The sequence below is a fragment of the Micromonospora vinacea genome (assembly GCF_015751785.1).
Taxonomy (GTDB): Bacteria; Actinomycetota; Actinomycetes; order Mycobacteriales; family Micromonosporaceae; genus Micromonospora; species Micromonospora vinacea.
Genome location: NZ_JADOTY010000001.1, coordinates 455581 through 511561, shown reverse-complemented (window position 1 = coordinate 511561; position 55981 = coordinate 455581). Strand labels below are relative to the sequence as shown.

The window sequence follows — 55981 nt, the reverse complement described above, 5'->3', positions numbered from 1 at the left end:
GGCCCTCGGCATCAGGATGGCCGTCGACGGCGGTGCCAAGGTGATCAATATTTCCCAGAGTGGCCCGGGCCTCGTCACCGACGCGGAGGCGAGCGCGATCAAGTACGCGTTCGACCGTGACGTCGTCGTGGTCTCCGGCGCTGGCAACACCGCCAGGGGCAGCGTCGCCGTAGGAAACCCGGCCAACACTCCCGGCGTGATCGCGGTGACCGGGACGACCAGGGGCGGCGCATTCTGGTCCGGCTCTGTCCGGGGTCCGGAGGCGGTGGTCGCCGCTCCAGGCGAAAGCGTCTACAACATCACCAACGAGGCGGGCTACGGCTGGGGCGACGGGACCTCCGACTCCAGCGCGATCGTCTCCGGTCTCGCCGCGCTGATCAGGTCGAAGTATCCGGACCTCAACGCTCCAAGTGTGATCAACCGGATCATCCGGACTGCGCGGGACGCCGGCCCGTCCGGGCGGGATCCGCAGTACGGCTTCGGGGTGATCGACCCGATCAAGGCGCTGACCGCGAACGTGCCACCGGTCACCGCCAACCCGCTGCTCGGCCCGGCCGCGGCGCCGGTGGACCCGGGCCCGACCCGCGCCGCGGGTCCGGACGAGGAGTTCGACGTCACCCAGCACGGCGATCGCGGTGGTCCGACCGACCAGCAGGTCATGGTGGTGGGCATCGGCATCGCAGTGGTGCTGGTGTTGCTGTTGGGCCTGGCGGTGTTCCTCATCTGGAACCGCCGGCGGTACCGGCGGGAGGCGGCCCGGGCCGCCGCCATCCCGGACGAGGCGTTGGACCAGGTTCTCTCTGGTGCCTACCCGTCGCCGGGCGCGGGTTACGCCCCGCCGCCCGGCTATCCGCCAGCCCCCGGGTACGCCCCATCCTCCGGGTATGCCGCTCCGCCCCCCGGTCAGGGCCCGCCTTCCGGCTACGGCCCGCCTCCCGGTCATGCCCCGCCTCCCGGTCATGCCCCTGCCCCCGGTTACGGACCGCCGGGCGGACCGCCTCCCGGTTACGGACCGCCGGGCGGGGCGCCGCCTGCCCCGCCACAGGAGCGGTAACCGGCACTGATCGTGGTGGCCGGCTGGTGACCTTTCCGGGTCACCAGCCGGCCATCGGGCTTTCGGGTCGGTGGTCACGATCCACACGACCGTTTTGCACCCGTCTGCCGGGCCATTCGGCCGCCCCGGCTGCGTACCGTCACGAGCCCTGCGCCAGGATGGGCGGACACGCAGGTACACCTGAGGAGCCCACGATCGCCAGAAAGCCTCAACCCGAGGGCGGCCAGGCACCGGTCGTCCAGCGCGTCCGCATCCGGTACGCCAAGCGCGGGCCGCTGCGATTCACCTCGCACCGCGACTTCGCCCGGGCGTTCGAGCGCGCGCTACGCCGGGCCGCCGTGCCGGTCGCCTTCTCCCAGGGTTTCCACCCGCACCCGAAGATCTCCTACGCCAGCGCCGCACCCACCGGGGTGGCGAGCGAGGCGGAGTACCTGGAAATCGCCCTTCAGGCCGCCGTCGACCCGGAGGCGCTGCGCGCCGCGTTGGACGCCGCGCTCTCGCCGGGGCTGGATGTCCTGGACGCTGTGATCGCCGAGGGAGGCAACCTGCCGGACCGGATCGAGGCGTCGCACTGGTACATCGAGTTGCCCGAGGTCGACACCGAGGTGCTGCGCACCGCGGTGGACGCCTTCGTCGCGGCCGAGGAGGTGCTGGTCGAGCGGATGACCAAGCAGGGGCGACGCACTTTCGACGCCCGTGCGGCCGTGATATCGATCGATGTCCAACTGCCGACGCCGACGCCTTCCGGGGCGCCGGCCGTACCGTGTGCGATACTCGAACTGGTCGTGCGGCAGGTCACCCCGTCCGTACGGCCCGATGACGTCCTTTCCGGCCTCCGCGTGGTGGCCGACCTGGAGCCGCCGGTTTCGCCGAGGGTGACCCGGCTGGCTCAGGGCACGTTGACCGCGCAGGGTGCGATCGTGGATCCGTTGGATGCGGACCGCGACGGGGCAGCCATCGTTGGGCACTGACCGACGGTCGGTGTTCTGGCAGGCAGACTTCGGCGGTCGCGCACCACGCGCGCCCGGCGGAAACACTTTTGCGGCGACCCTGCGTGGCAGCGCTCACCCGCGCCCGGGCTAGCCAGAACTGGAGAACGTCCATGCTCGAGAACGAGCCCGAGGGCGGCGAACGGACCGGTTCACAGCCGGCCGGCGAGACCGCCGACCAGAGCACCACGGCCGACGGCGCCGCCGTCGCGCCGCCCACCACCGCTGTCGGTTCGGCCCCGATGGAACCGACCGGCGCGGAGAGCGCTCCCGGTGAAGCCGAGCCCGCTGCGCCAGTGCGGCGCACCCGGGCGACCCGTCGTCGGGCCGCCCCGCTCAACCAGCCGGAGCAGACCGACGCTCCGATCGAGGCGCCCACCGCTGGGGCCGGCAACGTCGAGTCGCCGCAGGCGGAGGTCTTCGCCCCGGTCTCCGGCGACCTGGACGTCGCACCGAAGACCCCCCGGCGCCGCCGCAAGGCCGCCCCCGTCGAGACGACCGCTGAGGAGCCGCTGGTCGCGGCCTCCGCGGAGCCGGCCTCGGCCGAGGTGGTGCCGCCGGTCAAGGTCACCCGTACCCGGCGCAAGAAGGCCACACCGGCTGCCGTCGAGGAGCCGCCCGCCACCGAGCAGCCGGCCGCCGTCGTCGAGGAGCCGGTCGTCGAGGAGCCGGTCGTCGAGGAGCCGGTCGTCGAGGAGCCCGCGGAGTCCGACCTGCGCGAGGCTGAGGCCGAGTTGAACGACGCCGAGACCCTCCCGAGCACGTCCGCCGCCGAACTGGCCTGGAGCAGTGGCGCGCAGGACCGCTCCGGTGAGGTGCCACCGGGGGTGGCCGTTCCCGCTGTGACGGATGAGCCGAACGAGCCGGCCGAGATCGAGCCGGAGCAGCCGCGTACCCGTCGTCGGCGGGCTGCGCTCTCCGCGCCCACTGTGCTGTTCATGGCACCCCAGCCGGACGCCGTGCCGGTGACCCGACCGGTGGAGCCCGCCGCGGCGACCGAGGAGCCGCCCGTCGAGGAGGCCGCCGAGCCGTCCCGCCGCCGTCGGCGTGGTCGCCGCGAGGTCGAGCCGGTGGAGCCGATCGAGGCGATCGAGGCCGAAGAGGAGCCGACCGAGGAGGCCGACGAGGCCACCGAGGCGGATGAGGACGACGAGGACAGCGCCGCCGCGCGCCGCCGCCGCCGGCGTGGTCGCCGGGGCCGGGGCCGGGGCAAGGGCGGGGCCGACGACGCCGAGGACGACGAGTCCGAGGAGGCGGCGCAGGCCGATGAGGAAGAGACCGCCGAGGTCGAGGCCGAGGGCGACGAGGACGAGGAGTCCGAGGGTGGGGACGGCCTGACCCGTCGTCGCCGCCGCCGTCGCCGTCGTGGCGCCGGTGACACCGAGGGAGGCGCGGCCGACGACGGCGTGCCGACCGTTGTGAAGATCCGCGAGCCGCGTCGGACCGTCGACGAGGTGCAGGGTGTGTCCGGCTCGACCCGGCTGGAGGCCAAGCGCCAGCGCCGCCGCGACGGTCGGGAGCAGCGGCGTACGCGTCCGCCGATCCTCAGCGAGTCGGAGTTCCTGGCGCGCCGGGAGGCTGTCGACCGGGTGATGGCGGTCCGCCAGCGCGGTGACCGCACCCAGATCGCCGTCCTGGAGGACGGCGTGCTGGTCGAGCACTACGTCACGCGCAACTCCTCCGGGACGATGGCCGGCAACGTGTACCTGGGCAAGGTGCAGAACGTGCTGCCGAGCATGGAGGCCGCGTTCGTCGACGTCGGCCGGGGCCGCAACGCGGTGCTGTACGCCGGTGAGGTCAACTGGGACACCTCCGGGCTGGAGGGGCGGGCCCGCTCGATCGAGCAGGCGCTGCGCTCCGGCGACTCGGTGCTGGTCCAGGTCACCAAGGACCCGATCGGGCACAAGGGCGCACGGCTGACCAGCCACATCGCGCTCTCCGGCCGGCACCTGGTCTACGTACCCAACGGCAACGCCTCCGGGATCAGCCGCAAGCTGCCGGACAACGAGCGCAAGCGGCTGCGGGACGTGCTCAAGAAGCTGGTCCCGGACGGCGCGGGCGTGATCGTCCGGACGGCTGCCGAGGGCGCCACCGAGGACGAGCTGGCCCGCGACGTCAAGCGGCTCCAGGCGCAGTGGGAGGACATCCAGGCCAAGGCCGCCGAGGGTGGCGCTCCGGTGCTGCTCTACGGGGAGCCCGACCTGGTCATCCGGGTGGTCCGGGACCTCTTCAACGAGGACTTCCGCGAGCTGGTGATCGAGGGCGAGCAGTCGTACGACATGGTCGAGTCGTACCTGTCGCACGTCTCCCCGGACCTGGTCGACCGGGTGCGCCGGCACGTCGGTACGAGCGACGTGTTCGCCGAGTACCGGATCGACGAGCAGATCATCAAGGGCCTGGACCGCAAGGTATTCCTGCCCTCCGGTGGCTCGCTGGTGATCGACCGCACCGAGGCGATGACTGTCGTCGACGTCAACACCGGCAAGTACACCGGCTCCGGGGGCAACCTGGAGGAGACCGTCACCCGCAACAACCTGGAGGCGGCGGAGGAGATCGTCCGTCAGCTCCGGTTGCGTGACATCGGCGGCATCGTGGTGATCGACTTCATCGACATGGTGCTGGAGTCGAACCGTGAGCTGGTGCTGCGCCGGCTCACCGAGTGCCTGGGCCGGGACCGCACCAAGCACCAGGTCACCGAGATCACCTCGCTCGGCCTGGTCCAGATGACCCGTAAGCGGATCGGCGCGGGCCTGCTGGAGGCGTTCAGCGAGACCTGCGAGTGCTGCAAGGGCCGGGGCGTCATCATCCACACCGAGCCGGTGCCGGAGAAGCCGCGCCCCGCCGGCGCGGGGGAGAAGGTCAAGGCGGTCGCCTCGGCGGTGTCTCCCGCCCCGGCTGCCGAGCAGGGTGCCACCTCGTCCCGCCGCCGGGCCCGCAAGAGCGCCCCGGCCGAGCGGGCCGTCGTGGAGGTCGTCGACACCGACACCGCCGCCGAACCGGACGCCGACTACCAGGACACGATGGGTTACGACCTGTCCCGCTACGAGTCGGACACCGCCGCCGCGCCGGCGATCTCCGACGCTCAGCAGGGTGAGTCGGCTCGGCTTGCTGCGGCGGACGACCCGGACGCGCTCGCTGACGGTGAGGGCGACGAGGAGACCACCGAGGGTGGTGGCGGCCGTCGCCGGTCGCGTCGCGGTGGTGCCCGTCGGCGGACCCGCCCCTGAGCGCCTGACCGGCCACGTGTTTGACGAGGTCCCTCTCCCGGCAAAGTGACGGGGGAGGGACCTCGCCGTTGCGGCCATCCGGTCCCCCGATCGGCCGCCCCAGGTCAGGAGAAGAAAATGCGCCGTCTGCTCGCCGTCACCGCGCTGCTCACCATGCTCTCCGGCGCGGTCGGCTGCTCCACCGACGGGTCCGCCGGCGGAACCGCCCAGGGCACCGGCTCGGCGGCCGCCGGCACCCCTGCCGGCCCGAGCGGCATGCCGGCCAGCGGTGGGGTCGCGGGTGGCAACGCCACCGAGGTCTGCACCGCCGCGCAGGAGGCCAGCACCACTGCCGTCCGGACGTACGTGGCGGAGCTGGGCCACATGCTCGCGGCGGTGGGCGCCGGGGACAGCCGAGCGGCCGAAACCGCCCGGGGGCGGGCCGAGGCGGCGCTGGCCGACTGGCGGACCGTGCTGCGGGAGCAGTCGGGGCGGACCAACGATCCGCAGCTCAAGACTCTGCTCACCGACCTCGGGACCGAGGTTTCCGCGCTCGGCGCCGACGTCGAGTCGATCGACGAGACGGAACTCGACCGGCTCCAGCAGCGCCTCGACCAGCTCTGCGCGCGCTGACCAGGGCGGGCCGGTTTGGGGTCCGGGCCAGCAATGGCGTACTCTTGCCTGCGGCCCACCTTTGGTGTGCCGAGTTCCCGTGTGCCCGCGCCGCCGTGCACTGCTACCCGGCGAGCCGCCGCGGGGACGACCGCCAGCAGCCTCAACGACAGGGAGTCCGCCTCCGATGTACGCGATCGTCAAGACCGGCGGCAAGCAGTACAAGGTCGCCGAGGGCGACGTGATCGAGGTCGAGAAGCTCACCGGTGCCCCCGGTGACGCGGTGAAGCTCACCGCGGTGCTCCTCGTCGACGGTGACGACCTGGTGACCGACGCGGCGAAGCTTGCCGAGGTCGCGGTGTCCGGCGAAATCGCCGCGCACACCAAGGGCCCGAAGATCCGGATCCACAAGTTCAAGAACAAGACCGGCTACCACAAGCGCCAGGGTCACCGCCAGCCGTTGACCCAGGTCAAGGTGACCGGCATCTCCAGCGGGAAGTAGGTCGTCCTCCAATGGCTCACAAAAAGGGTGCGTCCAGCTCGCGTAACGGTCGTGACTCCGCGGCCCAGCGACTTGGCGTGAAGCGCTTCGGTGGTCAGGTCGTCAGCGCCGGTGAGATCATCATCCGGCAGCGTGGCACCAAGTTCCACCCCGGTGACCTGGTCGGCCGTGGCGGCGACGACACGCTGTTCGCGCTGTCCGCCGGTGCGGTCCTGTTCGGTACCAAGCGCGGTCGCAAGACCGTCAGCATCGTTCCGCAGCAGTAGTTCTCGGGCTAAGCGGGCCGCGGACCTCCGGGTCCCGGCCCGCTTAGCCTTTTTCGCGAAGTGCGAGGTCGAACCTCGCTGGAAGGATTGACGCCGTGGCAACGTTCGTTGACCGGGTCGTTCTGCATCTGCAGGCCGGCGATGGCGGGCACGGTTGTGTCTCGATCCACCGCGAGAAGTTCAAGCCCTTCGGTGGGCCGGACGGCGGCAACGGTGGGCACGGCGGCAGCGTGTCCCTGGTGGTCGACCCGCAGGTGACCACGCTGCTCGACTTCCACTTCCACCCGCACGTCAAGGCCGACAACGGCAAGGGCGGCGCTGGCTCGAACCGGGACGGGGCCAACGGCCACAACCTGGTGCTCAAGGTGCCCAACGGCACCGTGGTGCAGACCTCCGATGGCACAGTGCTGGCCGACATGGTCGGCGCCGGCACCACCTTCGAGGTCGCCCGCGGCGGGCGCGGCGGGCGGGGCAACGCCTCGCTGGCCAACGCCAAGCGCAAGGCACCCGGTTTCGCCGAGCTGGGGGAGCCCGGCGACCAACTGGACATCGTGCTGGAGTTGAAGAGCGTCGCCGATGTGGGCCTGGTGGGCTTCCCGTCCGCCGGCAAGTCGTCGCTGATCTCGGTGATCTCCGCCGCGAAGCCGAAGATCGCCGACTACCCGTTCACCACCCTGGTGCCCAACCTCGGCGTGGTCCGGATGGACAACCACACCTTCACCGTCGCGGACGTGCCGGGCCTGATCCCCGGCGCGGCCAACGGCAAGGGGCTGGGCCTGGAGTTCCTGCGGCACATCGAACGCTGCGCGGTGCTGGTGCACGTCATCGACTCGGCGACCCTCGAGCCTGGTCGTGACCCGGTGGCCGACATCGACGCCATCGAGGCCGAGCTGAGCCAGTACGGCGGCCTGGCCGACCGCCCACGGCTGGTGGCGGTCAACAAGGTCGACGTGCCGGACGGCCGCGACCTCGCCGAGATCGTGCGCCCCGACCTGGAGGAGCGCGGTTACCGGGTGTTCGAGGTCTCCGCTGCCACCCGGGAGGGGCTCAAGGAGCTGACCTACGCGATGGCCGAGCTGGTGGAGGCGGAGCGTAAGGCCGCTCCGCCCGCCGAGCCGACCCGGATCGTGATTCGCCCGATGGCCGTGGACGACGACGGCTTCACCATCACGGCCGAGGCGGATGGGTCGTTCACCGTCCGCGGTGTCCGGCCGGAACGCTGGGTCAAGCAGACCAACTTCGACAACGACGAGGCGGTCGGCTTCCTGGCTGACCGGCTGGCCCGGCTCGGGGTGGAGGACAAGCTGGCCAAGGCCGGCGCGCAGCCCGGTGATCTGGTTCGGATCGGCGTGCGCGAGTTCGACTGGCAGCCGACGCTGTTCGCCGGTGTGGACTTCGTACCCGGCAACCGGGGCACCGACATCCGCCTGGAGGAGAAGTCGAACCGGGCTTCCGCCGCGGATCGGCTCGCCGCCCGGAAGGCTCGCCGGGTGCGGTCGGCGGACGAGGTGGGCGCGGACGCGTCCGACGACCTCGACGAGGACATCGACGACGAGGACGACGCCGAGTAGTTCGTTGCGCTCCGTGATGGGGTTGATTTCCAGAAACCTCCCCGAAATCCACGCGTCCTAGCGTGGGGTGATGCTGATCGAGTCCCGGCCTGCCATCGATCCGGAGATCGCCGCCATGGTCACCGCGCAGCAGCGTGAGCTGCGCGAGGCCGATGGTGGGTTGGATGGGCAGGTCTTCGTCCCCCATGACGACGTCCGCTACCTCGCGGTGGTGGTGAACGGTCGGGCGGTCGCCTGCGGTGGGCTCCAGGCGTTGGATGCCGAGACCGGCGAGGTCAAGCGGATGTACGTCCGGCCCGCGTACCGGGGGCGGGGGATCGGCCGTCAGTTGCTCGCCGCGCTGGAGGAGTGCGCGTTCCGGCAGGGGCACTCGGTGGTCTGCCTGGAGACAGGCGTCTACCTGCCGGCCGCTGTCGCCTTGTACACCGCGTGTGGCTACCACCAGATCCCGGTCTACGGCGAGTACGTGGGCAACCCGTACAGCGTCTGTTTCGCCAAGCGGTTGCCGGTCGCGGCCTGACGGCCGGCCACCCCGCCGCGCCGCCGTTGCAGGCGCTGGCTGGCGTTCAGGCGCCGGTGCTGGCGTGCTCGACGGTCACCGGCTTCGACTCCGGCGAGGCGTGCTGGCGTAGCACGATGCTGAGCAGGATCAGCGCGCCGACGGCGAGAAACTCGCTCTGCCAGTTCTGCATGGACTGGAACCAGAAGTCGCTGGTGCCGAGGAACTCCCACGCCCCGATCGGCGGTGCGCCGCTCTGGAGCGCCTGCTCCTGGTTGTAGGCGGCGGTGCCACCGAGCAGGTGACCGACGAACGAGCCGGCGAAGATCAGCAGCAGGGCGAGGGAGAGGCTGTTCCGGTAGATCACCAGCGGCAGGCCGCCGACGCGTACCGGCCAGGGTGACTGCGGGGTCGCCCGGCGCTCGTCGTCCTCCGGTCGGTCGGTCTGGTCCATCGGCTTCGACTCGGCCGAGCCCCGCTGCACCAGGTACGCGGTGAGCAGCACGTACCCGCCCATCTGGAGGAACTCCGACTCCCAGTTCTCGAAGACCGACTCGGCGAAGTGCCCACTGGTCAGGTACGCCGGCCAGCTCAGCGGGGCGGCACCGAACTCGGTCAGCTCCTCATTGTGGGTCTGCCAGCCGAAGACGCTCTGCAACACCAGAAAGACCAGGAACGCCCCCAGCATGGCAACGGCCAGGGCGTTGTCGCGTAGCCAACGAGGCATGATCGCACCCCCTTCGCCGGTCGATTACCCCTGCGGGCATGACCGCGAAACCCCAAAAAGTCCAGGTCAGTGCCGGTCGGCCGGACTGTCCAGGCGTCCACCGGTGCCGGCCTGGTTCGACAGCAGCAACCCGAGCGCCAGCATCCCGAAGCCGAGCGCGAGGTGCAGCCAGTTGTCGGCGTCGTTGACCGGCAGGATGTTCGCCCCGCCCTCCGGGTTGACCGCCTCGATCGCCAGGCCGTACAGCCAGAGAGCGAGGTAGATCGCGCCACCGGCGGCCAGGAACACGCGGGCGCCGGCGATGCTGCGGGCCAGCACCAGGCCGACCAGCCCGAAGAGCAGGTGCACCACGTTGTGCAGGATCGACACCTGGAACAGCCCGAGCAGGTGGGCGTCGGAGTGGTGCCCGGCGAACCGCAACTCGCCGTAGTGGGTGGTGATGCCGGGGATGAAGCCGAGGACGCCGATCAGCAGGAAGACCCCGGCGACGGCCAGCGCGGCCAACTGGACCCGGGGTCGGGGGTGGGCCGCTCGGCCGCCCCGTGCGTTTCGTGCCATCGCTGCCCCCTCCATGGATCTGCCGGCCTCGCGAACCTCACTGTCCGCGGCGGCGACGTGACGCAGCCCGACGATCCTCCATTTTGAAGACCAACCGGTGGGCCGCGCAGAGAAATGCACGAAGAGGTATGGAAGCCAAAACGCAGGGTAGGTGAATGGTCAGCGGTCGCGGCAACGCGTTCCGCATCCCCCCAGCACAACCGCGACGACTTTCTGAGCGGAAGGGAAATCATGACTTACGATCTTTCATCTTCGTCCTCCACGTACGGGCAGCAGTCGACCAACGGCGGTGGCGTCCGCGACCAGGCGCGCCAGGTCGGGTCGGAGGCCGCGCAGGCTGGTGGCGCGGTCGCCCAGACCGCCAAGGAGCAGGGCACCGAGGTCGGCCGCGAGGCGGCCCGGCAGGCCCGCAACCTGTACGGCGAGGCCCGCAGCCAGCTCGCCAGTCAGACCGGTGAGCAGCAGCGTCGCGCCGCCGGTGGGCTGCGTTCGCTGGCCGACGAGATGCGCTCGATGGCCGAGAACGGTGGCCAGGCCGGTCCGGTGAGTGAGCTGGCCCGCCAGGCCGCCGACCGGGTGCACGGCGTCGCCGGCTGGCTCGAGGAGCGCGAGCCCGGCGACCTGATCACCGAGGTACGCGACTACGCGCGGCGTAACCCGGGCACCTTCCTGGTCGGCGCTGCGATCCTCGGTGTGCTGGCCGGTCGGCTGACCCGGGGCATCTCGGCCGGCGGCGACGACTCCGGCAACGGTTCCTCGGCCTACCGGGGCGCCGGGGCGTACGACCCGGAGCAGACCGCTGTGATCCCGACGCAGCCGCCGACGTCCCGCGCGGTGCCGGACGCTGTCCCGCCGGGCGGCTACCTCGACCCGACCCCCGGTACGCACACCCCGCCGACGTCCGGTGGCTACGCCGACCAGACGCCCGGCACCTACGCCGACCCGGCGCCCGGTGGTTACGCCGAGCCTGGCCGGGGCGACACCCCGGAGCACTCCGGCACCGGTCAGCCGCTGCCGCCGGTGACCCAGACCGACCCGCTGCCGGGTGTGCCGTCCACCGGCAACCCTCGCCCGTGAGCCGCCGAGTCATCCGAAGGGAGGCGACGGCATGAGCATGCCGACGCAGGGGTCCGGACTGGACTCCGGTTACCACCCTGACGCGGGTGCCCCGCACACCGCGTCGGAGGTGAAGGGCAGTTCGCTGGGTGACCTGATGCGTCAGGTCACCACCGACCTGTCGACGCTGATGCGTCAGGAGGTCGAGCTGGCCAAGGCCGAGATCCGCCAGGAGGGCAAGAAGGCCGGCAAGGCCGCTGGCCTGTTCGGCGGCGCAGGCTTCGGCGGCTACATGGTGGCCCTCTTCGTGTCCATCGCCGTATGGCAGTTCCTGGACAACGTCATGGACTCCGGCCTGGCCGCGCTGATCGTGGCCGTGATCTGGGCCGTGGTCGCCGCGGTCCTCTACTCGATGGCCAAGAAGAACGCCCAGCACGTACGCGGGCTCAAGCAGACCAACGACAGCGTGCAGCGGATCCCCGACGCGCTCAAGCCGCACCCGGAGGGAGTCACCCGATGAGCACCGATCCCGATCAGATCCGCCGGGAGATCGAAGCAACCCGTAACAGCCTCAGCTCCGATGTTGATGCGCTGGCGTACAAGGTCAGCCCCAGCCGCATCGTCGACGACCGCAAGCAGCGGGCCCGCTCCGCTCTGCAGAATGTGAGGGACAAGGTCATGGGAACCGCGTCTGACCTCGGCCACGGCACCGGCCAGGCCGCCCACTCGGTGGGTGACCGCGCCTCGTCGGCGGCCTCCAGCGTCAGCGACGCCGCGCACTCGGCGGCGACCACTGTCAGCGACGCCGCGCACAGCGCGCCGCGGGTGATCCGCCAGAAGTCCCAGGGCAACCCTCTCGCCGCCGGTCTGATCGCGTTCGGGGTCGGCTGGCTGGCCTCGTCGCTGATCCCGGCCTCCCGCCGCGAGCAGCACGCCGCCACCCAGGTGAAGGCCAAGGTCAGCGAGCACGGCGGGGCCGTGAAGGAGAAGCTGGGCGAGGTGGCCAGTGAGTTGCGCGAGCCGGCCCAGCAGGCCGCCGAGTCGGTGAAGTCCACCGCTCAGGACGCCGTGCACGCGGTCAAGGACGACACGAAGTCCGCCGCCCACCAGGTCAAGGACCACGCCACCCCCTGACCCATCTCCCCAGACCCAGCGCGACAGCTCGCGGCCACCCCCGGGTGCCCGCGAGCTGTCGCGTTCCCACCCACCCCCGACCTGCCCCCGCGATCTTGCACTTACGGTTGGGCCTTTGTCGTCGTTGAGGTGTTTTGCCCCCACAGAAAGTGCAAGATCGCGGAGGTCCTGGGGTGGCGCGGGGCGGGGTTGGCGGCTCGGCGGATTCGGGTGTCGCCGTAGCGGACGCCGCCCAGCAGGAGGCGTTGGGCTACCGCGAGCCAGCTGCACACCCCGCGTTCCAGCAGCCAGAGCGGGGCCGCCAGCGCCGTGGCCGGCGGGAACACCCGGCTGCCCCCGGCTCGGCGGCGACCCGTCTCGGCCAGGGCGACGACCCCGGCCACCACGCCGAGCAGTACCCGGGGCCGGCGCGCCGCGACCGCCGCCGCCGGCAGCACCGCCAGCGCGGTCAGCAGGCGAACCGGCTGGGCCAGATCGTCGTACGCCTGACGAACCCGTTGGCCGCGGAAGTGCGCGGCGCCCGGAGGCAGCCGGCGGACGTACAGCCAGGCCGGGGCGGCCTCGGTGCCGCGGTGGGCGCGCACGGTACGGATCAGCTCCAGGTTCTCGAAGAGAACGTCCCTGTCGTACCCGCCGATGGCGAGGAAGGTGCTGCGCCGCACGGCGAGGGTTCCCGGGTAGTCCGCCCCGAGCGCCCGGTTGAGCAGCGTGCGGCCGGTGTCCCACCAGGCGTGCCAGGGCAGCGGGTCGAAGTAGTTCTGCGGTCGTACCAGGTCGGCCCGGCCCAGCAGGCGGTGCACCGCGGTCAGCGCAGCCTCGTCGTACCGGACGTCATCGTCGGCGATCACGACGTGCTCGTGGCCGGCCGCGCGGACGCCGGTGTGTACGCCGAGCACCTTGCCGTTGAGCCCACGCTCGCTCGGGTCCGGTGGGAGGTGCCGGACCAGCCCTCGCCACGCCTCGGCATGCCGAGCGAAGTGGTCCGGAGGTGAGCCGTCGACCACGAGGACCTCGACCCGGTCACCGAGCCAGCGCAGGTAGTCGGTCAGCTCGGCCAGGCCGGCGTCGGTGTGCCAGCGCAACGGCAGCACGTACGTCATCGGTAGGCGGGTCGGTGGGGCGTCGGCTCGTCGTACCTCTTCGTCACCTCGACCATCCACGATCGTCGTCCGCTCAGGCGGCGCGGCGGACGTTGGTGAGGGTCAGTCCGAGGGGAGGCAGCGCGGGCATCCGGTGCAGGTCCAGGGCCAGGTTCTGCACGGGCACGTCGTAGCGCATGGTGGTGGTCAGGTTGGTGACCGCCCGCTTCATCAGGTCGATGGTGATCCACTCGCCGGCGCAGCGGTGCCCGGCCCAGTGATCGCCGCCACCCTGCGGGATCAGCTCGAACGGGTCCACCCGGCGGCCGGCGAACCGCTCCGGGCGAAACAGCTCCGGTTGCGGCCAGATCGCCTGATGGTGGTTGGTGCCGTAGAGGTCGAGCAGCACCCGCCGGCCCTTCGGAAAGTGGTGGCCCTGCCAGTCGAAGGACCGCCGGACCCGGGCCGCCGCGATCGGAAAGAACGGGTAGTAGCGGCGTACCTCCTGGACGAAGTGCTCGGTGGCCTCGTCGTCGTCACGGACCCGGTCCCGCCAGGCCGGATGGTCGTGCAGGGCGAGGGCGGCGAAGGTCATGTACTGGTCGACGGCGACCACCGGGCGCAGCACGTTGAGCAGCTCCACCGCCGCGATCCGCCGGGGGAGGAGGTTGCCGCGCTCGTCCCGGTGTTCGGCGATCACGGCCAGGGCGGTGCCGGCCGGCGCCGGAGCGAAACCGACCCGGGTCCGTTCGATGAGGTTGGCGAGCCAGTGTTCGGCGCGGTACCGGGCGACCCGTCCCCGCCAGTGCCGGGTGCCCAGCACCGCCGGAGCCTCGATCATGGCGTGCAGTTCGACGGCGCGCCGCTCGACCTGCGACGTGGGCAACGGCACCCCGGCCCAGGCGCAGACCACCCGGGTCAGCAGCCGACCCAACTCGTCGTAGAGCGACACCGGACCGGCAGCTTCCCAGGCCGTGACCCGGGTCCGCCACTCGTCGTCGAAGAGCTGACCGAGCCGCTGGATCGCCGCCGGCGTCATGATCGACATGAACATGGCCTTGCGATCGGAGTGCTCCGACCCGTCCAGCCCCTGCACCCCACCCCGACCGGTCAGGGTCCGCTGCACGCGCAGCGGCATGGCGGTGGCCCGCTGGAAGCGGTCTCTGTCGTAGAACAGCTCCGCCGCCGGCCGACCGCGCAGGCAGATGGTCGGGGCGAGCAGAATCCGGGTCGTGAAGATGTCGCTGCCGTACCGCTCGCAGCGCTCGCCGATGAATCGGTAACCGGCGCGGAGCAGCGCGAGGGTGCTGTCCGGGCTGCGGTCGGCCGGCATCGTCGCCATCGGGTCTCCTCACGCGCAGGTGCGGCTGGTCGCCGCCGACCACTGCGCTTACCCCCGCCGACGCCGCTGAATCCCGCCCGGCTGGCCCCTCCCAGGGGCGGCGAAACCTGGTTTGCTGCTGGTGGGACGAGCACGGGGAGGGCGAATGCGCGACAACAGATCGCCGCACTGGCGGCAGCGGCGAGCGGCCGGAGCACTCGGCGGGGGCCGCGACGGACGATCACTGATCGGGCCGCCGCGGCGGCCCACCCGTCCACACCGGTTCTTCACCGTGCACCTGGGCTTCACCGCGCCCGGCCCGGCCGAGGCGCGCGAGCTGGCCGTGGCGTACGCCGAGGCGCTGAGCCTGCTCCGTTCGGAGGTGGCACTCGGTGCGGCGGCCCTGTCACCTGCGGACGCCTGGCAGCGGGCCGAGCGGCTGTTCTGCGGCGCGCTCGGCCCGGACGGTGAGCGCTGCGCCGACGTGGCCGACCATCCGGGCTTCCACCACGCCCCGGGCCCGGGTGGCCTCGGCTGGGGCGACGGCGACGGCCCCGGCGATGGCTGACATCCACCACCGACGGGTCGGCGGGCACGATCAGTCCAGGTCGAACTCGCCGTCCTGCGCGCCGGCCACGAAGGCATCCCACTCGGCCTGGGTGAAGACCAGCACCGCCCCGTCCGGCTCGGCCGAGTTGCGCATTCCGATCAGGTCGTCGACGAAGGCGACCTCAACGGCGCTGTCGGAGGTGTCCCCCTCGGCCCGCTGCCAGACCGCCCGAGAGAGGTCGAAGTCGCCCTTGGGGTGCTGCGCCATGTTTCTTTCCTCCAGTGCCGAGGGTCGTGTGGTGACCGGGTGCCGATCCCCATCGGGCAGGATAAGCGGATGCCGAGCCTGACCCGTGTAGAGGCGACCGCGCGTGGCGCGGCGATTACTGTCGAGTCCTATCAGGTGGACCTCGACCTGACCGGAGACGGCGACCTGTTCCGCTCCCGCGTCGAGATCCGGTTCCGGGCCACCGCCGGCGCCGCGACCTTCGTCGAGGTCAAGCCCGCCAAACTGCTCGGCGTACGCCTCAACGACCGCGACCTCGATCCCGCCCTGCTCACCGACAACCGGCTGCCCCTCGACGACCTGTCCGTGGAGAACACGCTCCTCGTCGAGGCCGAGATGGCGTACTCCAAGACGGGGGAGGGGATGCACCGCTTCGTCGACCCGGCCGACGGCGAGACCTACCTCTACGCCGAGTCCTTCCTCGACAACGCGCCGCGCATCTTCGCCGCCTTCGACCAGCCCGACCTCAAGGCCCCGGTCACCCTCTCGGTCACCGCGCCGCCGCAGTGGATCGTCGCCGGTAACGCCGAGCTGGCCGCCAACCCGGTCCCCGGGCGCTGGGAGTTCGCCCCGAGCGCGCCCCTGGCCACGTACTTCTTCTCACTGATCGCCGGGCCGTACCACGTCCGACGGGCCGAGCACGACGGCATACCGCTGGGCATCTACTGCCGCCGGTCGCTCGCCGAGCACCTGGACGCCGACGCCGAGGAGATCTTCACGGTCACCCGGCAGTGCCTGGACCGGTTCCACCTGCTCTTCACCGAACGCTACCCGTTCGGCAAGTACGACCAGGCGTTCGTGCCCGAGTTCAACAGCGGCGCGATGGAGAACCCGGGCCTGGTCACCTTCCGCGACGACTACGTGTTCCGTTCGGCGGTCACCGACACCCAGCGCGAGCAGCGGGCCGGCACCATCGCCCACGAGATGGCCCACATGTGGTTCGGTGACCTGGTCACCATGCGGTGGTGGGACGACCTGTGGTTGAACGAGTCCTTCGCGGAGTACCTCGGCACCCGGGTCACCGCCGAGGCGACCCGATTCGATCAGGCCTGGACCACCTTCGCGATGCGTCGCAAGGCCTGGGGGTACGCGGCCGACCAGCGGCCCTCCACCCACCCGATCGCTCCGCAGGAGGTGGCCGACGCCGAGGAGGGCCTGCTCAACTTCGACGGCATCTCGTACGCCAAGGGGGCCAGCGTGCTGCGGCAGCTGGTCGCGTGGCTCGGCGACGAGGCATTCCTCGCCGGCCTCAACGCGCACTTCGCCGCACACCGCTTCGGCAACGCCACCCTCGCCGACCTGCTGGCCAGCCTCTCCGCCAGCAGCGGGCGGGACCTGTCCGAATGGGCCGAGCTGTGGCTGCGCCGACCGCAGGTCAACACCCTGCGTGCCGAGGTCGCCGTGGACGCCGACGGCCGCTACACCGAGGTGGCGGTGGTGCAGACCGCGCCCGAGTCGTACCCGGTGCTGCGCCCACACCGCATCGGGGTGGGCCGCTACTCGATGGACGGCACCGGGCGGCGCGACGAGGTCGACATCGACCCGGACACCGACGGAGGCCGCACCGTGCTGGGTGGGCTGACCGGCGAGCCGGCGGCCCGGCTGTTGCTGCTCAACGACGGTGACCTCACGTTCGCGAAGGTTCGTCTCGACCCGGCCTCGGCGGATGCCGTCCCGCAGGTGTTGCCCGGTCTGACCGACCCGCTGGCAAGGGCGGTGCTCTGGCGCGAGGCCCTGGACGCGGCGACCGACGGCGAGCGGCCGGTCACCGGCCTGGTCGACCTGGTGGCCGCCGCGCTGCCCACCGAGACCGAGGTGATCATCGCGGAGGACGTGCTGACGCTCAGCCGGTCCCTGGTCGACCGCTACCTCGATCCGCTGACCCGATCCACGGCGCTGGCCAGGGTCGCGGGGGCATGCCAGCGGCTGCTCGACGGCGCGCCAGCCGGGGAGTCGTTGCAGCTCGCCGCCGCCCGGGGTTGGATCGCCGCGACCACCGACGCCGATCTGCTCGTCGGTTGGCTCGCCGGCCGGGACGTGCCGGCCGGTCTGAAGGTCGACGCGGAGCTGCGCTGGGCGGTGCTGCGTCGCCTGGTGGTGCTGGGCGGCGCCGGCGAGGCGGAGATCGCCATCGAGGCCGCCGCCGACAACAGCTCCGCGGGCGCGGAACGGGCCGCCCACTGCCGGGCCGCCCTCCCCGACCCGGCGGCGAAGCAGGCCACCTGGGAGATCATCCTGCGGGACACCGAGCTGTCCGGTCGGCTGCTGGAGGCGATCACCGAGGGGTTCTGGCAGCCCGAGCAGGCCGACCTGACCACCGCGTACGTCGATCGGTACTTCGCCGAGATGCCGGCTGCCGCGCACCGGCGTACCGCCTGGACGGCCGACCGCGTGGCTGCCCTGGCGTTCCCCCGCTACGCCGTGGCGCAGCCCACCCGGGAGGCCGCCGCGGCACTTCTGGCCCGCGACGACCTGACTCCCGGGCTGCGCCGGGTGGTGACCGACGCCGACGACGACCTGCGCCGCGCGCTGGTCGCCCGGACGGCGGTGGCCGCCGCCTCGGCCTGAGCCGCTGACCAGCGCGGGGTGGCTGGCTGGCCACCCCGCGCGGGCACCGCTCAGCGCAGGGCGGGCTCCGCCGTGACCGGCGCGTCCCAGTCGATGACGTAGCGCTGCTCGTCGGCGACGGTCTTCTCCGGGTCCAGCACCGTGCGCACCATCAGCGGCATCAGCAACGGCATCAGCGTCCGCGCGACCGCACCGGGAGCCTTCGCATGGTTGATCCGGGCTGCCCGGGCCGCGACCTTCTCCACCCGGGTACGACGCAGCCGCACGTACGCGGCGAATGCCGCCTCGACGTCCGGCAGGTCACGCAGGCAACGGGCGAGCTGCACCGCGCTCTCGATGGCCAACGACGCGCCCTGCCCCGAACTGTTCGACGGCGCGTGCGCCGCGTCGCCGACCAGCACCATCCGGCCCCGATGCCAGTGCGGCACGGGCGGCATGATCTGCAACGACCCGACCACCTGAAGGTCGTCGGCGTTGCTGGTGGCGACGAGTTCCCGGCCCGGGTCGTCGTCGCCGTAGGTGGCGCGCAGCATGTCCAGCCACTGCTCCGCCGGCACCGCCCGGGCCTCGACGAGGCTCATCGGCCGCTGCTGCGGCAGGTTGGCCCCCCACCGGGTGCCGCCACCCGGCTCCGGCCAGTACAGGTAGTAGCCGCGTCGCCCGAACGCGAACGTCATTGTGCCCGGCTCGGCGTCCACGTCGTGGCGGGCGACCGCCTCGACGCCGAGCAGTCCGGTGAACCGGGGACCGGGCGCGGCCGGGTCGATGAGACCCCGGACCGTGGAGCGGATCCCGTCCGCGCCGACGAGGATGTCGGCGGTCGCGGTTGTGCCGTCCTCGAAGCGTGCGATGACGGCGTCGTCGGTCTGCTCGGCGTCGACCAGCCGCTTGCCGTACGCGAACGGCACGCCTTCGGCGAATGCCTGATCGTGCAGTGCCTGGTACAGCTCGGCCCGGTGCACCACGTGCAGCGGCGGCACCCCGGTCAGCGTGGGCATGTCGATGCGGCGGCGGCCGACGGCCAGAGCGCTGCGGACGATCGGCGTGGCGATCGTCGTCACCGCCTCATGGGTGCCTACGGTGCGCAGAGCCGCCATGCCGTTGGGCGCGAGGGCGAGGGTGCCGCCGATGCCGTTGGCCGTGGCCGGGTACGCCTCGTAGACGGTTGCGGTGATGCCGGCGCGGCGCAGCGCGAGCGCTGTCACCGGCCCGGCGATGCCACCGCCGATGACGATCGCGGTTCGTACCGTGGTCATGCTCTCTCCCTGGGTGTGGTCGTTGGTGCGCGGGCGCGCGGACCTGGTGGGTTCGGTGCGCGGACGCGCGGACCTGGGAGGGAGCCCGGTTATCCTCGTGGTTGCCGCTTCGGGCCGGGTGCCTTCCCAGGCGTCGGTTCGGGGTCAGGGCCCCGGTGAGGTGTTGGCGCACCTCGCCGGGGCCGTTCTTCAGCCGGTGGTGTCGGCTCGGCGGCTGCTGCTGTCGGGGCGTTCGGCGCTGTCGGGGCTGGCCTCCGGGGTGTGGGTGGTCGGGGTGTCGGAGCTGGCCGTCGGGGTGCTGCTTCTCGCGGCCAACTCGGTCAGCTCGGCCGGCATCTCGCCGGTCTCGTGGAAGGTGCGCCAGGTGTCCAACCCGGGGTAGCTCCCCGAGGTCAGCTCGGCGAGCAGTGCCCGCAGCCAGGCCGCCTCCGCGTCCCGCATGGCGAGGTCGTACTCCGACTCGACCAGGAACAGCCGGGGGATCTCCCGCAGGTACGCGTCGAGCGTCTCGCGGTCCTGGCGGATCGCGGCCTCCAGCAGATCGAGCCGTTGCCGCAGCAGGTCGGTGGCCTCGTCGGGATGCAGCGCGGCGAGCACTGACAACCCGGCCCGGAAACGGGGCTGCTCCGCCATCGGGGTGGAGACCAGTTCGCGGGCCCAGTCGACCAGCTCGGCCCGCCCCGCGTCGGTGATCCGGTAGACGGTGCGTTCCGGGCGTCGGCCTTCGCGCACACTCTCCACCGCCTCGATGAGGTGGTGTTTGTCCAGGTTGCCGATCACCGTGTAGAAGGACCCCCACTTGAACTCCATGTCCTGGTCCTTGCCCCAGGCGCGGAGTGCGGTGGCGATCTCGTACGGGTGCATCGGCCGCTGGACCAGGGCGGACAGCACGGCCAGCGCCAGCAGATTGCCGACCTTGCGCCGCTTCGGCACGACGACCCCCTCGCTCGTCGACGGTTACTCGCCAACGAATATACGCCGACGTGCGAGCGTGCCGCGACCCCTGTCCCGCCCGCGACCCCGGCGCCCGCGTAGGGCAGTGCCGGGCCGGGACGGTCGGCCACAGCGTTCGGCCTACGATCATTGGGTGGAGGAAGATATCCGGCGGATCGGGATCATGGGTGGCACCTTCGACCCGATCCACCACGGGCACCTGGTGGCGGCCAGCGAGGTGGCGGACCGGTTCGGCCTGGACGAGGTGGTCTTCGTCCCCACCGGGCAGCCGTGGCAGAAGGCCGACGAGCCGGTCAGTCCGGCCGAGGACCGGTACCTGATGACAGTCATCGCCACGGCCTCCAACCCTCGCTTCCAGGTCAGCCGGGTCGACATCGACCGCAGTGGGCCGACCTACACGGTCGACACGCTGCGTGACCTGCACGCCGAGTACGGCCCGAAGGTGCAGCTGTTCTTCATCACCGGCGCGGACGCTCTGCAACGCATCCTGTCCTGGAAGGATCTGGACGAGATCTTCGAGCTGGCCCACTTCATCGGTGTGACCCGGCCCGGTTTCCCGTTGAGTGACAAGCACCTTCCGGCGGATACCGTCAGCCTGATCCAGGTGCCCGCGATGTCCATTTCGTCGACCGACTGTCGTGCTCGGGTCGCCAGAGGTGAGCCGGTCTGGTACCTGGTGCCCGACGGTGTGGTGCAGTACATCGCCAAGCGGAGCCTCTATCAGCGCTGAGCGCACCCGTTATGCCCGGTTTCGTGCAGTTAACCGACCAGAACTGCACGATCGGGGCGCCGCCGGGTATGAGACGCTTGGAGGATCGCACGCTTGATCGAAGGAGAACGGTGACAGTTTCCGAACGCGCTCACGAGCTGGCTATCGCGGCCGCCCAGGCCGCCGCCGACAAGAAGGCGCAGGACATCACGATCATCGACGTCGGCGACCAGCTCGCCATCACCGACGCGTTCGTGCTCGCCGCCGCCCCCAACGAGCGTCAGGTGCTGGCCATCGTCGACGCCATCGAGGAGAGCCTGCTGGAGCTGCCCGAGAAGGCGAAGCCGGTGCGGCGCGAGGGCGAACGTGGTGGCCGCTGGGTGCTGCTCGACTACGTCGACATCGTGGTGCACGTGCAGCACACCGAGGAGCGCGAGTTCTACGGGCTCGACCGCCTCTGGAAGGACTGCCCCACCATCCCGTTCGTCGATCGCGACCTGGTCGAGGCAGACGCCAGCGGGTCCGCCGCCGCCGCCGAATGACCCGACTGATCGTCTGGCGGCACGGCAACACCGACTGGAACGCCGCCAACCGCGTCCAGGGGCAGACCGACGTACCCCTCAACGAGCTCGGCCGCGACCAGGCCCGCGCCGCCGCCCCGCTGCTCGCGGGGCTGCGGCCCGACGCCATCGTGGCCAGCGACCTGAGCCGCGCCGCCGACACCGCCGCCGCGCTCGCCGCGCTGACCGGGCTGCCGGTACGCACCGACGCCCGCCTGCGCGAGCGGCACTTCGGCCAGTGGCAGGGTCTGCACCTCACCGAGGTCGCTGAGCGATTCCCCGAGGAGTACGCGCGCTGGCGGGCCGGCGACCCCGACCCGGGCGCGGATCTGGAGCCTCTGCACGCCCTCGGGGAGCGGGTCGGCGCCGCGCTACAGGAGGCAGCCGACGCGTCTCCGGGCGGCACCGTGGTGATCGCCACTCACGGTGGCGGCTCCCGACAGGGCATCGGTCACCTGCTCGGCTGGGACACTGCCGTGCTGCGCACCATCGGTTCGCTGGCCAACTGCCACTGGACCGAGCTGCGCCACGACGACGTTCGTGGGTGGCAGTTGCGGGCGCACAACGTCGGCCTGATCACCGCCCCGGTCGCCGTCGACGCGGTCTGAGCGCTCGCGCCTCGGCGTTCGCGGTCTGGATCGGCTAGCGTGCCGGGCATGCCCGTCGCGGTTGTCATCGACTCCACCGCCTACCTTCCGCCCGAACTGGTGCAGGCGCACCGGCTGACCGTCGTGCCGTTGACCGTCGTTCTCAACGGCGCGGAAGGGCTGGAGGGGGTGGAGACCCAGCCGGCCGACGCGACAGTGGCACTGAGCGCCCGCCGGGTCACGGCGACCACTTCCCGCCCGGCACCCGAGCAGTTCGCCCGGACGTACCGCCGACTGCTCGACGCCGGCGCCGATGGGATCGTCTCGGTGCACATCTCCGCCGCGCTGTCCGGCACGGTGGAGGCCGCCCGGCTCGCGGCCGCCGACCTGGACGGCCGGGTCGAGGTTGTGGACAGCCGCTCGGCGGGCATGGGGCTGGGCTTTCCGGCCATCGCCGCCGCCACCGCCGCCGAGGTCGGCGCCGACCTTGCCGGTGTACGCGACGCGGCGCTCGCCGCCGTCGCCCGCACCACCGTCTGGTTCTACGTCGACACGCTGGAGTTCCTCCGCCGGGGCGGCCGGATCAACGCGGCCGAGGCGTTGGTCGGCACCGCGCTGTCCGTCAAGCCGATCATGCACATGCCGGACGGGGCGATCGTGCTCCGCGAGAAGGTCCGCACCGCCAGCCGGGGAGTGGCCCGTCTCGTGGACCTGGCCGTCGAGGCGGCCGGCGACGATGACGTGGACCTCGGGGTGCACCACCTGGCCGCGCCGCAACGGGCCGAGGCGTTGCGCGTCGCGCTGACTGAGCGGTTCGGTGACCGGCTGCACGACACGTACGTCTCCGAGGCGGGTGCCGTCGTCGGCGCGCACGCCGGGCCGGGTTTGGCCTGCGTGGTCGTCCACCGCCGTCCGGAGGGCTGAGCCCTGCCCACGTCGTGTGTGGTGACCGGGGGCGGACGCGGTGTCGGCCGGGCCGTTGTGGAACGGCTGCTGGCGACCGGCGCCACCATCGTCGTACTGGAACGCGACGCCGACGCGGTCAACTGGTTGGCCGGCCACCCGGCCGCCGACCGACTCGTCGCGGTGGTCGGCGACGCCGCCGACGAGCAGGTGGCCGAGCACGCCGCCGAGCTGGCCGACCGCGCCGCGCCGTTGACCGGCTGGGTGAACAACGCGGCGGTGTTCCGCGACGCCACGCTGCACACCGCGTCTGCCGACACGGTGCTGGACCTGATCGGCTTGAACCTGCGTCCGGCGGTGGTGGGCGCCGCGGTCGCCGTCCGCCGCTTCCTGGCCCGCGCCGCCGGCGGCGCGATCGTCAACGTCTCGTCGCACCAGGCCCGCCGACCCGTGTCCGGTGCGCTGCCGTACGCGACAGCGAAGGCCGCCGTGGAAGGGCTGACCCGGGCGCTGGCCGTCGAGTACGGGCGGCACGGCATCCGGGCCAACGCTGTCGCCCTCGGCTCGATCGCCACCGAGCGGCACACCGAATTCCTCGCCACGCAGGATCCCACCCAGGCCCAGTGGATCGACGCCGAGCTGACCCGGCTGCACCCGGTGGGCCGCATCGGGCGGGCCGAGGAGGTGGCAGAGGCGGTCGCGTACCTGCTGTCGCCCGCAGCGAGCTTCGTCAACGGGGTGACGCTGCCGGTCGACGGCGGACGAGCCGTACTCGGCCTCGACCCGGAGGCCCGCTGACCCGTTCTCGTGGCGCCGCCGCTCCGGGGCCGCTGTGTTAGCCTCCGTGCGCGCCCCAGATGGGCCTACCCCCCGGAGGTTCTGGCTACTTCAGCCACCACGCCGAGGTTGACGCGATGTGCGCGTCTCTCGTGCGGGATCCGGGGCGTCGGTGCCCTCGGGGCTTTGTCATCTGCGTGGCTGGGTGAACGCTGTGGGCCTCCGGTCGGGTCTTCGGATCGACCGGGAAAGAAGACGGCACGGATGACAGTCACGTTCAACCACACCATCATCGCCAGCAAGGACAAGAGCGCCTCGGCCGCGTTCTACCGGGAGCTGTTCGAGCTGCCGGAGGCGCCATCGTGGGGGCCGTTCGCCAACGTCCAGTTGGATGAGGGTGTGCTGCTCCAGTTCGCCGAGCCACCGGTGGACATCCAGATGCAGCACTACGCGTTCCTCGTCGACGACGAGTTGTTCGTACGGTGCCTGGCGTTCGTCAAGGGGCGTGGGATCACGTACTGGGCCGACCCGCAGTTGAAGCGCGAGGCGGAGACCAACACCGAGCACGGTGGGCGGGGCTTCTACTTCTTCGACCCGGCCGGCCACGCCATCGAGATCATCACCCGGCCGTACCTGTAGGTCGTCTGCGTCGCTCGTCGAGGATGATGTCGGCTCTGGTGGTTCGTCCACTGGAGCCGACACCTCACCGTTGTCGACTCGGCCTGCTCCGCCGGCGTTACCGTGGGCGGTCAGACGTGCGCGGACAGGTCGAGGAGGTCACGGGCGCCCTGCCGGAGCAACGCGGCGGCCACGGAGGTCCCGAGGGTGATCGGATCCGCCGCCCATTCGTGTACGTCGAGCACTGTCTTACCGTCGACGCTGATCACCCTCGCCCGTAGACCGAGGCGTCCGTCGGGTTCGGTACGGGCAAGCGCGGCGATGGGGGAGTGACAGTTCCCCTGCAGGATGTGCAGCATGGTCCGTTCCGCCACGGTCTCCCGCCAGGCTCGTGGGTCACCGAGGCTGGCCGCCAGGTCACGGGTGCTGGTGTCGTCTTCGCGGCATTGCAGGACCAGGGTGCCGGAGCCGACGGCCGGGACCATCGTGTCGACGTCGATCGGATGCGTGATCCGGGCGGCCTGCCCGATCCGCTCCAGCCCCGAGAACGCGAGCAGCAGCGCGTCGTACCTGTCGCCGGCGTCGAGTTTGGCGAGCCTGCTGTTCGCGTTGCCCCGGATGGGCACCGGCACCAGGCTCGGCCAGTGCAGCGCCAGCTGCGCGACCCGCCGGACGGCGGAGGTGCCGATCCGGGTGCCGGAGGGCAGTTGGTCGATTCGCAGCCCGCCCGGGTGCACGAGGCAGTCCCGGACATCGTCGCGGGCCAGGTAGGCGGCCATCACCGTGCCGGCTGGTGCCGGCCGGTCTCCGGGGACATCCTTGACGCAGTGCACCACCAGGTCAACATCCCCGGCGATCAGGGCGGCGTCCACCTCCTTGGTGAACGCCCCCTTGCCGCCCAGGGCGGCCAGGTCACCGTGCCAGCGGTCCCCGCTCGTCGACATCGACAGCACGTCCACTGTGACCTCGGGGTGCCGATCGGCGAGCATCGCGCGGACCCGCTCGACCTGCGCGAGAGCCATTGGAGAGTTGCGTGTGCCGATGCGCAGCAGGCGGGAGTCGGACATACCGGTGAGGGTAGTCCGCTCGACGCGGGTGCCGGCGACCAGACCGGCTGCCCAGGCCACGCGCCCTGGTTCGGCCCCCCGCATAGCAGACCGGGACCATGATCAGGGCGTTGTCCACAGTGGCGGTGGTTGTCCACAGGACAGCGCCATCACCCGCCACCGTCCCGGTCGCCGCCATAGCGTCGCGCTGTGTCGCACGACGAGGAAACAGAGGTACGCCAGCGCCTGCGCCGGCTGACGGAGGTGGCTGTCGCACCGCCGCTCCGGCCGGAGGTGCCGCTCGCTGGCGTACCCCCGTCGTCACTGGTCGGCGCGCAGCCCGCAGACGTGCCGTCCTTCCGGCCCGCCGCCGTGCCGCTCGCGGAGCCGTCGTCGGACGGCCTCGCGGTCCCGCCCGAGTCACGGTTGCCCGGCCCGTCGGCGTTCGACCCCGGGCGGCGGGGTGTGCGGGCGCTGGCGGTGGTCGCCGTGGTGGTGGTCGTGGGTGCGGCAGGCTGGGCCTGGCAGGCCCGGCCGCAGTCGGAGCCGGTCGCCCCGCTGGTCAGCGAGACCGCGTCGGCCGCGCCAGCGGGTGACCCCAGCGTGTCCGGCCCCGCCGAGTTGGTGGTGGCGGTCGCGGGCAAGGTCCGAAAACCCGGTTTGGTACGCCTGCCGGCCGGGTCCCGTCTCGCCGACGCGGTTCAGGCGGCCGGCGGCGCGCTCCCGGGGGTCGACGTGGCGCTGCTCAACCCCGCCCGCAAGGTCACCGACGGCGAGCTGATCGTGGTCGGGGTGACGCCACCGCCGATGCCGGGCGGTGCGGCCGGGCCTGCGGCGGGCGATGGGGGACCCGCCGCCGGGCCGCTGAACCTCAACACCGCGACACTGGCGCAGCTCGACGCGCTGCCCGGGGTCGGCCCGGTGCTCGCCCAACGGATCCTCACCCATCGAGATCAGCACGGCGGGTTCAAGTCCGTTGGCGACCTACGCCAGGTCGACGGGATCGGCGATGCCCGTTACGAGCAGCTCAAGGATCTGGTGACGGTGTGAGCGAGTCCGAGCCGCCGGATCTGCGACTGGCTGGGCTCGCCATGGCGGCCTGGCTCACCGCGCTCGCCGGGCTGCACCTCGGCAGCCGCACCGTTCTGCTGGTGGCCGCCGCGGCGGCCGGTCTGACGGCAAGTGGCGCCGTACATCTGCTCGGCAGCCTCGGCCGTCCCCGAGCCGTGGTGCGGCGTTTCGGGTGGGTGGCCGTGGCGGTCGGCCTCGGAGTGGTCTGCGGTGGTGCCGCCACCGCCGCCCGGCTCGCCGTTCGCGACGCGCCGGCGATCCGTGCCCTCGCCGAGCAACGCGCTCCGATCACCGCCGACCTGGTCGTCCGGGACGACCCGCGTCCGATCCGGAGCGCCGGGCGACCGGGCATGTTGCTGGTGTCGACGAAGCTGGTCCGGCTCACCGGCCCGGATGGTCGGCGGATCCACGCGTCGGTGCGGCTGCTCGTCCTGGCCACCGACCCGGCGTGGCGGGGCCTGCTGCCCGGGCAGCGACTCACCGTCGACGGCCGGCTCGATGTTCCGCGCGGCGGCGACCTCACCGCGGCGGTGCTCAGCACCAACGATCCGCCGGAGCGGCACGGCGCGCCGTCCTGGGCGCAGCGCGCCGCCGGGACGCTCCGCACCGGCCTGCAACGGGCCTGCGAGCCACTGCCCGACGACCCCGGTGGGCTGCTGCCCGGTCTGGTGGTGGGCGACACCAGCCGACTGCCACCCGCCGTCGAGGAGGACTTTCAGGCCACCGGGATGACCCATCTCAACGCGGTCTCCGGCTCCAACGTGGCGATCGTGGTGGGTGCGGTGCTGTTGCTGGCCCGTTGGGCGCGCGCCGGTCCGTGGCTTGCGGCCGCGCTGTGCGGGGTGGCGCTGGTGGGGTTCGTCATCCTGGTCCGCCCGTCGCCGAGCGTCGTACGGGCCGCCACGATGGGAGCGATCGGGCTCGCCGCGCTCGCCGCCGGTCGACCTCGGGCGGCGCTGCCCGCGCTGGCCGCCGCCGTGACCGTGCTGGTGCTCGTCGACCCCGAGTTGGCTGGGGACCCGGGGTTCGCCCTCTCCGTGCTGGCCACCGGTGGCCTGCTGCTGCTCGCACCGCGCTGGCGGGACGGGTTGCGTCGGCGAGGCGTCCCACCTGGGCTGGCCGAGGCGTTGGCAGTCCCGGCTGCTGCCCAACTTGCCTGCGGTCCGGTCGTCGCCGGGATCTCGGGCACGGTGAGCCTGGTGGCGGTGCCGGCGAACCTGCTGGCGGTGCCGGCCATCGCACCAGCGACAGTGCTGGGCGTGCTGGCGGCCATGGTGTCGCCGATCTGGCCGGCCGGTGCCGAGTTCGTGGCGTGGCTGGCGAGTTGGCCTGCCTGGTGGCTGGTGGTCATCGCCCGGCAGGGTGCTCGACTGCCAGGCGGCACCCTGCCGTGGCTGGGCGGGGTGCCCGGTGCCCTGCTTCTGACCGGGCTGACCGTCGCGCTGCTGATCGCGGTGCGCCGGCCACTCGTACGGCGGCTGGTGGCGGTGGTTGGTGTCGCCGCCGTGCTGGGTGCCCTGCCGGTTCGGCTGTTAGCCGCCGGCTGGCCGCCCGTCGGGTGGGTCGTGGTGGCCTGCGCGGTGGGCCAGGGCGACGCCCTGGTGCTCCCGGTCGACTCCGGCCGGGCGGTGGTGGTGGACGCCGGGCCGGAACCGGGCGCGGTGGACGGTTGCCTGCGTCGGCTCGGTGTACGGGAGGTGCCCCTGCTGGTGATCAGCCACTTCCACGCGGACCACGTGGGCGGGGTGGCCGGAGTGTTCCGGGGGCGGCGGGTGGGAGCGGTGCTGATGCCGTCGTCGGCGGACCCGGAGAGCGGCAGGGACCTGGTTCGGGCGGCAGCCACCGGCGGGCGGGCAGCGCTGCTGACCACCGTGGCCGGCGCTCGCCACCCCGTGGGCGGGGTCGACCTGCTGGTGCTCGGTCCGCCGTACCCGCTGGCCGGGACCAGGTCCGACCCGAACAACAATTCGCTGGTGCTGCGCGCCACGGTGGCCGGCGTGCGGATCCTGCTGGCCGGCGACGCGGAGACCGAGGAGCAGCACGCGATGGTGGCGCGGGCGGCCCCCGGCCAGTTACGGGCGGACGTGTTGAAGGTCGCGCATCACGGGTCGGCGTATCAGGACCCGGGCTTCCTCGACGCGGTCCGGCCGGCGGTGGCGCTCGTGCCGGTGGGCACCGGCAACACCTACGGCCACCCGAGCCCGGGGCTGCTCGCCCACCTGGGCAGGGACGGTGTGCGGGTGCTGCGTACCGACACGGACGGCGATGTGGCGGCGGTCCGAACGGGCGACGGTCTGGCGGTAGCCCGGCGAGGTGTGCCCGCGGGCCGGCAGCCTTGAGTCGCCGGCGGTCCGGACTCGCGGCCGGCCGTCCGGGTCGCTGATCGACGCGGGATCGCTGACCTCGGGTATCAGCGGCCCGAAACCGCGATTTCCGTGATCCCGTGTGGATCAAGAACGGGTCTCCGATTAATCGGGCGACTTGCGGATTAAATGGGGAATTGACTTGGATGTCTGGATTTGCGCTGTGTGCGGGCTGCGCCGATCAAGCAGCTAATGAGCAGGCACGATCCCGCCGCAGGCCGTGCGAATATGGGCGACGTGACCCCCGCCAGCCTCGCCCCCATTCTGCTCGTCCTCGGTGACGAGGAACTGCTCGCCACGCGCGCGGTCACCGAAGCTGTCTCGAAGGTTCGCAGCGTCGACCCCGAGGTGGACGTCCGCGAGTACCAGGCCAGCGCGCTCACCGTCGGCGAGATCGCCGAGATGCTCAGCCCCTCCCTCTTCGGCGGGCGGCGGCTGCTGATCCTGCGTTCCGGCCAGGACGCCCGCAAGGACCTGGTCGCCGCGCTGTTGGCGTACGCGAAGAATCCCGACCCGGAGGTCCAGCTGCTGGTGCTGCACCTGGGGGGTGCCAAGGGCAAGGCGTTCGCCGACGGTCTGCGGGCGGCCGGCGCGACAGTCGTCCCGGCCGCCAAGCTCAAGGGGCACCGCGACCGGGTGGCCTTCGTCCGCGACGAGATCCGGCGGGCCGGCGGTAAGTGCACCGACGACGCCGCCGAGGCGCTCATCGCTGCGGTCGGCAACGACCTGCGCGAGCTGGCAGCCGCCTGCTCCCAGCTGATCGCCGACACCGACGGGCGGATCAGCGCCGAGACGGTCTCCCGTTACTACCGGGGCCGGGTCGAGGTGACCGGCTTCACGGTGGCGGACGCCACAATGGTCGGCGACGTGCCGGCGGCGCTTGAGGCACTGCGCTGGGCCCTGCACGTCGGCGTCGACCCGGTGCCCATCGCCGACGCCCTGGCCGACGGGGTGCGTACGGTGGCCCGGGTGGCGTCGGCCGGGCGGGGTAGCCCGTACCAGCTCGCCAGCAGCCTCGGAATGCCCGCCTGGAAGATCGAGCGGGCGCAGCGGCAGGGACGGGGCTGGACGCCGGAGGGCCTGGTCCGGGCCATGCAGGTGGCCGCCGAGTGCAACGCGGCCGTCAAGGGCGGCTCCGACGACCGGGCGTACGCCCTGGAGCGTGCGGTCTTCTCGGTCGTGGCGGCCCGGCAGGGCAGCACCAGGTGACGGGAGCGAGCCGCCCGGCGTGGGCCACCGTCCGCGTGGACGAGGAGCGTTACCGACCGCTCTACGCCCGGCTCCTCGGCCTACGGTTCGTCAACCCCGGCGGCGTGCTGTGCTTCCTCTTCTTCGAGGGCGCCATCGCGCTGGCGGTGCTGCTCGCCCTCGCCGAGTTGGTCAGCTGGTGGGCGGTGCTGGTGCTGCCGGTCGTGGTGGCGGCCATGGTCAAGCTCAACGACATGGTGGCCGCGGTCGTGGTCCGCTCCGCCGCGCTCGTACCCGAGCAGGAACGGGACCGTTTCCGTCGGCAGATGGAGCCGGCGGTCGGGCGAGCGCAGGTGGAGTGGATGTTGCACAGTGTGCCCGGCGTCATCGTGACGGCGGATACATCGCCCCCGGGCACTGCCGAGCCGACGCGCCCACCGACGCATTCGTCATAGACCTTGGAGCGGAATGGCCCCTCCAGGGGCGCTTTCCTTCCAAGATCTCAAGGCGGGAGCGCAAGGCGGGCGCGCGGCTGAACGACTGGGGATGGGCACACGGAAACCCCGGGCCTTGGGCCCGGGGTTTTCCGAATCAGTCTGACGGTGAAGTCGTCAGGCGGAGAGCGACACCACGCGCTTCGCGATCGCGGACTTGCGGTTCGCGGCCTGGTTGGAGTGGATCACGCCCTTGCTGACGGCCTTGTCCAGCTTGCGAGAGGCGTCCAGCATGAGCGCGGTCGCCTTCTCGACGTCACCGGCCTCGGCAGCCTCGTGGAACTTCCGGACGGCGGTCTTCAGCGACGACTTGACCGACTTGTTGCGCAGCCGGGCCTTCTCGTTCTGCCGGTTGCGCTTGATCTGGGACTTGATGTTCGCCACGCGACAGCCTCGTCTTGATAGCTCGGGTTGGTCAGCTTATTGCGCGTGATGACGAACATGCGTCATCGCTGCGCGAAGAGCCAGGTTACCAGGTCGCCCGGGACGAGCCAAAACGGCTCGGCCTTCGCGCGGACGGACCCGGCCCGTCGGGCACCAGGTTACGCCCTCGACCCTGGCGGCGGCCCACCGCCAGCCCGACGGCAGGCCGGTCTGGTCCACGCCGCCAGCCCGACGGCAGGCGGGCCGCGTTACCGCCAACCCTGGCGGCGGGCCAGCCAGTCGAGCGACTGCTCGCCGCTCCACCGCTGGTGGGCCGGCAGGTGCGGCGAGGCCGTCGGCGGTGCCGCCGCGGCGCCGGTGAGGTAGTAGCCGGCCAACGCGGCCAGTGTCGCGTCCAACGCGTCCGGGGGTGCGCCGGTGGTGGCCGGGTGCGCGGCGAAGAGCCGGTCCGCGTCCAGCCCGCTGGCGTACGCGGTGAGCAGCAGGCCGGCCAGGTCGAACCAGGCCGGCCCGGTGCAGACCCAGGTCCAGTCGCAGAACCAGGCGCTGCCGGCCGAGTCGATCAGCACGTTGTCGACCCGCAGGTCGCCGTGGATCAGGCCGGTCGCCCCGGCGGCGTACCGGGGGAGGAGGGACTCCAACTCCACCAGCTCGGGCAGCCGGTTCAGCAGCGACGCGGGCAGTGGTGGGGTCGGCTCGCGACCGGCGGCGACCTCCTCCCACCAGAGGATGTCCGACCGGGCCAGGTCGGCCAGGTGCGGCAGGCCGAGCGCGGTCAGTGCGATCGGCGGGTCGGCCAGGGCGGCGGCGACCTGCGCGTACCCGGCGAGGGTGGCGTCCAACTCGGCGGGCACCCAGGGCAGGCGGGGGGTGTGCCCGTCGACGGCGTCGGTGCAGAGCACGAACCAGCCGGCCGCGGAGAGGGTCCACCGGGGGCGGGGCGCCGGCAGGTCCGCCGGCAGCCGATCCAGGATCGCGGCCTCTCGGGCGTACCAGTCGACCAGATGCGGTTGCTCGGCGGCGGGTGCGGCCTTGACGAAGACCCGACCACCGTCGGCGGTGTCGAGCACGGCGGCGAAGCCCCGGGTGAAGCCCGCGTCCGCGACCCGGGCGGTGACCACCGGCGCGCCGAGCCGTTCGGCGACCGCGGCCCGCAGCGCCGCCGGCAACGCCGGCCACGACGGGCGCAGGGCGCTTGCGTGGTACGGCACCGGCGGCAGCAGGGGAGGGGACATCCCACCATGCTGCCCCGGGGTACGTGCGCGACGCACGGCGACACTGCCAGACTGCCAAGCCATGAGGACCGAGGACTTCTGGAAGCTGATCGACGAGGCGCGGGCCGGCGGCGGCGGTGAGCCCGGCCCGGTCGCCGCGCGGGCCGTCGCGCTGCTCGCCGAGCGCGACCCGGAGGACATCATCGGGTACGCGCGGCACCAGACGCGGGTGCTGGCCGCCTCGCACAAGGCGGATCTGTGGGGTGCGGCGTACCTGATCAACGGTGGTGCCTCGGCCGACGGCTTCGAACACTTCCGGGGCTGGCTGATGACCCAGGGTCGGGCCGTCTTCGCCCGCGCCGTCGCCGAACCGGACTCGCTGGCCGAACTGCCCCAGGTGCGGGCGGCCTCGCTCAGCGGCGAGGAGTTCTCCGCCGAGCAGATGCTCTCGGTGCCCTGGGACGCGTACCGCAAGGCCACCGCTACCGAACTGCCGGCGGACCGCGACCCGGTGCGGACGCCGGACCTCAACGACTTCTGGGACTTCGACGACGAGGACGAGGCGCGTCGGCGGCTGCCCCGGCTGGCCGCGCTCTTCGTCGAGCCGCCGATGGAGTGAGGGGTCCTCGCGCCGATCCATCGCCCGCGCAGCGGGCGCACCCCGGCGGCGTGGGAACATAGAGGGGGTCGGCGGCGCGCCGGCCTGTTCACGTCAGCCGACCAGAACGGACCGCTGTGCCACCGAAGCTCGATCCCGGCGCGAACGCCCCTGGTGCCACCGACCCCGGTCGCATCCGGAACTTCGGCATCATCGCCCACATCGACCACGGGAAGTCGACCCTGGCCGACCGGATGTTGCAGCTCACCGGCGTGGTCGACCCGCGGCAGATGCGCGCGCAGTACCTGGACCGGATGGACATCGAGCGCGAGCGCGGCATCACCATCAAGAGCCAGGCCGTCCGCATGCCGTGGACCATCCGTGAGGGTGAGCGGGCCGGCGAGCACGCGGTGCTCAACATGATCGACACCCCGGGGCACGTGGACTTCACCTACGAGGTGTCCCGGTCGCTGGCCGCCTGCGAGGGCGCGGTGCTGCTTGTCGACGCCGCGCAGGGCATCGAGGCGCAGACCCTGGCCAACCTCTACCTGGCTCTCGAGAACGACCTGCGCATCATCCCGGTGCTCAACAAGATCGACCTGCCGGCCGCGCAGCCGGAGAAGTACGCCGAGGAGCTGGCCCACCTGATCGGCGGCGACCCCGCCGACTGCATCCGGGTCTCCGGCAAGACCGGTGAGGGCGTCCCGTACCTGCTCGACGAGATCGTCCGGCAGTTCATTCCGCCGGTCGGCGAGGCCGAGGCGCCCGCCCGGGCGATGATCTTCGACTCGGTGTACGACGTCTACCGCGGCGTCGTCACGTACGTCCGGGTCATCGACGGCCGGATCAGCGCCCGCGACCGGATCAAGATGATGTCCACCGGCGCGGTTCACGAGCTGCTGGAGATCGGCGTCATCTCACCCGAGATGGTCAAGGCCGAGGCGCTCGGCGTCGGCGAGGTCGGCTATCTGATCACCGGTGTGAAGGACGTCCGGCAGTCCCGGGTCGGTGACACGGTCACCATCAACAGCCGGCCGGCGGCCGAGGCGTTGGGTGGCTACAAGGACCCGAAGCCGATGGTCTACTCCGGTCTCTACCCGATCGACGGGTCCGACTACCCCAACCTGCGCGAGGCGCTGGACAAGCTCAAGCTCAACGACGCCGCCCTGGACTACGAGCCGGAGACCTCCGGCGCGCTGGGCTTCGGCTTCCGCTGCGGCTTCCTCGGCCTGCTCCACCTGGAGATCATCCGGGAGCGGCTGGAGCGCGAGTACAACCTCGACCTCATCTCCACCGCGCCCAACGTCGTCTACCGGGCGATCACGGACGACGGCGAGGAGATCGTCGTCACCAACCCGAGCGAGTACCCCACCGGCAAGATCGCCGAGGTGTACGAGCCGGTGGTCCGTGCCACAGTGCTGACGCCCAACGACTACGTGGGCGCGGTCATGGAGCTCTGCCAGGGCCGGCGCGGCACCCTGCTCGGCATGGACTACCTCTCCGCCGACCGGGTGGAGCTGCGCTACACGCTGCCCCTCGCGGAGATCATCTACGACTTCTTCGACCAGTTGAAGAGCCGTACCAAGGGCTACGCCTCACTCGACTACGAGCCCTCCGGCGAGCAGGCGTCCGACCTGGTGAAGGTGGACATCCTGCTGCACGGCGAGCCGGTGGACGCGTTCAGCGCCATCGTGCACAAGGACAAGGCGTACAACTACGGCGTCACCATCGCTGCCAAGCTGCGCACCCTGATCCCGCGCCAGCAGTTCGAGGTACCGATCCAGGCGGCCATCGGCAGCCGGGTCATCGCCCGGGAAACCATCCGGGCGATCCGCAAGGACGTCCTCGCCAAGTGCTACGGCGGCGACATCAGCCGTAAGCGCAAGCTGCTGGAGAAGCAGAAGGAAGGCAAGAAGCGGATGAAGATGGTCGGCCGGGTCGAGGTGCCGCAGGAAGCCTTCATCGCCGCCCTCTCCTCCGACTCCGGCGACGGCAAGGCCGCCGGCAAGAAGTAGTCCGCGACGCCGTACGCGCCCGGGTGCCACACGCACCCGGGCGCGTCGCGTTTCCGGGCGTCTCGCGTGCCTCGCTCTGCCTCGCCCCTGCCCCCGTCGGGTCTGACTGGCCCGCCGAGATTGCCGGCCGAACGCGTCGGCGCGGCGGATGTGACCGCCGGGTGCGGAAAATTTCTCTGCCCCTGTTGTGGGGCCGGCGGGCGGGCGAAGTGGCCTCCTACCTGTGTGGACGTACTCACGCGTCAACCGACGCAGCTCCGGAACATTGACGGCTGGCGTTGTCGATTGAGGTGAGTCGGTTTGGGCTTTCGGTGGGTCGGGCACTTAGCGGTCACGACAGGAAGCACACACCTCGTGTGTCAGACATTCTTTGAAGGAGGGCGACCGTGGAGTTCACCGTGTGGGGCATCATCACTGCGATCGTTGTTGGTCTCATCGTCGGCGCGCTCGGCCGTCTGGTCGTCCCGGGCCGGCAGAACATGCCGATCTGGCTGCACATGCTGATCGGTATCGGCGCGGCCCTGCTGGGCACCGTCCTGGCGCGGGCCATCGGCATCGCGACCGAGACGAGCGGTATCGACTGGGGCGAGCTGCTGGTCCAGGTCGTGGTGGCCGCGATCGCCGTCGCGCTGGTGGCCGGCGTGGGTGGCCGTCGCCGCGTGACCCGATAACACCACAGCACCAACCCGCACCACCGCGACACCTCCGATGGGCGCCCGACCGACAGGTCGGGCGCCCATCGGCGTTCTCCCAACGCCTGGTGGCCAGGGTTGGCCTGCGGTGGAACGTGTCCTTGTTGGCCAAGTCGTGATCGTTTGGTGAGTGAAGGTCGGTTTGGATTTTCGATGGGTCGGGCAATTAACGGTCACGACAGGAAGCACACGAACCGTGTGTCAGACATTCTTTGAAGGAGGGTGGCCGTGGAGCTCACCGTGTGGGGCATCATCACTGCGATCGTTGTTGGTCTCATCGTCGGCGCGCTCGGCCGCCTGGTCGTCCCGGGCCGGCAGAACATGCCGATCTGGCTGCACCTGCTCATCGGCGTCGGCGCCGCCCTGCTGGGCACCGTTCTGGCGCGGGCCATCGGCATCGCGACCGAGACGAGCGGTATCGACTGGGCCGAGCTGCTGGTGCAGGTCGTGGTGGCCGCGATCGCTGTCGCGCTGGTGGCCGGTGTGGGTCGCCGCCGCAGCGTCACCCGATAACGACCCGGCATCATCTGACGACACCGCACGACGTGTAGGACAGCACGACTCGAAAGGGCGCCCGGCCGAGAGCCGGGCGCTCTTTCGTGCTGAAGGCCCGACTTTGGCCGGATGTTGGAGTGCCGGTCGTCGGGCCGCTGCGGTACGGTCGCCACGCTTCGGCCAGTCCCGCCCACTGTCGTAAAGGAATTCTCCGTACTAGGGTGCGGCGGAGAAGGTTAGTTCCAGGCGGCGCGAGGGGAGAAGTGGCGTGAACAGGTGGAAGCGGCTGGCCCCGGTCACCGCCATGGTGGCCTCGGCCGCGATGGTGCTGACCGGCTGTGGGGGCTCCGGCGACGACGCGGCCGACGACAGCAAGCTGACGGTCTGGATGATGGGTGAGGGTGGCGACGCGCAGAACTCCTTCCTCGACGGGGTCGAGGCCGAGTTCCGCCAGAAGCACCCCGACACCGACGTGGTCGTGCAGTACATCCCCTGGCTGGAGGCGCCCAAGAAGTTCCAGGCGGCGCTCGCCGGCGGTGAGGGGCCGGACATCACCGAGCTGGGCAACACCGAGACTCAGGGGTGGGCCGCCCAGGAGGCGCTCGCCGACGTGAGTGGTCGGATGGGCGGCTGGGCCGACGGCAAGGACCTGCTGCCCGACCTGGTGCGCAACGCGCAGCTCGACGGCAAGCAGTACGGCGTGCCCTGGTACGCGGGTGTGCGCGCCATCTACTACCGCACCGACTGGTTCGCCGAGGCCGGCGTGCAGCCCCCGAAGACCTGGGACGAGCTGGTCACTGTGGCCAAGGCCGTGCAGGCGAAGAAGAAGGGCACCTACGGCATCGCGTTGCCCGGCAACTCCGAGCTGCCCTTCTACTCGTTCCTCTGGGGTGCGGGTGGCGAGATCGCCAGCAACCAGGGCGGCACCTGGAAGTCCGGCTACACCACGCCGGAGGCGCAGCGGGCCGTCAAGTTCTGGACCGACCTGGTGACCGTGCACAAGGTCGCCCCGCCGGCGGCGGCGGGTTGGAACGAGATCGACGCGCGTACCCAGTTCGCCACCGGTAAGGCCGCGATGGCCTTCGCCGGTAGCTGGCAGCAGGGCGCCATCAAGAAGGACAACCCCGAGATCGAGAAGGTCTGGGGTACGTTCCCGATCCCCGGCCCGGACGGCAAGGCGGCGCCCGGTTTCGCCGGCGGCTCGGACGTGGCGATCTGGAAGGACAGCGAGCGGCAGGACCTGGCCTGGGACTACCTGACCGTGCTGCTGAACAAGAAGAACGCGCAGAGCTTCGCCAGCAGCCTCGGCTTCTTCCCGGTCTACCAGGACCTGGTCTCCGGTGGCGCGTACGCGAACGACAAGGTGATGGCGTCGTTCGCCACCACCATGCAGAACACCAAGCTCACGCCGCTCACCCCGAAGTGGGTGGAGGTCAGCCGGACGAAGACGGTGACCCAGGCGATGAACAGCTCGGTCATGAAGGGTCAGAAGACGGTCGAGAAGGCTACCGCCGACGCGGCCGGTGAGATGGAAAGCATTTTGAACAGCAAGTGAGCTCACAGACAAAAAACCCGGAGACGTCCGCCGCGCGGGAGACCCCCGCGCGGCGGCGTCGCCGGGTGGACCGCCTGCCCTACCTGCTGCTCCTGCCCGCCCTGCTGATCATCGGGGTGCTGCTGCTCTGGCCGCTCGGCCAGGTGGTGGTGATGTCCTTCTACCGGCTGAACAGCGTCCGGCAGTTGCGCGGCGATCGGGAGTGGCCGTGGGTGGGGCTCGGCAACTACGTCGACATCCTCTCCGACCCGTTCTTCCTGACCGTGCTGCGCAACACGGTGCTGTTCGCCGCGGCGAACGTGCTGCTCACCATGGTGCTCGGCACCCTGGTGGGGCTGCTGCTCAACCGGCTCGGTCGCAAGATGGCGACCTTCGTGGCCAGCTGCGTGATGCTCGCCTGGGCCACGCCGGCGCTGACCGGCACCATCGTCTGGAAATGGATCTTCGACGACACGAGCGGCCTGGTCACGTGGCTGTTCAACGCGTTGCCGGACGGGCTATCGACCAGCCTGTTCGGGCGCAGCGACTGGACCGGCTACGGCTGGTTCAACTCGCCGCTGCTCTTCTTCGCCATCCTCACCCTTGTGGTGGTCTGGCACTCGTTCCCGTTCATCGCGGTGAGTGTGCTGGCCGGTCTCAAGAGCGTGCCGAGTGAGCTGCACGAGGCGGCCCGGGTGGATGGCGCCAGCCCGTGGCGGGTCTTCTGGAAGATCACCTTCCCGTTGCTGCGCCCGGTCTTCGGGATCCTGATCGTGCTCTCCACGATCTGGGACTTCAAGGTCTTCACCCAGCAGTTCGTGCTGGCCGGCGGCACCCAGGACCGGCCGACGTTCATGCTCGCCATCTACTCGTACGCCGAAGCCTTCTCGCCGCCGCCGAAGTACGGGCTCGGCGCGGCCATCGCGGTGATCCTCACGCTGATCCTGCTCGTGGTCACCGGCTTCTACGTACGGATGGTGCTCAGGCAGGAGGACGAGTCGTGAAGAAGGTCGCCCTCAACGGCGCCGGGCTGCTGGTCGCGCTCTTCGCGGCGTTCCCGGTCTACTGGATGATCTCCACCTCGCTGAAGCCGAGCAACGAGATCTTCTCTTCCACCCCGCAGCCGGTGCCGACCCATCCGACGTTGGCGCACTACCGGGAGATCCTGACCGGCAACCTGATTCCCGGCGTCAGCTTCCTCGACTTCTTCCTCAACAGCGCGCTTGTCGCCGTCTCCACTGTGGTGCTCAGCGGCCTGGTCGCGCTGCTGGCCGCGACCGCGGTGGCGCGGTTCCGCTTCAAGCTGCGGACCAGCTTCCTGATCATGCTGCTGGTGGTGCAGATGATCCCGCTGGAGGCGTTGGTCATCCCGCTGTTCCTGATGATCCAGCGGTTGGGGCTCTACAACACCCTGCCCAGCCTGATCCTCACGTACCTCGGTTTCTCGCTGCCGTTCGCGGTCTGGATGCTGCGCGGGTTCGTCGCCGCGGTGCCGAAGGAGTTGGAGGAGGCGGCGGCGATCGACGGGGCCAGCCGGGCCCAGACCTTCCGCAGGGTGCTCTTCCCGCTGGTCGCGCCCGGCCTGGTGGCCACCAGCATCTTCTCCTTCATCACGGCGTGGAACGAGCTGATCTTCGCGTTGACCTTCATCAACGATCAGGGCAGCTACACCCTGCCGGTGGCGATGACCTTCTTCTTCGGTCGGGACGACACCAACTGGGGGCCGGTGATGGCGGCGTCCACACTGTTCACCCTGCCGGTCATCATCTTCTTCCTGCTGGTGCAGCGGCGGATGGTCTCCGGTCTGGTCGCCGGCGCCGTCAAGGGCTGACCCCGAGGCCGACGTCGGCCTCCGTACGCAACGACTGACGCCGGTGCCCACCCCGGCGCCGGGCGGGCTTTCGGGCATCGGACCGCCACTAGGCTGACGGTCATGACAGGCAGGGTGGCAGCGGTGAACCTCGGCATCGTGACCGAGGCTGGGTGGGCCGGCGACGCGAGCGGTCGCAGTGGCATCGACAAGCGGCCGGTCGACGGACCGGTATCGCTGCTCGCCGGCGGCCTGGCCGGCGACTTCATCGGCGAGCGGGCCCACCACGGTGGCCCTGACCAGGCGGTCTACGCCTACGCGGAGGAGGACGCCGCGTGGTGGGTGGCCGAACTGGGCCGCGCCATACCGCCCGGCGGCTTCGGCGAGAACCTGACCACCTACGCGGTCGACGTCACGGGTGCGGTGATCGGCGAGCAGTGGCAGGTCGGGTCCGCCCTGCTCCAGGTCACTAAGCCGCGCACCCCCTGCACCACCTTCGCCGGGTTCTGGGGCGTACCGGATCTGATCAAGCGGTTCACCGTCCGGGCGTCGCCCGGGGCGTACCTGCGCGTGCTGCGCGAGGGGGAGGTCGGCGCGGGCGACCCGGTCGAGGTGGTGGACCGCCCGGCGCACGGGGTGACCATTGGCGAGGTGTTCCGGGCGACCAGCCTGGAGCCGGAGTTGTTGCCGCGGTTGCTCGACGCCGAGGACCTGCCGGAGCCGATCCGGGAGAAGGCCCGCCGACGCCTCGCCGCCCAGGGCTGACCGGCAGCGGACCGCACTCGCCGCGACGGCGTCCGGGAGCACCGAACGGTCGGGTCCGCAGACGTGGAACGGCCCCCCGCCAACGCTGAGCGTCGGCGGGGGGCCGTCCTACGAGCAGTGGGTCAGCGGAGCCAGGGGATGTTGCGGTCGAGCAGACCGCGCTCCTTGAGCTCCTTGCGCAGCGGGATCTCGTCGTCGACGTACCCGTCCCAGTTGATGCCCCAGTAGTTGGCGGTGTGGGTGCCCTCACCGATCAGCTGGCGCTGCACGGGGGTGCGGTTGCGGTACCACTCGCCGTTCACGTCTGGGTGCAGCTCGTCCAGCGGGCGGATCCACCGGTAGGTGTAGCCGACGAAGAGCATCTTGCGGGTGATGGTCGACAGGTTCGTCGACCGCGAGTGCCACTGCCGGCGGTCGAAGATGAAGGCGTCGCCCGGGTTGGCGGTGATCTCCACCGTGCCCTCCGGGTCGGGGTTCTGCACCGTGAGGTCCGCCGGCCGGGGCAGCGAGTTCTTCAGGTGGCTACCCGGGATGACCTTGGTGGCGCCGCGGCCGGTCTCGGAGAGGTCCGACAGCACGTACGCGACCTTCAGCGAGAACATCGGCCGAGGCAGGTTCGGGTCCATCGTCTCCGGGTCGGAGTTCTGCCGGTACCCGTCCTGGTGCCAACCCCAGTACGGCTTCTCCGGCTCGGCGGCCGGCGGTGTGACGTCCAGGTGGTTGTGGTGCGTGTAGATGTTCCAGCCGGCCAGTCCCCACATGTACGGGAAGGCGATCGGGTGGGTCAGCAGCTCACCGAAGAGCTCGTCGCGCTCCAGGAAGCCCAGCAGGTGCAGGGTGCCGTCCTTCTTGGTGGTGCCCTTCGCCTGCTCCTCCGCGTAGACGCGGTCGACCGCCGCCTCCAGCGCCGCCCGGTGGTCCTCCGTCAGGACGTTGCGCAGCAGGAGGAAGCCCTGCTCGTGGAACTCCTTGCGGTCAGTGTCGCTGATCGGTTCGTAACCGGTCCGGTCGCCGTAATCGAACACCGCGTCGTACCCCTCCCCATGAGGTGAAACCTTTTCTGGCACAGGCCGCCGATCGTAACGCGGCGATCCCGGCGTCGGGGAGGGTGCGGTGCGGGATTTGGCCCCGGTGGGACCCCACGCAGCGAGAGAAACGCACAGAGTGAGATCTGGGCGTTCAATAGAGCGATTTAATGCGTCTTGCCCGATTGTGCGATGACCGCCGGTTAAGAGATCCGGGTCGGTCAACCCTCGTTGAACACCTCGGCCACCACCTGACCGGCGGGGCTCTGCTGGCCGTCCACCCGGCCCCACGAGCCGTCGCGGGCGGTCCACTCCAGGTCGCCGAAGCGGACCCGCTTCACCCCGTGGTCCTGGGCGTGCGACACCAACCAGTGCGCGTACCGCCAGCCGTCGCGCTGGTCGCCCGGAGTCACCGCCAACCCGGTCGGGTCGGTCGGGTCGGTGCCCTTCAACCCCCAGTCCAGCACCAGGTTGCGGGTCAGTTGGGCGGCCGCCGCCGCGCCGTGCATCACCGGGGTGCGCCCCACCGTGCAGGCGACCGCGCCGCTGGCGTCGCCGAGCAGGGCCCGACTGAGCACCTCGGAGTCGTCGGCCCACTTCTGGTACGCCTCGGGGAATGCCGAGCGCTGCACCCGCTGGGCGGCGTCGGTGACCCGCATCTCCTCCCAGCCGCGCACCTTCTTCAGGGCCGCGTAGAACCGGTTGGCCGCGTAGCGCGGGTCGCGGATCTGCGCCGGAGTGCCCCAGCCCTGGCTCGGTCGCTGCTGGAACAGGCCGACCGAGTCGCGGTCGCCGTCGGCGAGGTTGCGCAGCCCGGACTCCTGGTACGCGGTGGCGAGCGCGACCACGACGGCCCGCTCGGGCATCCCGCGCTTCGCGCCGATCGCCGCGATGGTCGCCGCGTTGGCCATCTGGTCGGCGTCCAGCGCGACCCGTCCGTCGGCCTGCACTGTGCACTTGCGTGCCATCAGTGGCAACTTCAGATTGTCGCCGACCTGCCGTACGACGAGCCAGATCGCGATCACGGCGACGAGGATGAGCACCACTCCACCCGCCACGGTTGCCCGAGTTCGCACCCACACCCCCAGATCGACAGTCTGACAAGCGTACGTCCCCGCAGGCCCCCTCCGGGTCGTCCGAGCGGTTCGGGCCCGACATGGTCGACTCCGACCGGTTCGGGGCCGGCTCCGCTGCCACGTACCGGTTGGCGACGTTCCCGCTCCGGTCGCGATCTCACCTGCCCGCGTCGTTCCGTCACCCGCCCCGGTGCGGGGCTGTCGCGCGCGTCACCGGGTAAGCGATATCGGGAAGCGATTGACCAGTCAAGGACTTGAGCCAGTTGACATGTCAATCCGACCTACCGCCCCGCACAGCCGGACGCGTTGGTCACCGAACAAGGAGGAGTGCCATGGGAACGCTCGATGGCAAGGTCGTGCTGATCACCGGCACCGGCGGGGGGCTGGGCCGCGTCGCGGCGCTGACCTTCGCCCGCGAGGGCGCGAAGGTCGTCGGGGCCGACCTCCAGGTCGCCGGCAACGACGAAACTGTCGAACTCGTCCGCCGCGCCGGCGGCGAGATGACCGGCATCGCGCCGGTCGACCTCACCGACCCCGAGCAGGTGCGCACGCTCGTCGACGACGCTGCCGCCGCCTACGGCGGGCTCGACGTGGTCTACAACAACGCGGCGGCGCTCCGCTTCGGCCCGATGCCCGACTTCTCCGTGGAGGACTGGCGCTACACCATCACCGGAGAACTCGACATTCCGTACTTCGTGTCGAAGTTCGCCTGGCCGCACCTGGTCCGGCGCGGTGGCGGCGTCATCATCAGCGCCGCCTCCATGGCCGGGATGATCGGCGGCCACGTCCCGCCGATGGTCGGTCACACCGCCGCGAACGCCGGCATCATCGGCATGACGCGACAACTCGCGCTCGAAGGCGCGCCCCACGGGATCCGCGCGGTGGCGATCAGCCCCGGGCCCACCCTCACCCCGGCCAGCGAACGCGACCTCGGTGACAACCAGGAGGCCCGGGACGCCATCACTGCCAAGACGCTCCTCAAGCGCTTCGCGCGCCCCGAGGAGGTCGTCGAGCTGGTGGTCTTCCTCGCGTCCGACCGGGCGTCGTACATCACCGGGGCGAACTACCCGGTCGACGGCGGCGCGACCGCCTGGTGACCCGGCAGGAACCGGGGGCGCCGCCGAACGACGGCGGCGCCCCGATCGTCAGTCGTCGAGAGCGGGCACCCAGCGCGCCGGTCGACGTTCGCGGAACGCGGTGACCCCCTCGCGCCCCTCGTCCGACAGGAAGTAGCCGGTCGAGACGGCGGAGAGCCGGGCCAGGTCCGCGCGCAGCTCGGCGGTACCCGGTCGGCGCAGCAGCTCCTTCGCGCCGGCCAGCGCCCCGGGCGCGCCGCGCACCAGCGAGTCGCAGTAGCCGCGTACCGCGTCGTCCAACCCGTCTGCCGGGACCGAGGCCGTCACCAGGCCGATCTCGGCGGCCCGGCGGCCGTCGAAGGTGTCGCCGGTCAGGTACAGCTCGGCGGCGGCGCGGGGGTGCAGCCGGGGCAGCACTGTCGCCGAGATGACCGCCGGGATCACCCCGATGCGTACCTCGGTGAACGCGAACGTCGCCTCGTCGGCGCAGACCGCCAGGTCGGCGGCGGCGATCAGGCCCAGCCCGCCGGCCCGCGCCGGCCCGCCGACCCGGGCCAGCACCGGCTTCGGGCACTCCCAGATCGCCGCGAGCACGTCACCCAGCATGCCGGCCGGCACCGTCCCGCTGGCGTACGCCGCGGCGGTCTCCTTCAGGTCGGCGCCCGAGCAGAAGACCGGGCCGGTGTGATCGAGCACGATCGCTCGCACCGCCTCGTCGGCGACCGCGTCCGCGAGCCCCGCCAGCAGTTGGGTCATGAGGCCGGTGGAGAGCGCGTTGCGGTTGTGCGGGCTGTCCAGGGTGAGGGTGGTCACCCCACGGGCCGTGGCGACCCGCACGAGGACGTCGGGAGAGGTCATGCCGGGCACACTAGTGGCCATGCCCGGCGTCCTTCCAGATGGTGAGACCGTCCCCGTCGACGGATCGTTGCCCGCCACCGCCACCACGGCGGTCGGCGCGCGCGGCTTCGGCGTGTACGTGCACGTCCCGTTCTGCGCCAGCCGTTGCGGCTACTGCGACTTCAACACCTACACCGCCTCCGAACTGGGCGGCGGCGCCAGCCGCGAGGGGTACGCCGACACCGTCCTGGCCGAGCTGACGCTCGCCGCCCGGGTGCTCGGCGACACCCCGCCGCCCCGGGTCGACACCGTCTTCGTCGGCGGCGGCACGCCCACCCTGCTCCCCGCCGACGACCTGGCCCGCATCCTCGACGGCATCGACCGCACCTGGGGGCTGGCCGCCGACGCCGAAGTGACCACCGAGGCCAACCCCGAGTCGGTCACCCCGGAATCGTTGAAGCTGCTGCGGGCCGCCGGCTACACCCGGATCTCGCTGGGCATGCAGTCCGCCTCCCCGGGGGTGCTGGCGATCCTGGACCGCAAACACAGCGCCGGCCGGGCCACCGCCGCCGCCCTGGAGGCGCGCGACGCCGGGTTCGAGCACGTCAACCTGGACCTGATCTACGGCACCCCGGGGGAGCGGGCCGAGGACTTCGCCGCCTCGCTGGAGCAGGTCGTCGCCGCCGGGGTGGACCACGTCAGCGCGTACGCCCTGATCGTCGAGGACGGCACCCGGCTCGCCGCCCGGATGCGACGCGGCGAGCTGGCGTACCCCAGTGACGACGTGGCCGCGGACCGCTACCTGGCCGCCGAGGCCGCGCTCGACGCGGCCGGGCTCTCCTGGTACGAGGTCTCCAACTGGGCCCGCACCGAGGAGGCCCGCTGCCGGCACAACCTGCTCTACTGGACCGGCGCGGACTGGTGGGGGCTGGGGCCGGGGGCGCACAGCCACGTCGGCGGGGTGCGCTGGTGGAACGTGAAGCACCCCTCGGCGTACGCCCAGCGGTTGGCCGCCGGCGCGTCTCCCGGCCTGGCCCGGGAGGTGCTCACTGTCGACGAGGCGCACATGGAGGACGTGATGCTGCGGCTGCGGCTGGCCAGCGGTCTCCCGCTGGCGGTGCTCGACGCCACCGGTCGGGCCGGCGCCGAGCGGGCGCTTGCCGGCGGCCTGCTGGCCGCCGACGAGTACGCCGCCGGCCGGGCAGTGCTCACAGTGCGTGGACGGCTGCTCGCCGACGCTGTCGTCCGCGACCTGCTGCCCTGAGGGGTCCGCTGCCTCGGGACCGGGGCGGCGGTGCTCCGGACCGGCCGGGGGAGCGGCCGGCCCGGTTCACTTGATGAAGCTCGCGGAGAGCGGGTAACGGTAGAGCTGGCCCTCGTTGGCTTTGATGCCGGCGATGATGCCGAACACGGCGCCGAGGATGATGGCCGCCCCGACCCCGATGAAGCCGATCAGGATGCAGGACAGCACCCAGCCGACCAGACCGACGATCGACCAGATGAGCTGGAAGTTGAGCGCTGCCACAGCGTGCGCCCGCACCGTCGGGGACTGGTTGCCGCGTGCCAGCATCGCCACCAGCGGGGCGATCCAGCCGAGCACACCGCCGCTGATGATCATGCCGGCGGCGCCGCCGAAGTGCGCGACCAGCGACCAGGTCTTGTCCTCGTTGTTGGCGTAACCGCCGCCGGGGCCGCCGTAGGCCCCGCCGGCCGGGTAGCCGCCGGGTGGGGGATAGCCCCCGGGCGGGGGGTAGCCGCCTGCCGGAGGGTAGCCGCCTGACGGCGGTTGGTCACCGGTGGGCGGTGGATAGCCACCGGCCGGGGGATAGCCGGCCGGGCCGGGAGCCCCGGACAGTGGTGCGGTGGGCGGCTCGGCCGACGGGTACGGGCCCGGGGAGGTGGGCTCCGGCGGGTAGTTGCCGGCGTCGCCCGACCCGGGAGGGCGAGGAGGTTCAGTCATGGATGTCACGGTAGGGGCCGTTGGCAACGCCGCACCAGAGCGACACCGCCTGGCAGTGCGGGCCGATCGGCCCAACAAGGGTGGCGCGGGCCGCACCGACGGGTGGCCGTTGATCATCGCGTCGACGGGCCCGCCGACGTAGACTGGCACTCGTTACAGTCGAGTGCCAGGACGGCCCGACCGGCCCAGGGTGCCGGTGGCCGACGTGCGACAGGAGGTGCGGAGGATGGGTCTCGACGACCGGAAACTCGCCGTGCTCCGCGCCATCGTCGAGGACTACGTCTCCACCCAGGAGCCGGTCGGCAGCAAGGCGCTGGTCGAGCGGCACCAGCTCGGGGTCTCCCCGGCCACGGTCCGCAACGACATGGCCGTGCTGGAGGAGGAGGGCTACATCCGGCAGCCGCACACCAGTGCCGGCCGGGTGCCCACCGACCGTGGCTACCGCCTCTTCGTCGACCGGTTGTCCCGGGTCAAGCCGCTCAGCCCGGCCGAACGCCGGGCCATCGAGCGCTTCCTGGTCGGCGCTGTCGACCTCGACGACGTCGTACACCGCACGGTGCGGTTGCTCGCCCAGCTGACCCGTCAGGTCGCCGTCGTGCAGTACCCGAGCCTGGCGCGTTCCTCGGTGCGCCACCTGGAACTGGTGCCGATCTCCACCACCCGGCTCATGCTCGTCATGATCGCCGACACCGGGCGGGTGGAGCAGCGGCTCGTGGAGCTGCCCGGGCCGGTGCCCGCCGACGACGTCACCGACCTGCGTCGACTGATCAACGAGAAGCTCGCCAACGCCCGGTTGTCCGAGACGCCGCCGCTGGTGCAGGCGCTGGTCGAGGAAGCGCCGACCGGGCTGCGTCCGACCATGACCACCCTCGCCACCGTCCTGCTGGAGACGCTCGTCGAGCGGCACGAGGAGCGGATCGCGCTCGCCGGCACCGCGAACCTCACCCGGGGCGGCCTGCTCGACTTCCAGGGCTCCCTGCGGCCGATCCTCGAAGCTCTGGAGGAGGAGGTCGTGCTGCTCAAGCTCATCGGTGAGACCGAGCCGAGCACGACCCGGGTGCTGATCGGCGACGAGAACGAGTTCGACAACCTGCGCGCCGCCTCGGTGGTCAGCACCGGGTACGGCCCGGGCACCACCATCGTGGGCGGCCTGGGGGTGCTGGGGCCCACCCGGATGGACTACCCCGGCAACATCGCCACGGTGCGCGCCGTGGCACGCTACGTGGGCGAGTTGCTGGCCCAGAACTGATTGGTCAGGGCCGATGCGGCCGGCTGCGGCCGCCGACCGGCGCAACGCGAGACGAACATGAGGACACGGAACGCAGTGGCCAGGGACTACTACGGCATTCTCGGTGTGAGCCGGGAAGCCTCCGATGACGAGATCAAGCGCGCCTACCGCAAGCTGGCCCGCCAGTTCCACCCGGACGTCAATCCGGACCCGGAGGCTCAGGAGAAGTTCAAGGACATCAACGCCGCGTACGAGGTCCTCTCGGACGACCGGAAGCGGCAGATCGTCGACCTGGGTGGCGACCCGCTCGCCCCTGGTGGTGGCGGTGCCGGCGGCCCGGGCGGCCCCGGAGGCGCCGGCCCGTTCGTCGGTTTCCAGGACATCATGGACGCGTTCTTCGGCGGTGCTGGCGGTGGCGCCCGTGGCCCACGGCCGCGTACCCGACCGGGCGCCGACGCGATCCTGCGACTCGAACTCGACCTGCACGAGACGGCGTTCGGCGTCGAGGCCCCGATCACGGTCGACACCGCTGTGCTCTGCACCACCTGCTCGGGCGCTGGCACGGCGGCCGGCACGCACCTGGCGACCTGCGAGGCGTGCGGCGGGCGGGGCGAGGTGCAGTCGGTGCAGCGCACCTTCCTCGGCCAGGTGGTCTCCGCCCGGCCGTGCACTGTGTGCCAGGGCTACGGCACCACCATCCCGCACCCCTGCCCCACCTGCGCCGGCGACGGCCGGGTGCGGACCCGCCGCTCGCTGACGGTCAAGATCCCGGCCGGTGTCGAGGACGGCATGCGGATCCGGCTGGCCCAGCAGGGCGAGGTGGGCCCCGGTGGCGGCACCGCCGGTGACCTCTACGTGGAGATCCACGAGCGCCCGCACGACGTGTACTCCCGCAAGGGCGACGACCTGCACTGCCGGGTCACAGTGCCGATGACCGCGGCGGCGTTGGGCACCCGGCTGACCATCAAGACGCTGGACAGCGAGGAGACCGTCGACGTCAAGGCCGGCACCCAGCCGGCCAGCACGCTGCGACTGCGCGCCCGGGGCGTGCCGCACCTGCGCGGCACCGGCCGAGGCGACCTCTACGTGCACCTGGACGTGCGGACGCCGACCAAGCTCGACCCGGACCAGGAGAAGATGCTGCGCGACTTCGCCAAGACCCGTGGTGAGGAGGTCGCCGAGCTGTCCAAGCAGGGCGGCTTCTTCTCCCGGATGCGCGACGCGTTCAACGGGCACGCCTGAGTGTCCGCGCCGCTGTTCCTGGTCGAGGCGCTGCCCACCGGCGACGCGCTGACCCTGGACGGCCCCGAGGGGCACCACGCCGCCACGGTGCAGCGACTGCGCGTCGGCGAGGAACTGCTGCTCGCCGACGGCCGGGGTGGCACGGCCGCCGCCGTGGTCACGGCCGTCGGCCGGGGCAACCTGGACGTCACCATCACCTCCCGGGGGTACGCGGACGCGCCCGTACCCCGTCTGGTGACCGTGCAGGGCATCGCCAAGGGCGACCGGGGCGAGCTCGCCGTGCAGGCGATGACCGAGGTCGGGGTGGACGAGATCGTGCCCTGGGCGGCATCGCGCTCGGTGACCCAGTGGCGCGGTGACCGGGGCGTACGCGCCCGGGAGAAGTGGGTGGCCACTGCCCGGGAGGCGGCCAAGCAGGCCCGCCGGCCGTGGCTGCCGGTGGTGGCCGGCGCGCCGGACGAGTCCACCGCCACTGTGGCCCGTCGGATCGCCGGTGCCGCCGCCGGGTTCGTGCTGCACGAGGAGGCCGAGGAGCGGCTCACCACGGCCGAACTGCCGACCGCCGGCGAGATCGTCCTGGTGGTCGGCCCGGAGGGTGGCATCGCGCCGGCCGAGCTGAGCGCGTTCCGGGAGGCCGGCGGGCGACCCGTACGCCTCGGGCCGGCAGTGCTGCGCACCTCCACCGCCGGGGTGGCGGCCCTCAGCGTGCTCGCCACCCGCCTCGGCCGCTGGTAGTCCAGCCCGCCCCGCGCCGGTTACCGATCTTCTTCACCGAGATCTTGGAAGGAAACCGCCACTCCAGTGGCGCTTTCTTTCCAAGATCTTGTCGGAGCTGGCCTCAGCTGCGCAGGTAGGAGGCCCCGTTGAGGTCGACGATCGTGCCGGAGGCCCACTCGGCCTGCGGCGAGGCCAGCCAGTGCACGGCGGCGGCGATCTCCTCCGGTTTGCCCACCCGGTCGAACGGGCTCTGCGCGCGGATGGCCGCGCCCTCCTCACCGCGCAGGTACTCGGTGACCATGTCGGTCGCCACGAAGCCCGGCGCGACGGTGGCCACCGCGATGCCGTACGGCGCGAGCGCCACGGCGAGGGACTGGCCCAGCGCGTTCAACCCCGCCTTGCTGGCGCCGTACGCCGGCTGCTCCGGCTCGCCCCGGAACGCGCCCCGGGACGAGACGTTGACGATCCGCCCGCCGCGTTCGCGCATGTGCTGGGCGGCGCACCAGGTGACGTTGCCGGCTCCGGTCAGGTTCGTCTCCAGCACCTGCCGCCAGCGCTGCTGCCACTCCTCGTACGAGGCGCCGAAGATCGGGTGCGGGTCGTCGCGGTCGCCGTACGTCCCGGCGTTGTTGACCAGCACGTCCAGCCCGCCGAGCAGCTCGGCGGCCCGGTCCACCATGACCCGGACCGCGTCCGGATCGGTGAGGTCGGCGCGGACCACCACGTGCCCGTCGCCGGGCAGCTGCGCGCGTAGCTCCTCGGCCGCGTCGGCGGAGTCGCGGTGGTGGATGGCCACCCGGTCGCCGCCGGCCGCGAACGCCTTCGCCACCGCGCGGCCGATCCCGCGCGAGGCCCCGGTCACGAGTACCGCCCGATCCGTCATGCCGGCCATCCTGCCTCAGCCCTACCTTCGGCTGCGAACGGGCCGGCGGCGCATGCTGCGCCGGAGCGCCACCGGGCCGTTAGTCCTTACACTGCCCCGATGGGATCCGACTGCCTGTTCTGCCGCATCGTCGCCGGGGAGATCCCGGCCACAGTGGTCCGGGAGACCGACACCACCCTCGCCTTCCGTGACATCGACCCGAAGGCGCCGGTGCACGTCCTGGTCATTCCGAAGGAGCACTACGCCGACGTCGCCACGCTGGCCCAGGGCGACCCGGCGCTGGCCGCCGACGTGCTGGCGACGTCCGCCGCCGTGGCCGAGGACGAGGGTCTGCTCGGCGATGGTTTCCGGCTGATGTTCAACACCGGCGCGTACGGCGGGCAGGAGGTCTTCCACGCGCACGCGCACCTGCTCGGTGGTGCGCCGCTCGGCCCGATGCTCGCCCGGAACCTGGCGTGAGCGAGCGCAGCGAGGACGGTCGCGGCAATGAGCACCTGGACCGGTTGGTGCGGCGGGTGCAGGCCGAGGCCCGGGTGCCGGCGGTGTCGGCGGCGCTGCACCGGGCCGACCGGCCGCTCTGGAGCTGCACCGTCGGCGAGACCGGCACCGACAGCCCGCTGGGGCCGGGCACCCAGTTCCGGATCGGCTCGGTCACCAAGACGTTCACCGCGGTGCTGGTCCTCCAGTGCCGCGACGACGGGCTGCTGGACCTGGACGACCCGGTGGGCCGGCACCTGGACCTCCCGGCGCACGGCGACCTGACCGTACGCCGGTTGCTGTCGCACACCGGTGGCCTGCAACGCGAGCCGTTCGGCGATGTCTGGGACAGCCTGCGCGCGCCGGACGACGACCAACTGGTCGCCGAGCTGGACCGGGCCGAGCGGGTGCTGCCGACCGGCCGTCGGTTCCACTACTCCAACCTGGGCCTGGCCGTGCTCGGCCAACTCGTCGCCCGGCTCCGGGGCGGAAGCTGGGCGCAGGCGCTCACCGAGCGGATCCTGACGCCGTTGGGGCTGACCGACACCACTGTGACCCCACGGCCGACGGCGGCCACCGGGTTCCTGGTGGACGCGTACTCCGACGAGGCGCACCCGGAACCGCCGACCGACTTCGGCGCGGTCGGTCCGGCCGCCCAGCTCTGGAGCACCGCGACCGACATGGCCCGCTGGGCGGCGTTCCTGGCCGACCCGGCGGCGCTGGACCCGGCCGGCGCGGTCCTCGCCCCGGCCACCCTGGACGAGATGCGCTGGCCGCTGACCACCACCGACGAGACGCTCTGGGGCGCGGGCTTCGGGCTCGGGCTGATCCTGATCCCGCAGGGGGAACGGGTGATGCACGTGGGGCACGACGGGGCCATGCCCGGTTTCCTCGCCGGGGTGTACGGCCGCCGAGGCGGCGACGGCACGGCCGGCGCGATGGGCGCCGCCGTGCTCGGCTCGTCCGGCACGGCGAGCGAACTGTTCGACCTGTCGCACCGGCTGCTCGCCGCGGCTGTCGAGCACGACCCGGCCGAGATCGAGCCGTGGCGGCCCGGCGCACCCGCGCCGGCGGCCCTGCGGGGTGCGCTCGGCCGCTGGTGGGGCGAGGGCTCCGAGTACGTCTTCTCCTGGCACGACGGCACCCTGCGGGCGCGGGGGGTCGGTGACCCGGCCGGACGCCCACCGGCGATCTTCACCCCGCTGGAGGACAAGCCGGACGTGTTCCGCGTGGTCTCCGGTCGGGAGGCCGGTGAGCTGCTGCGACTGACCCGGGACGAGGCCGGCGCGGTGGTCCGGATGCACTGGGCGACGTACCGGTTCACCCGCCACCAGGAGACCTTCGACAGGTACGACTTCCGGGCCGGGAGTTGATCGCGGCCAGCGGAAATGGGCGCGATGCGGCCCGCGTTGAACGGATACGATGGGTGTAACGTCCGCACGCCAGGCCAGCAGGCCGGCGCCGAGATCGAGAGCAGGTGCGCAGGGCCCTTCGGCCCAACCTATGACCGGCACCCCACCTCCCGGCCCGCCCCGGGTGCAGACCAGGATCACCGTGCCCGACCCGAAGATCATGGTCAATCTGCTCGGCGCAGGCGACGAGATCCTCAGACTCGTCGAACGCTCGGTCAACAGTGACGTGCACGTTCGCGGCAACGAGATCACCATCACCGGTGACCCCGCGGACAACGCTCTCGCCGAGCGGGTCTTCAGCGAGCTACTCGAACTCATCGAGAAAGGCGAGACCCTGACCACTGACGCCGTCCGGCGTACCGTCGGCATGCTCGAGCAGGGCAGCGCCGAGCGGCCCGCCGAGGTCCTGACCCTCAACATCCTCTCCCGGCGCGGGCGCACCATCCGCCCCAAGACGCTCGGGCAGAAGAAGTACGTCGACGCGATCGACACCCACACCATCGTCTTCGGCATCGGCCCGGCCGGCACCGGAAAGACCTACCTGGCGATGGCGAAGGCCGTCCAGGCGTTGCAGGCCAAGCAGGTCAACCGGATCATCCTCACCCGGCCGGCTGTCGAGGCGGGCGAGCGACTGGGCTTCCTGCCCGGCACGCTCAACGAGAAGATCGACCCGTACCTGCGTCCGCTCTACGACGCGCTGCACGACATGCTCGACCCGGAGACGATCCCGAAGCTGATGGCCGCCGGCACGATCGAGGTCGCCCCCCTCGCCTACATGCGGGGTCGGACGCTCAACGACGCGTTCATCATCCTGGACGAGGCGCAGAACACGACGCCCGAGCAGATGAAGATGTTCCTCACCCGACTCGGCTTCAACTCCAAGATCGTCGTCACCGGTGACATCACCCAGGTGGACCTTCCCGGCGGGACGAGCAGCGGCCTGCGGGTGGTTCGGGAGATCCTGGAAAACGTCGATGACGTGCACTTCTCCCAGTTGTCCAGCTCCGACGTGGTCCGTCACCAGCTGGTCGGGGAGATCGTCGACGCGTACGCCCGCTGGGACGCCGAGCGGGAGAACCAGCAGGCGCAGGGCGTTCACGCCGTGCCTGGGCGACCCGCCCAGGGCGGCCGGGCCGGCCGCCGCCGCTAAAGCAGAGGAAAGCAGTTGTCCATCGAGATCGCCAACGAGTCCGGTGTCGACGTCGACACCGACGCCGTGCTCGCCGTCGCCCGGCACGCCCTCGACGAGATGGGGGTCAACCCCCTCGCCGAGCTGTCAGTGCTGCTGGTCGACATCGACTACATGACCGAGCTGAACCACCGCTGGATGGGTGGCGACGGCCCGACCGACGTGCTCGCCTTCCCCATGGACGAGGGCAGCGTCGACCACGGCCCGGGTGAGTCCGCACCGGCCGGCGGCGAGCCCGCCCTCCTCGGCGACATCGTGCTCTGCCCGGAGGTGGCGGCCAAGCAGGCGGCGACCGCCGGGCACGCACCCGCCGACGAGCTGCACCTGCTCACCGTGCACGGGGTGCTGCACCTGCTCGGCTACGACCACGCCGAGCCGGAGGAGGAGCGGGAGATGTTCGCACTCCAGGCTCGACTGCTGGCGAGCTGGCGGTCGACCCGCACCCAGTGATGTCCACTCCTCCGTTACTCGCGGCCGGCGCCACCGCCGGCCTCCCCGACTTCCAGCTGATCGTCTTCGCGGCGGGCCTGGTGGTGTTGGCCGGCCTGATCGCGATGACCGAGGCTGCCCTCGCCGCGGTCTCACCGGCCCGCGCCGCCGAGCTGGCCCGCGACGGCGTGCGCGGCGCCCGTACCCTCCAGGTCGTCGCCGGCGACGTCGTCCGGCACCTCAACCTGCTCCTGCTGTTGCGGCTGCTCGCCGAGCTGACCGCCACCACGCTGGTGGCGCTCGTGGCGGTGGACAGCTTCGGCGCAGGCTGGCGGGCCGCGCTGGTGACCGCCGGCGCGATGACAGTGGTCAGCTTCGTGGTGGTGGGCGTCGCCCCGCGCACCATCGGCCGGCAGCACGCCTACGCCGTGGGTCGTGCGGTGGCGCCGCTGGTCCGCTGGCTGGGCCGGGCACTCAACCCGCTCGCGTCGTTGCTGATCCTGATCGGCAACGCGGTCACCCCGGGGCGCGGCTTCCGGGAGGGCCCGTTCGCCACCCAGGTGGAGCTGCGGGAGCTGGTCGACCTGGCCGAGCAGCGCGGCGTGGTCGAGCACGGCGAGCGCCAGATGATCCACTCCGTCTTCGCGCTCGGTGACACCATCGCCCGCGAGGTGATGGTGCCGCGTACCGAGATGGTGTGGATCGAGGAGGGCAAGACCCTCGCGCAGGCGCTGGCGCTCTTCCTGCGCTCCGGTTTCTCCCGCATTCCGGTGATCGGCGAGAGCGTCGACGACGTGCTGGGCGTGCTCTACCTCAAGGACCTGATCCGGCGCTCCCGCGGCGGGGACCCGAGGGCAGAGCAGTTGCCGGTGGCCGAGCTGATGCGTCCGGCGACCTTCGTACCGGAGTCCAAGCCGGTCGACGACCTGCTGTCCGAGATGCAGGCGGCCCGCAACCACCTGGTCATCGTGGTCGACGAGTACGGCGGCACCGGCGGTCTGGTCACCATCGAGGACATCCTGGAGGAGATCGTCGGTGAAATCACCGACGAGTACGATGTCGAGCGCCCGCCCGTCGAACGTCTGGCGGACTCCTCGGTGCGGGTGACCGCTCGCCTGCCGGTGGAGAATCTCGGCGAGATGTTCGACACCGACCTGCCCACCGACGAGGTGGAGACGGTCGGCGGTCTGCTCGCCCAGTCGCTGGGGCGGGTGCCGATCCCGGGTGCCGAGGCCGAGGTCGCCGGTCTTCGCCTGGTCGCCGAGGGCACCACCGGCCGACGCAACCGGATCGACACGGTGCTGGTCAGCCGGGTGGAGCCGGGAGACGAGCAGGACAGCGCGGGGCGTGGCGAGCACGCCGGCCCCGGGGACGACACTGACAACTACCGAGACGACGAGAGGCAACCCGCCGATGCCTGACACACCCGCCGCGCCTGCCGCCCGGCCCACCTTCACCGCGTCGGGTGCGCTGAGCGCCGAGGACGGCAAGCTCGTCGTCCTGGCCCGGGGAGCCCGCGCGCGGGTCGGCGCCGTGGAGGGCGCCGCGGTTCGTGACCAGGACGGCCGGACGTACGCGGCGGCCAGTGTCGCGCTGCCGTCGCTGACGCTCACCGCGTTGCAGTTGGCTGTCGCTTCGGCAGTGGCCGCCGGGGCGAGTCGGCTGGAGGCGGCGGTGGTGGTGACCGAGGCGTCGACGCTGGACGGTGCCGGGCACGCTGCGGTACGCGACCTCGCGGCGGACGCACCGGTCCACGTGGCCGCTCCGGACGGCACTGTCCTCGGCACGGTGACCGAGTGAGCCCGGTGCAGGATCCGGAGGCGCGACCGTACCGGGCCGGGTTCGGCTGTTTCGTCGGTCGCCCCAACGCCGGCAAGTCGACGCTGACCAACGCCATCGTCGGCACCAAGATCGCCATCACCTCGAACAAGCCGCAGACCACCCGGCACGTCATCCGGGCGGTGCTGCACCGCCCGGAGTCGCAGCTGGTCCTCGTCGACACGCCGGGCCTGCACCGCCCCCGTACGCTGCTCGGCGAGCGTCTCAACGACCTGGTCCGGTCCACCTGGACCGAGGTCGACGTGATCGGCCTGTGCATCCCGGCCGACGAGCCGGTCGGGCGCGGTGACCGGTTCATCACCGGCGAGCTGGCCGAGTTGAAGGCGACAGTGCTGGCGGTGGTCACCAAGACCGACCTGGTGGACAAGCGTCGCCTGGCGGAGCAGCTGCTCGCGGTCAGCCAGATGGGGGAGTTCGCCGAGATCGTGCCGGTGAGCGCGGTGTCCGGGCACCAGGTGGACACCCTCGTCGACGTGATGACCAAGTACCTGCCGCCGTCGCCGCAGCTCTACCCGGACGACATGCTCACCGATGATCCCGAGCAGGTGCTGGTCGCCGAGCTGATCCGGGAGGCCGCCCTG

General features: G+C 71.6%; 58 protein-coding genes (2 of these 58 running past the window's edge). 43 read left to right on the top strand and 15 right to left on the bottom strand.

Translation table 11 applies throughout. The annotated features are described in order from the left end of the window. The 8 genes from mycP to IW249_RS02450 all read left to right on the top strand — a co-directional run. Positions 1 to 1054, top strand: partial view of a type VII secretion-associated serine protease mycosin gene (mycP, locus tag IW249_RS02485; protein WP_196919314.1) — the 3' portion only. It extends 419 nt beyond the left edge of the window; the window shows 1054 of its 1473 coding nt (coding positions 420-1473); the start codon falls outside the window, past its left edge; it ends in the stop codon at positions 1052 to 1054. 158 nt (positions 1055 to 1212) lie between these two features. After that, entirely contained in the window at positions 1213 to 2025 is an 813-nt protein-coding gene (locus tag IW249_RS02480) for a TIGR03936 family radical SAM-associated protein (RefSeq protein ID WP_196919313.1), read from the top strand. A 131-nt stretch (positions 2026 to 2156) separates the two neighbouring features. Beyond that, positions 2157 to 5270, top strand: a complete 3114-nt coding sequence (locus tag IW249_RS02475; RefSeq protein ID WP_196919312.1) for an Rne/Rng family ribonuclease — start codon at positions 2157 to 2159, stop codon at positions 5268 to 5270. A 117-nt stretch (positions 5271 to 5387) separates the two neighbouring features. Then, positions 5388 to 5882, top strand: coding sequence for a hypothetical protein (locus tag IW249_RS02470; protein WP_196919311.1), 495 nt, complete (start codon positions 5388 to 5390; stop codon positions 5880 to 5882). Positions 5883 to 6048: 166 nt separating this feature from the next. Continuing rightward, on the top strand, positions 6049 to 6363 hold the full coding sequence (gene rplU, locus IW249_RS02465; RefSeq protein WP_007464063.1) for a 50S ribosomal protein L21: 315 nt from the start codon (positions 6049 to 6051) through the stop codon (positions 6361 to 6363). A gap of 11 nt (positions 6364 to 6374) precedes the next feature. Beyond that, complete coding sequence (gene rpmA, locus IW249_RS02460; protein ID WP_007464062.1) at positions 6375 to 6629, top strand: 50S ribosomal protein L27; 255 nt, start codon at positions 6375 to 6377, stop codon at positions 6627 to 6629. A gap of 95 nt (positions 6630 to 6724) precedes the next feature. Further along, on the top strand, positions 6725 to 8200 hold the full coding sequence (gene obgE, locus IW249_RS02455) for a GTPase ObgE (protein WP_196919310.1): 1476 nt from the start codon (positions 6725 to 6727) through the stop codon (positions 8198 to 8200). A gap of 70 nt (positions 8201 to 8270) precedes the next feature. Next, the gene (locus tag IW249_RS02450; protein ID WP_196919309.1) at positions 8271 to 8720 is read left to right on the top strand and encodes a GNAT family N-acetyltransferase; all 450 of its coding nucleotides are present in this window, start codon (positions 8271 to 8273) and stop codon (positions 8718 to 8720) included. Positions 8721 to 8766: 46 nt separating this feature from the next. Here IW249_RS02450 and IW249_RS02445 read toward each other — a convergent pair whose 3' ends face one another. Both IW249_RS02445 and IW249_RS02440 read right to left on the bottom strand, forming a co-directional pair. After that, the gene (locus IW249_RS02445; RefSeq protein WP_196919308.1) at positions 8767 to 9426 is read right to left on the bottom strand and encodes a DUF6766 family protein; all 660 of its coding nucleotides are present in this window, start codon (positions 9424 to 9426) and stop codon (positions 8767 to 8769) included. A 66-nt stretch (positions 9427 to 9492) separates the two neighbouring features. Further along, complete coding sequence (locus IW249_RS02440; protein WP_196919307.1) at positions 9493 to 9984, bottom strand: DUF4383 domain-containing protein; 492 nt, start codon at positions 9982 to 9984, stop codon at positions 9493 to 9495. 231 nt (positions 9985 to 10215) lie between these two features. Here IW249_RS02440 and IW249_RS02435 point away from each other — a divergent pair, with 231 nt between their 5' ends. The 3 genes from IW249_RS02435 to IW249_RS02425 are packed head-to-tail and all read left to right on the top strand — an operon-like array spanning position 10216 to position 12174. Beyond that, complete coding sequence (locus tag IW249_RS02435; protein WP_196919306.1) at positions 10216 to 11061, top strand: hypothetical protein; 846 nt, start codon at positions 10216 to 10218, stop codon at positions 11059 to 11061. A gap of 31 nt (positions 11062 to 11092) precedes the next feature. Beyond that, entirely contained in the window at positions 11093 to 11560 is a 468-nt protein-coding gene (locus IW249_RS02430; RefSeq protein WP_196919305.1) for a phage holin family protein, read from the top strand. Next, entirely contained in the window at positions 11557 to 12174 is a 618-nt protein-coding gene (locus IW249_RS02425; protein WP_196919304.1) for a DUF3618 domain-containing protein, read from the top strand. The genes IW249_RS02430 and IW249_RS02425 overlap by 4 nt, the downstream gene beginning before the upstream one ends. 101 nt (positions 12175 to 12275) lie before the next feature. Here IW249_RS02425 and IW249_RS02420 read toward each other — a convergent pair whose 3' ends face one another. Next, complete coding sequence (locus IW249_RS02420) at positions 12276 to 13274, bottom strand: glycosyltransferase family 2 protein (RefSeq protein ID WP_196919303.1); 999 nt, start codon at positions 13272 to 13274, stop codon at positions 12276 to 12278. Between the two features lie 73 nt (positions 13275 to 13347). After that, the gene (locus tag IW249_RS02415; RefSeq protein ID WP_196919302.1) at positions 13348 to 14595 is read right to left on the bottom strand and encodes a cytochrome P450; all 1248 of its coding nucleotides are present in this window, start codon (positions 14593 to 14595) and stop codon (positions 13348 to 13350) included. A 145-nt stretch (positions 14596 to 14740) separates the two neighbouring features. Between IW249_RS02415 and IW249_RS02410 the strand changes: the two genes are divergently transcribed. Next, positions 14741 to 15142, top strand: a complete 402-nt coding sequence (locus IW249_RS02410; protein WP_196919301.1) for a hypothetical protein — start codon at positions 14741 to 14743, stop codon at positions 15140 to 15142. A 30-nt stretch (positions 15143 to 15172) separates the two neighbouring features. Here the strand turns inward: IW249_RS02410 and IW249_RS02405 are convergent, their stop codons facing one another. Next, positions 15173 to 15391, bottom strand: a complete 219-nt coding sequence (locus tag IW249_RS02405; protein ID WP_196919300.1) for a DUF397 domain-containing protein — start codon at positions 15389 to 15391, stop codon at positions 15173 to 15175. Between the two features lie 69 nt (positions 15392 to 15460). On the opposite strand from IW249_RS02405, the gene pepN reads away from it, so the two are divergent. Continuing rightward, positions 15461 to 17977 carry an aminopeptidase N gene (pepN, locus tag IW249_RS02400; RefSeq protein ID WP_196919299.1) on the top strand — a complete coding sequence of 839 codons (2517 nt, stop codon included), beginning with the start codon at positions 15461 to 15463 and terminating at the stop codon, positions 17975 to 17977. 50 nt (positions 17978 to 18027) lie between these two features. Here the strand turns inward: pepN and IW249_RS02395 are convergent, their stop codons facing one another. Both IW249_RS02395 and IW249_RS02390 read right to left on the bottom strand, forming a co-directional pair. After that, entirely contained in the window at positions 18028 to 19233 is a 1206-nt protein-coding gene (locus tag IW249_RS02395; protein WP_196919298.1) for an FAD-dependent oxidoreductase, read from the bottom strand. 189 nt (positions 19234 to 19422) lie between these two features. Beyond that, positions 19423 to 20166: a PadR family transcriptional regulator gene (locus IW249_RS02390; protein ID WP_196919297.1), complete on the bottom strand. Its 744-nt coding sequence runs from the start codon at positions 20164 to 20166 to the stop codon at positions 19423 to 19425. Positions 20167 to 20320: 154 nt separating this feature from the next. Between IW249_RS02390 and nadD the strand changes: the two genes are divergently transcribed. From nadD to IW249_RS02360, 6 genes are all read left to right on the top strand, one after another. After that, positions 20321 to 20917 (top strand): nicotinate-nucleotide adenylyltransferase, encoded by a 597-nt coding sequence (gene nadD, locus IW249_RS02385; protein WP_091409875.1) that lies wholly within the window; start codon positions 20321 to 20323, stop codon positions 20915 to 20917. Positions 20918 to 21027: 110 nt separating this feature from the next. Then, entirely contained in the window at positions 21028 to 21438 is a 411-nt protein-coding gene (rsfS, locus tag IW249_RS02380; protein WP_196919296.1) for a ribosome silencing factor, read from the top strand. Then, positions 21435 to 22064, top strand: a complete 630-nt coding sequence (locus IW249_RS02375) for a histidine phosphatase family protein (protein ID WP_196919295.1) — start codon at positions 21435 to 21437, stop codon at positions 22062 to 22064. The genes rsfS and IW249_RS02375 overlap by 4 nt, the downstream gene beginning before the upstream one ends. A 48-nt stretch (positions 22065 to 22112) precedes the next feature. Continuing rightward, the gene (locus tag IW249_RS02370) at positions 22113 to 22967 is read left to right on the top strand and encodes a DegV family protein (RefSeq protein WP_196919294.1); all 855 of its coding nucleotides are present in this window, start codon (positions 22113 to 22115) and stop codon (positions 22965 to 22967) included. Between the two features lie 21 nt (positions 22968 to 22988). After that, a complete protein-coding gene (locus IW249_RS02365) occupies positions 22989 to 23744 on the top strand; it encodes an SDR family NAD(P)-dependent oxidoreductase (RefSeq protein WP_307788497.1) in 756 nt (251 codons plus the stop codon). A gap of 243 nt (positions 23745 to 23987) precedes the next feature. After that, on the top strand, positions 23988 to 24362 hold the full coding sequence (locus IW249_RS02360) for a VOC family protein (RefSeq protein ID WP_196919293.1): 375 nt from the start codon (positions 23988 to 23990) through the stop codon (positions 24360 to 24362). A 110-nt stretch (positions 24363 to 24472) separates the two neighbouring features. On the opposite strand, the gene hemC is transcribed toward IW249_RS02360, so the two are convergent. Beyond that, the gene (gene hemC, locus IW249_RS02355) at positions 24473 to 25408 is read right to left on the bottom strand and encodes a hydroxymethylbilane synthase (RefSeq protein WP_196919292.1); all 936 of its coding nucleotides are present in this window, start codon (positions 25406 to 25408) and stop codon (positions 24473 to 24475) included. A 189-nt stretch (positions 25409 to 25597) separates the two neighbouring features. On the opposite strand from hemC, the gene IW249_RS02350 reads away from it, so the two are divergent. The 4 genes from IW249_RS02350 (at position 25598) to IW249_RS02335 (ending at position 30464) form a co-directional block, all read left to right on the top strand. Further along, on the top strand, positions 25598 to 26437 hold the full coding sequence (locus tag IW249_RS02350) for a ComEA family DNA-binding protein (RefSeq protein WP_196919291.1): 840 nt from the start codon (positions 25598 to 25600) through the stop codon (positions 26435 to 26437). Between the two features lie 41 nt (positions 26438 to 26478). Beyond that, the gene (locus tag IW249_RS02345) at positions 26479 to 28797 is read left to right on the top strand and encodes a ComEC/Rec2 family competence protein (RefSeq protein ID WP_196924594.1); all 2319 of its coding nucleotides are present in this window, start codon (positions 26479 to 26481) and stop codon (positions 28795 to 28797) included. Between the two features lie 252 nt (positions 28798 to 29049). Continuing rightward, positions 29050 to 30030 (top strand): DNA polymerase III subunit delta, encoded by a 981-nt coding sequence (holA, locus tag IW249_RS02340; RefSeq protein WP_196919290.1) that lies wholly within the window; start codon positions 29050 to 29052, stop codon positions 30028 to 30030. Beyond that, positions 30027 to 30464, top strand: coding sequence for a hypothetical protein (locus IW249_RS02335; protein ID WP_196919289.1), 438 nt, complete (start codon positions 30027 to 30029; stop codon positions 30462 to 30464). Before holA ends, IW249_RS02335 begins: the two co-directional genes overlap by 4 nt. A 156-nt stretch (positions 30465 to 30620) precedes the next feature. On the opposite strand, the gene rpsT is transcribed toward IW249_RS02335, so the two are convergent. After that, entirely contained in the window at positions 30621 to 30887 is a 267-nt protein-coding gene (gene rpsT / locus IW249_RS02330; protein ID WP_030491765.1) for a 30S ribosomal protein S20, read from the bottom strand. 248 nt (positions 30888 to 31135) lie between these two features. Next, the gene (locus tag IW249_RS02325) at positions 31136 to 32122 is read right to left on the bottom strand and encodes a phosphotransferase family protein (RefSeq protein ID WP_196919288.1); all 987 of its coding nucleotides are present in this window, start codon (positions 32120 to 32122) and stop codon (positions 31136 to 31138) included. A 61-nt stretch (positions 32123 to 32183) separates the two neighbouring features. Between IW249_RS02325 and IW249_RS02320 the strand changes: the two genes are divergently transcribed. From IW249_RS02320 to IW249_RS02285, 8 genes are all read left to right on the top strand, one after another. Further along, positions 32184 to 32720 (top strand): DUF4240 domain-containing protein, encoded by a 537-nt coding sequence (locus IW249_RS02320; RefSeq protein ID WP_196919287.1) that lies wholly within the window; start codon positions 32184 to 32186, stop codon positions 32718 to 32720. A 116-nt stretch (positions 32721 to 32836) separates the two neighbouring features. Further along, positions 32837 to 34714, top strand: coding sequence for a translation elongation factor 4 (gene lepA / locus IW249_RS02315; protein ID WP_196919286.1), 1878 nt, complete (start codon positions 32837 to 32839; stop codon positions 34712 to 34714). A 386-nt stretch (positions 34715 to 35100) separates the two neighbouring features. Beyond that, a complete protein-coding gene (locus IW249_RS02310; protein ID WP_091409827.1) occupies positions 35101 to 35385 on the top strand; it encodes a GlsB/YeaQ/YmgE family stress response membrane protein in 285 nt (94 codons plus the stop codon). A gap of 249 nt (positions 35386 to 35634) precedes the next feature. Continuing rightward, positions 35635 to 35919, top strand: coding sequence for a GlsB/YeaQ/YmgE family stress response membrane protein (locus IW249_RS02305; RefSeq protein ID WP_091410004.1), 285 nt, complete (start codon positions 35635 to 35637; stop codon positions 35917 to 35919). A 250-nt stretch (positions 35920 to 36169) separates the two neighbouring features. Next, on the top strand, positions 36170 to 37456 hold the full coding sequence (locus IW249_RS02300) for a sugar ABC transporter substrate-binding protein (RefSeq protein WP_196919285.1): 1287 nt from the start codon (positions 36170 to 36172) through the stop codon (positions 37454 to 37456). Further along, positions 37453 to 38439 carry a carbohydrate ABC transporter permease gene (locus IW249_RS34070; RefSeq protein WP_196919284.1) on the top strand — a complete coding sequence of 329 codons (987 nt, stop codon included), beginning with the start codon at positions 37453 to 37455 and terminating at the stop codon, positions 38437 to 38439. The genes IW249_RS02300 and IW249_RS34070 overlap by 4 nt, the downstream gene beginning before the upstream one ends. Next, on the top strand, positions 38436 to 39266 hold the full coding sequence (locus IW249_RS02290; RefSeq protein ID WP_196919283.1) for a carbohydrate ABC transporter permease: 831 nt from the start codon (positions 38436 to 38438) through the stop codon (positions 39264 to 39266). Before IW249_RS34070 ends, IW249_RS02290 begins: the two co-directional genes overlap by 4 nt. Positions 39267 to 39368: 102 nt before the next feature. Beyond that, positions 39369 to 40010, top strand: coding sequence for an MOSC domain-containing protein (locus tag IW249_RS02285; protein ID WP_196919282.1), 642 nt, complete (start codon positions 39369 to 39371; stop codon positions 40008 to 40010). Between the two features lie 122 nt (positions 40011 to 40132). Here the strand turns inward: IW249_RS02285 and IW249_RS02280 are convergent, their stop codons facing one another. Next, positions 40133 to 41035, bottom strand: coding sequence for a phytanoyl-CoA dioxygenase family protein (locus tag IW249_RS02280; RefSeq protein WP_091409805.1), 903 nt, complete (start codon positions 41033 to 41035; stop codon positions 40133 to 40135). A gap of 221 nt (positions 41036 to 41256) precedes the next feature. After that, complete coding sequence (locus tag IW249_RS02275) at positions 41257 to 42117, bottom strand: hypothetical protein (protein ID WP_196919281.1); 861 nt, start codon at positions 42115 to 42117, stop codon at positions 41257 to 41259. A gap of 326 nt (positions 42118 to 42443) precedes the next feature. Between IW249_RS02275 and IW249_RS02270 the strand changes: the two genes are divergently transcribed. Further along, positions 42444 to 43208 (top strand): SDR family NAD(P)-dependent oxidoreductase, encoded by a 765-nt coding sequence (locus IW249_RS02270; protein ID WP_196919280.1) that lies wholly within the window; start codon positions 42444 to 42446, stop codon positions 43206 to 43208. A gap of 48 nt (positions 43209 to 43256) precedes the next feature. Here the strand turns inward: IW249_RS02270 and IW249_RS02265 are convergent, their stop codons facing one another. Then, positions 43257 to 44045, bottom strand: coding sequence for an enoyl-CoA hydratase-related protein (locus tag IW249_RS02265; RefSeq protein WP_196919279.1), 789 nt, complete (start codon positions 44043 to 44045; stop codon positions 43257 to 43259). A gap of 19 nt (positions 44046 to 44064) precedes the next feature. Here IW249_RS02265 and hemW point away from each other — a divergent pair, with 19 nt between their 5' ends. Continuing rightward, positions 44065 to 45288 (top strand): radical SAM family heme chaperone HemW, encoded by a 1224-nt coding sequence (hemW, locus tag IW249_RS02260; protein WP_196924593.1) that lies wholly within the window; start codon positions 44065 to 44067, stop codon positions 45286 to 45288. A 66-nt stretch (positions 45289 to 45354) separates the two neighbouring features. Here the strand turns inward: hemW and IW249_RS02255 are convergent, their stop codons facing one another. Then, complete coding sequence (locus IW249_RS02255; protein WP_196919278.1) at positions 45355 to 45984, bottom strand: DUF4870 domain-containing protein; 630 nt, start codon at positions 45982 to 45984, stop codon at positions 45355 to 45357. A gap of 226 nt (positions 45985 to 46210) precedes the next feature. On the opposite strand from IW249_RS02255, the gene hrcA reads away from it, so the two are divergent. The 3 genes from hrcA (at position 46211) to IW249_RS02240 (ending at position 49189) form a co-directional block, all read left to right on the top strand. Continuing rightward, on the top strand, positions 46211 to 47233 hold the full coding sequence (gene hrcA / locus IW249_RS02250; RefSeq protein ID WP_091409786.1) for a heat-inducible transcriptional repressor HrcA: 1023 nt from the start codon (positions 46211 to 46213) through the stop codon (positions 47231 to 47233). 75 nt (positions 47234 to 47308) lie between these two features. Continuing rightward, positions 47309 to 48454, top strand: coding sequence for a molecular chaperone DnaJ (gene dnaJ / locus IW249_RS02245; protein ID WP_181518639.1), 1146 nt, complete (start codon positions 47309 to 47311; stop codon positions 48452 to 48454). Further along, on the top strand, positions 48455 to 49189 hold the full coding sequence (locus IW249_RS02240; protein WP_196919277.1) for a 16S rRNA (uracil(1498)-N(3))-methyltransferase: 735 nt from the start codon (positions 48455 to 48457) through the stop codon (positions 49187 to 49189). Positions 49190 to 49292: 103 nt separating this feature from the next. On the opposite strand, the gene IW249_RS02235 is transcribed toward IW249_RS02240, so the two are convergent. After that, a complete protein-coding gene (locus tag IW249_RS02235; RefSeq protein WP_196919276.1) occupies positions 49293 to 50054 on the bottom strand; it encodes an SDR family NAD(P)-dependent oxidoreductase in 762 nt (253 codons plus the stop codon). A 99-nt stretch (positions 50055 to 50153) separates the two neighbouring features. On the opposite strand from IW249_RS02235, the gene IW249_RS02230 reads away from it, so the two are divergent. From IW249_RS02230 to era, 7 genes are all read left to right on the top strand, one after another. Next, positions 50154 to 50513: a histidine triad nucleotide-binding protein gene (locus IW249_RS02230; RefSeq protein ID WP_196919275.1), complete on the top strand. Its 360-nt coding sequence runs from the start codon at positions 50154 to 50156 to the stop codon at positions 50511 to 50513. After that, positions 50510 to 51904 carry a serine hydrolase domain-containing protein gene (locus tag IW249_RS02225; protein WP_196919274.1) on the top strand — a complete coding sequence of 465 codons (1395 nt, stop codon included), beginning with the start codon at positions 50510 to 50512 and terminating at the stop codon, positions 51902 to 51904. Before IW249_RS02230 ends, IW249_RS02225 begins: the two co-directional genes overlap by 4 nt. Before the next feature lie 130 nt (positions 51905 to 52034). Continuing rightward, a complete protein-coding gene (locus IW249_RS02220) occupies positions 52035 to 53093 on the top strand; it encodes a PhoH family protein (RefSeq protein WP_124774519.1) in 1059 nt (352 codons plus the stop codon). Between the two features lie 15 nt (positions 53094 to 53108). Beyond that, positions 53109 to 53582 (top strand): rRNA maturation RNase YbeY, encoded by a 474-nt coding sequence (gene ybeY / locus IW249_RS02215; RefSeq protein ID WP_030491788.1) that lies wholly within the window; start codon positions 53109 to 53111, stop codon positions 53580 to 53582. Continuing rightward, positions 53558 to 54982, top strand: a complete 1425-nt coding sequence (locus IW249_RS02210) for a hemolysin family protein (RefSeq protein WP_112677216.1) — start codon at positions 53558 to 53560, stop codon at positions 54980 to 54982. Before ybeY ends, IW249_RS02210 begins: the two co-directional genes overlap by 25 nt. Continuing rightward, complete coding sequence (locus IW249_RS02205) at positions 54975 to 55361, top strand: cytidine deaminase-like protein (protein ID WP_196919273.1); 387 nt, start codon at positions 54975 to 54977, stop codon at positions 55359 to 55361. Before IW249_RS02210 ends, IW249_RS02205 begins: the two co-directional genes overlap by 8 nt. Before the next feature lie 5 nt (positions 55362 to 55366). Further along, on the top strand, positions 55367 to 55981 hold the 5' portion of the coding sequence (era, locus tag IW249_RS02200; protein WP_372433024.1) for a GTPase Era. 282 nt of this gene lie beyond the right edge of the window; only the first 615 of its 897 coding nucleotides appear in the window; it begins with the start codon at positions 55367 to 55369; the stop codon falls past the right edge of the window.

Coding starts and splice junctions, on each gene's coding strand:
- IW249_RS02480 (WP_196919313.1), top strand. CDS start 1,213: ATGGGCGGACACGCAGGTACACCTGAGGAGCCCACGATCGCCAGAAAG.
- IW249_RS02475 (WP_196919312.1), top strand. CDS start 2,157: ATGCTCGAGAACGAGCCCGAGGGCGGCGAACGGACCGGTTCACAGCCG.
- IW249_RS02470 (WP_196919311.1), top strand. CDS start 5,388: ATGCGCCGTCTGCTCGCCGTCACCGCGCTGCTCACCATGCTCTCCGGC.
- rplU (WP_007464063.1), top strand. CDS start 6,049: ATGTACGCGATCGTCAAGACCGGCGGCAAGCAGTACAAGGTCGCCGAG.
- rpmA (WP_007464062.1), top strand. CDS start 6,375: ATGGCTCACAAAAAGGGTGCGTCCAGCTCGCGTAACGGTCGTGACTCC.
- IW249_RS02450 (WP_196919309.1), top strand. CDS start 8,271: ATGCTGATCGAGTCCCGGCCTGCCATCGATCCGGAGATCGCCGCCATG.
- IW249_RS02445 (WP_196919308.1), bottom strand. CDS start 9,426: ATGCCTCGTTGGCTACGCGACAACGCCCTGGCCGTTGCCATGCTGGGG.
- IW249_RS02440 (WP_196919307.1), bottom strand. CDS start 9,984: ATGGCACGAAACGCACGGGGCGGCCGAGCGGCCCACCCCCGACCCCGG.
- IW249_RS02435 (WP_196919306.1), top strand. CDS start 10,216: ATGACTTACGATCTTTCATCTTCGTCCTCCACGTACGGGCAGCAGTCG.
- IW249_RS02430 (WP_196919305.1), top strand. CDS start 11,093: ATGAGCATGCCGACGCAGGGGTCCGGACTGGACTCCGGTTACCACCCT.
- IW249_RS02425 (WP_196919304.1), top strand. CDS start 11,557: ATGAGCACCGATCCCGATCAGATCCGCCGGGAGATCGAAGCAACCCGT.
- IW249_RS02420 (WP_196919303.1), bottom strand. CDS start 13,274: ATGACGTACGTGCTGCCGTTGCGCTGGCACACCGACGCCGGCCTGGCC.
- IW249_RS02415 (WP_196919302.1), bottom strand. CDS start 14,595: ATGGCGACGATGCCGGCCGACCGCAGCCCGGACAGCACCCTCGCGCTG.
- IW249_RS02410 (WP_196919301.1), top strand. CDS start 14,741: ATGCGCGACAACAGATCGCCGCACTGGCGGCAGCGGCGAGCGGCCGGA.
- IW249_RS02405 (WP_196919300.1), bottom strand. CDS start 15,391: ATGGCGCAGCACCCCAAGGGCGACTTCGACCTCTCTCGGGCGGTCTGG.
- pepN (WP_196919299.1), top strand. CDS start 15,461: ATGCCGAGCCTGACCCGTGTAGAGGCGACCGCGCGTGGCGCGGCGATT.
- IW249_RS02395 (WP_196919298.1), bottom strand. CDS start 19,233: ATGACCACGGTACGAACCGCGATCGTCATCGGCGGTGGCATCGCCGGG.
- IW249_RS02375 (WP_196919295.1), top strand. CDS start 21,435: ATGACCCGACTGATCGTCTGGCGGCACGGCAACACCGACTGGAACGCC.
- IW249_RS02370 (WP_196919294.1), top strand. CDS start 22,113: ATGCCCGTCGCGGTTGTCATCGACTCCACCGCCTACCTTCCGCCCGAA.
- IW249_RS02360 (WP_196919293.1), top strand. CDS start 23,988: ATGACAGTCACGTTCAACCACACCATCATCGCCAGCAAGGACAAGAGC.
- hemC (WP_196919292.1), bottom strand. CDS start 25,408: ATGTCCGACTCCCGCCTGCTGCGCATCGGCACACGCAACTCTCCAATG.
- IW249_RS02345 (WP_196924594.1), top strand. CDS start 26,479: ATGGCGGCCTGGCTCACCGCGCTCGCCGGGCTGCACCTCGGCAGCCGC.
- holA (WP_196919290.1), top strand. CDS start 29,050: ATGGGCGACGTGACCCCCGCCAGCCTCGCCCCCATTCTGCTCGTCCTC.
- IW249_RS02325 (WP_196919288.1), bottom strand. CDS start 32,122: ATGTCCCCTCCCCTGCTGCCGCCGGTGCCGTACCACGCAAGCGCCCTG.
- IW249_RS02320 (WP_196919287.1), top strand. CDS start 32,184: ATGAGGACCGAGGACTTCTGGAAGCTGATCGACGAGGCGCGGGCCGGC.
- IW249_RS02285 (WP_196919282.1), top strand. CDS start 39,369: ATGACAGGCAGGGTGGCAGCGGTGAACCTCGGCATCGTGACCGAGGCT.
- IW249_RS02270 (WP_196919280.1), top strand. CDS start 42,444: ATGGGAACGCTCGATGGCAAGGTCGTGCTGATCACCGGCACCGGCGGG.
- IW249_RS02265 (WP_196919279.1), bottom strand. CDS start 44,045: ATGACCTCTCCCGACGTCCTCGTGCGGGTCGCCACGGCCCGTGGGGTG.
- hemW (WP_196924593.1), top strand. CDS start 44,065: ATGCCCGGCGTCCTTCCAGATGGTGAGACCGTCCCCGTCGACGGATCG.
- IW249_RS02255 (WP_196919278.1), bottom strand. CDS start 45,984: ATGACTGAACCTCCTCGCCCTCCCGGGTCGGGCGACGCCGGCAACTAC.
- hrcA (WP_091409786.1), top strand. CDS start 46,211: ATGGGTCTCGACGACCGGAAACTCGCCGTGCTCCGCGCCATCGTCGAG.
- IW249_RS02235 (WP_196919276.1), bottom strand. CDS start 50,054: ATGACGGATCGGGCGGTACTCGTGACCGGGGCCTCGCGCGGGATCGGC.
- IW249_RS02230 (WP_196919275.1), top strand. CDS start 50,154: ATGGGATCCGACTGCCTGTTCTGCCGCATCGTCGCCGGGGAGATCCCG.
- IW249_RS02220 (WP_124774519.1), top strand. CDS start 52,035: ATGACCGGCACCCCACCTCCCGGCCCGCCCCGGGTGCAGACCAGGATC.
- IW249_RS02205 (WP_196919273.1), top strand. CDS start 54,975: ATGCCTGACACACCCGCCGCGCCTGCCGCCCGGCCCACCTTCACCGCG.